This window comes from Brevibacterium daeguense (assembly GCF_021729135.1).
GTDB lineage: Bacteria > Actinomycetota > Actinomycetes > Actinomycetales > Brevibacteriaceae > Brevibacterium > Brevibacterium daeguense.
In genome coordinates, this window is sequence record NZ_JAJTWW010000004.1 from 1 (window position 1) to 57,671 (window position 57,671).

44 protein-coding genes and 2 pseudogenes (1 of these 46 running past the window's edge) are annotated in these 57,671 nt (G+C 68.5%); 16 read left to right on the top strand and 30 right to left on the bottom strand.

Annotated features, from left to right (window positions below; genetic code table 11):
* The 4 genes from LXN01_RS04860 to LXN01_RS04875 form a co-directional block, all read right to left on the bottom strand.
* Positions 1-1,737, bottom strand: a 1,737-nt coding sequence (locus LXN01_RS04860) for a dipeptide ABC transporter ATP-binding protein (RefSeq protein WP_236863453.1), incomplete at its 3' end; no start/stop codon positions are given.
* The gene (locus LXN01_RS04865) at positions 1,734-2,867 is read right to left on the bottom strand and encodes an ABC transporter permease (protein WP_236863454.1); all 1,134 of its coding nucleotides are present in this window, start codon (positions 2,865-2,867) and stop codon (positions 1,734-1,736) included. The genes LXN01_RS04860 and LXN01_RS04865, both read right to left, overlap by 4 nt.
* Positions 2,867-3,970 carry an ABC transporter permease gene (locus LXN01_RS04870; protein WP_236863455.1) on the bottom strand — a complete coding sequence of 368 codons (1,104 nt, stop codon included), beginning with the start codon at positions 3,968-3,970 and terminating at the stop codon, positions 2,867-2,869. The genes LXN01_RS04865 and LXN01_RS04870 overlap by 1 nt, the downstream gene beginning before the upstream one ends.
* Positions 3,971-4,203: 233 nt before the next feature.
* On the bottom strand, positions 4,204-5,847 hold the full coding sequence (locus LXN01_RS04875) for an ABC transporter substrate-binding protein (RefSeq protein ID WP_236863456.1): 1,644 nt from the start codon (positions 5,845-5,847) through the stop codon (positions 4,204-4,206).
* Between the two features lie 254 nt (positions 5,848-6,101).
* Here LXN01_RS04875 and LXN01_RS04880 point away from each other — a divergent pair, with 254 nt between their 5' ends.
* A complete protein-coding gene (locus LXN01_RS04880) occupies positions 6,102-6,977 on the top strand; it encodes a hypothetical protein (RefSeq protein ID WP_236863457.1) in 876 nt (291 codons plus the stop codon).
* A gap of 172 nt (positions 6,978-7,149) precedes the next feature.
* Here LXN01_RS04880 and fbaA read toward each other — a convergent pair whose 3' ends face one another.
* The 8 genes from fbaA to LXN01_RS04920 form a co-directional block, all read right to left on the bottom strand.
* On the bottom strand, positions 7,150-8,172 hold the full coding sequence (gene fbaA, locus LXN01_RS04885; RefSeq protein WP_236863458.1) for a class II fructose-bisphosphate aldolase: 1,023 nt from the start codon (positions 8,170-8,172) through the stop codon (positions 7,150-7,152).
* Between the two features lie 299 nt (positions 8,173-8,471).
* Positions 8,472-8,885 (bottom strand): YrhK family protein, encoded by a 414-nt coding sequence (locus tag LXN01_RS04890; RefSeq protein WP_236863459.1) that lies wholly within the window; start codon positions 8,883-8,885, stop codon positions 8,472-8,474.
* A 389-nt stretch (positions 8,886-9,274) separates the two neighbouring features.
* A complete protein-coding gene (locus LXN01_RS04895; protein ID WP_236863460.1) occupies positions 9,275-10,258 on the bottom strand; it encodes a cation diffusion facilitator family transporter in 984 nt (327 codons plus the stop codon).
* Positions 10,255-10,728: a transporter substrate-binding domain-containing protein gene (locus tag LXN01_RS04900; RefSeq protein ID WP_236863461.1), complete on the bottom strand. Its 474-nt coding sequence runs from the start codon at positions 10,726-10,728 to the stop codon at positions 10,255-10,257. Before LXN01_RS04900 ends, LXN01_RS04895 begins: the two co-directional genes overlap by 4 nt.
* Positions 10,729-11,157: 429 nt before the next feature.
* Positions 11,158-11,661 carry an endonuclease domain-containing protein gene (locus tag LXN01_RS04905; RefSeq protein WP_236863462.1) on the bottom strand — a complete coding sequence of 168 codons (504 nt, stop codon included), beginning with the start codon at positions 11,659-11,661 and terminating at the stop codon, positions 11,158-11,160.
* An 868-nt stretch (positions 11,662-12,529) separates the two neighbouring features.
* The gene (locus LXN01_RS04910) at positions 12,530-14,188 is read right to left on the bottom strand and encodes an ABC transporter permease (protein ID WP_236863463.1); all 1,659 of its coding nucleotides are present in this window, start codon (positions 14,186-14,188) and stop codon (positions 12,530-12,532) included.
* Complete coding sequence (locus LXN01_RS04915) at positions 14,185-15,372, bottom strand: ABC transporter ATP-binding protein (protein ID WP_236863464.1); 1,188 nt, start codon at positions 15,370-15,372, stop codon at positions 14,185-14,187. The genes LXN01_RS04910 and LXN01_RS04915 overlap by 4 nt, the downstream gene beginning before the upstream one ends.
* A complete protein-coding gene (locus LXN01_RS04920; protein ID WP_236863465.1) occupies positions 15,365-16,186 on the bottom strand; it encodes a TetR/AcrR family transcriptional regulator in 822 nt (273 codons plus the stop codon). The genes LXN01_RS04915 and LXN01_RS04920 overlap by 8 nt, the downstream gene beginning before the upstream one ends.
* 240 nt (positions 16,187-16,426) lie before the next feature.
* Between LXN01_RS04920 and LXN01_RS04925 the strand changes: the two genes are divergently transcribed.
* The 3 genes from LXN01_RS04925 to LXN01_RS04935 are packed head-to-tail and all read left to right on the top strand — an operon-like array spanning position 16,427 to position 19,717.
* On the top strand, positions 16,427-17,518 hold the full coding sequence (locus tag LXN01_RS04925; protein ID WP_236863466.1) for a metal ABC transporter substrate-binding protein: 1,092 nt from the start codon (positions 16,427-16,429) through the stop codon (positions 17,516-17,518).
* Between the two features lie 39 nt (positions 17,519-17,557).
* Positions 17,558-18,895: a YibE/F family protein gene (locus tag LXN01_RS04930; protein WP_236863467.1), complete on the top strand. Its 1,338-nt coding sequence runs from the start codon at positions 17,558-17,560 to the stop codon at positions 18,893-18,895.
* A gap of 18 nt (positions 18,896-18,913) precedes the next feature.
* A complete protein-coding gene (locus tag LXN01_RS04935; RefSeq protein WP_236863468.1) occupies positions 18,914-19,717 on the top strand; it encodes an alpha/beta fold hydrolase in 804 nt (267 codons plus the stop codon).
* Positions 19,718-19,809: 92 nt separating this feature from the next.
* On the opposite strand, the gene LXN01_RS04940 is transcribed toward LXN01_RS04935, so the two are convergent.
* A complete protein-coding gene (locus LXN01_RS04940; RefSeq protein WP_236863469.1) occupies positions 19,810-21,786 on the bottom strand; it encodes a BCCT family transporter in 1,977 nt (658 codons plus the stop codon).
* A gap of 310 nt (positions 21,787-22,096) precedes the next feature.
* On the opposite strand from LXN01_RS04940, the gene LXN01_RS04945 reads away from it, so the two are divergent.
* A complete protein-coding gene (locus LXN01_RS04945; protein WP_236863470.1) occupies positions 22,097-23,551 on the top strand; it encodes an MFS transporter in 1,455 nt (484 codons plus the stop codon).
* A gap of 345 nt (positions 23,552-23,896) precedes the next feature.
* Here the strand turns inward: LXN01_RS04945 and LXN01_RS16305 are convergent, their stop codons facing one another.
* The 3 genes from LXN01_RS16305 to LXN01_RS04960 form a co-directional block, all read right to left on the bottom strand.
* On the bottom strand, positions 23,897-24,811 hold the full coding sequence (locus tag LXN01_RS16305) for an endonuclease domain-containing protein (protein WP_236863471.1): 915 nt from the start codon (positions 24,809-24,811) through the stop codon (positions 23,897-23,899).
* Between the two features lie 175 nt (positions 24,812-24,986).
* Complete coding sequence (locus LXN01_RS04955) at positions 24,987-25,808, bottom strand: class I SAM-dependent methyltransferase (RefSeq protein ID WP_236863472.1); 822 nt, start codon at positions 25,806-25,808, stop codon at positions 24,987-24,989.
* 103 nt (positions 25,809-25,911) lie between these two features.
* Positions 25,912-26,526, bottom strand: a complete 615-nt coding sequence (locus LXN01_RS04960) for a VOC family protein (RefSeq protein WP_236863473.1) — start codon at positions 26,524-26,526, stop codon at positions 25,912-25,914.
* Positions 26,527-26,682: 156 nt separating this feature from the next.
* Here LXN01_RS04960 and LXN01_RS04965 point away from each other — a divergent pair, with 156 nt between their 5' ends.
* Complete coding sequence (locus LXN01_RS04965) at positions 26,683-27,789, top strand: serine hydrolase domain-containing protein (RefSeq protein WP_236863474.1); 1,107 nt, start codon at positions 26,683-26,685, stop codon at positions 27,787-27,789.
* A gap of 81 nt (positions 27,790-27,870) precedes the next feature.
* Here LXN01_RS04965 and LXN01_RS04970 read toward each other — a convergent pair whose 3' ends face one another.
* On the bottom strand, positions 27,871-28,863 hold the full coding sequence (locus LXN01_RS04970) for a DNA topoisomerase IB (protein WP_236863475.1): 993 nt from the start codon (positions 28,861-28,863) through the stop codon (positions 27,871-27,873).
* Between the two features lie 320 nt (positions 28,864-29,183).
* Between LXN01_RS04970 and LXN01_RS04975 the strand changes: the two are divergent.
* Both LXN01_RS04975 and LXN01_RS04980 read left to right on the top strand, forming a co-directional pair.
* Positions 29,184-30,377: pseudogene (locus tag LXN01_RS04975) on the top strand (acyl-CoA dehydrogenase family protein).
* Between the two features lie 30 nt (positions 30,378-30,407).
* Positions 30,408-31,574 carry an acyl-CoA dehydrogenase family protein gene (locus LXN01_RS04980; protein WP_236863476.1) on the top strand — a complete coding sequence of 389 codons (1,167 nt, stop codon included), beginning with the start codon at positions 30,408-30,410 and terminating at the stop codon, positions 31,572-31,574.
* A 103-nt stretch (positions 31,575-31,677) separates the two neighbouring features.
* On the opposite strand, the gene LXN01_RS04985 is transcribed toward LXN01_RS04980, so the two are convergent.
* The 7 genes from LXN01_RS04985 to LXN01_RS05015 all read right to left on the bottom strand — a co-directional run bounded on the left by LXN01_RS04985 (position 31,678) and on the right by LXN01_RS05015 (position 39,541).
* Positions 31,678-32,322 carry a TrmH family RNA methyltransferase gene (locus LXN01_RS04985; protein ID WP_236863477.1) on the bottom strand — a complete coding sequence of 215 codons (645 nt, stop codon included), beginning with the start codon at positions 32,320-32,322 and terminating at the stop codon, positions 31,678-31,680.
* A complete protein-coding gene (locus tag LXN01_RS04990) occupies positions 32,319-34,160 on the bottom strand; it encodes an ABC transporter permease (RefSeq protein WP_236863478.1) in 1,842 nt (613 codons plus the stop codon). Before LXN01_RS04990 ends, LXN01_RS04985 begins: the two co-directional genes overlap by 4 nt.
* Positions 34,161-35,045 carry an ABC transporter ATP-binding protein gene (locus tag LXN01_RS04995; RefSeq protein ID WP_236863479.1) on the bottom strand — a complete coding sequence of 295 codons (885 nt, stop codon included), beginning with the start codon at positions 35,043-35,045 and terminating at the stop codon, positions 34,161-34,163. It lies immediately after the preceding gene.
* A 267-nt stretch (positions 35,046-35,312) separates the two neighbouring features.
* Complete coding sequence (gene pyrE / locus LXN01_RS05000) at positions 35,313-35,885, bottom strand: orotate phosphoribosyltransferase (RefSeq protein WP_236863480.1); 573 nt, start codon at positions 35,883-35,885, stop codon at positions 35,313-35,315.
* A gap of 58 nt (positions 35,886-35,943) precedes the next feature.
* The gene (locus tag LXN01_RS05005) at positions 35,944-36,900 is read right to left on the bottom strand and encodes a tripartite tricarboxylate transporter substrate binding protein (protein WP_236863481.1); all 957 of its coding nucleotides are present in this window, start codon (positions 36,898-36,900) and stop codon (positions 35,944-35,946) included.
* A 416-nt stretch (positions 36,901-37,316) separates the two neighbouring features.
* On the bottom strand, positions 37,317-38,204 hold the full coding sequence (locus tag LXN01_RS05010; RefSeq protein WP_236863482.1) for an SDR family NAD(P)-dependent oxidoreductase: 888 nt from the start codon (positions 38,202-38,204) through the stop codon (positions 37,317-37,319).
* 56 nt (positions 38,205-38,260) lie between these two features.
* Complete coding sequence (locus tag LXN01_RS05015) at positions 38,261-39,541, bottom strand: flavin monoamine oxidase family protein (RefSeq protein ID WP_236863483.1); 1,281 nt, start codon at positions 39,539-39,541, stop codon at positions 38,261-38,263.
* A 141-nt stretch (positions 39,542-39,682) separates the two neighbouring features.
* Between LXN01_RS05015 and LXN01_RS05020 the strand changes: the two genes are divergently transcribed.
* On the top strand, positions 39,683-40,474 hold the full coding sequence (locus LXN01_RS05020) for an exodeoxyribonuclease III (protein ID WP_236863484.1): 792 nt from the start codon (positions 39,683-39,685) through the stop codon (positions 40,472-40,474).
* Positions 40,475-40,632: 158 nt separating this feature from the next.
* Positions 40,633-41,862 (top strand): hypothetical protein, encoded by a 1,230-nt coding sequence (locus LXN01_RS05025; protein WP_236863485.1) that lies wholly within the window; start codon positions 40,633-40,635, stop codon positions 41,860-41,862.
* A gap of 144 nt (positions 41,863-42,006) precedes the next feature.
* On the opposite strand, the gene clpB is transcribed toward LXN01_RS05025, so the two are convergent.
* The 3 genes from clpB to LXN01_RS05040 all read right to left on the bottom strand — a co-directional run bounded on the left by clpB (position 42,007) and on the right by LXN01_RS05040 (position 47,530).
* The gene (gene clpB, locus LXN01_RS05030; protein WP_236863486.1) at positions 42,007-44,622 is read right to left on the bottom strand and encodes an ATP-dependent chaperone ClpB; all 2,616 of its coding nucleotides are present in this window, start codon (positions 44,620-44,622) and stop codon (positions 42,007-42,009) included.
* A gap of 147 nt (positions 44,623-44,769) precedes the next feature.
* The gene (locus LXN01_RS05035; RefSeq protein ID WP_236863487.1) at positions 44,770-45,792 is read right to left on the bottom strand and encodes a hypothetical protein; all 1,023 of its coding nucleotides are present in this window, start codon (positions 45,790-45,792) and stop codon (positions 44,770-44,772) included.
* A 190-nt stretch (positions 45,793-45,982) separates the two neighbouring features.
* The gene (locus LXN01_RS05040) at positions 45,983-47,530 is read right to left on the bottom strand and encodes an AMP-binding protein (RefSeq protein WP_236863488.1); all 1,548 of its coding nucleotides are present in this window, start codon (positions 47,528-47,530) and stop codon (positions 45,983-45,985) included.
* Positions 47,531-47,805: 275 nt separating this feature from the next.
* On the opposite strand from LXN01_RS05040, the gene LXN01_RS05045 reads away from it, so the two are divergent.
* Positions 47,806-48,249: a DUF4383 domain-containing protein gene (locus LXN01_RS05045; RefSeq protein ID WP_236863489.1), complete on the top strand. Its 444-nt coding sequence runs from the start codon at positions 47,806-47,808 to the stop codon at positions 48,247-48,249.
* A gap of 78 nt (positions 48,250-48,327) precedes the next feature.
* Positions 48,328-49,119, top strand: a complete 792-nt coding sequence (locus LXN01_RS05050) for an enoyl-CoA hydratase (protein ID WP_236863490.1) — start codon at positions 48,328-48,330, stop codon at positions 49,117-49,119.
* Between the two features lie 280 nt (positions 49,120-49,399).
* On the opposite strand, the gene LXN01_RS05055 is transcribed toward LXN01_RS05050, so the two are convergent.
* On the bottom strand, positions 49,400-51,283 hold the full coding sequence (locus tag LXN01_RS05055; protein ID WP_236863491.1) for a glycoside hydrolase family 15 protein: 1,884 nt from the start codon (positions 51,281-51,283) through the stop codon (positions 49,400-49,402).
* Between the two features lie 243 nt (positions 51,284-51,526).
* Between LXN01_RS05055 and LXN01_RS16310 the strand changes: the two are divergent.
* From LXN01_RS16310 to LXN01_RS05075, 4 genes and pseudogenes are all read left to right on the top strand, one after another.
* Positions 51,527-52,481, top strand: a pseudogene (locus LXN01_RS16310) (pyridoxal-phosphate dependent enzyme); the annotation flags it as partial.
* A gap of 676 nt (positions 52,482-53,157) precedes the next feature.
* Positions 53,158-54,330 (top strand): cystathionine gamma-synthase, encoded by a 1,173-nt coding sequence (locus LXN01_RS05065; RefSeq protein WP_236863493.1) that lies wholly within the window; start codon positions 53,158-53,160, stop codon positions 54,328-54,330.
* A 73-nt stretch (positions 54,331-54,403) separates the two neighbouring features.
* Positions 54,404-54,865: a DUF6841 family protein gene (locus LXN01_RS05070; protein ID WP_236863494.1), complete on the top strand. Its 462-nt coding sequence runs from the start codon at positions 54,404-54,406 to the stop codon at positions 54,863-54,865.
* A 66-nt stretch (positions 54,866-54,931) separates the two neighbouring features.
* Positions 54,932-56,002 carry a hypothetical protein gene (locus LXN01_RS05075; protein WP_236863495.1) on the top strand — a complete coding sequence of 357 codons (1,071 nt, stop codon included), beginning with the start codon at positions 54,932-54,934 and terminating at the stop codon, positions 56,000-56,002.
* On the opposite strand, the gene LXN01_RS05080 is transcribed toward LXN01_RS05075, so the two are convergent.
* Both LXN01_RS05080 and LXN01_RS05085 read right to left on the bottom strand, forming a co-directional pair.
* Positions 55,988-56,515 (bottom strand): GNAT family N-acetyltransferase, encoded by a 528-nt coding sequence (locus tag LXN01_RS05080; RefSeq protein WP_236863496.1) that lies wholly within the window; start codon positions 56,513-56,515, stop codon positions 55,988-55,990. The genes LXN01_RS05075 and LXN01_RS05080 overlap by 15 nt on opposite strands.
* Before the next feature lie 83 nt (positions 56,516-56,598).
* Positions 56,599-57,671: the 3' portion of a cytochrome P450 gene (locus LXN01_RS05085; protein WP_236863497.1), read on the bottom strand. 166 nt of this gene lie beyond the right edge of the window; 1,073 of the gene's 1,239 nt are visible here — the last part of the coding sequence; its start codon lies beyond the right edge, outside the window — the gene reads right to left on this strand; it ends in the stop codon at positions 56,599-56,601.

Below are 57,671 nucleotides of genomic sequence, written 5' to 3' on the forward strand. Positions count from 1 at the left end.
CCGGGGATTGCGCAGCACCTGCTCGCCGGTGCCCTCCTCCAGCAGCTGCCCCTTGTACAGCACGCCGATCCGGTCCGAGAGCATGTCGACGACGGCCAGGTCGTGGCTGATGAACAGCGCGGCGAAGTGGAACCGCTCCTGCAGCTCCTTGAACAATTCGAGCACCCGCGCCTGCACCGACACGTCCAGCGCCGAGGTCGGCTCGTCGGCGATCAGCAGCTCCGGGTCGAGCGCGATCCCGCGCGCCAGCGAGGCGCGCTGCCGCTGGCCACCGGACAGCTCGTGCGGGAAGCGGGCGGCGTAGTCGCGCGGCAGCTGGACGGCCTCGAGCAGCTCGTAGGTCGCCTGCTTCCGGTCCGCGTCCGACAGCTCCGGCCGGTGGACGTGCAGCGGCTCGGCCACGCACTCCCCGATCGACAGATGCGGATTGAACGACGCCGCCGGGTCCTGGAACACGAAGCCGATCCGCTTGCGCACCGGCTTGAACTTCTTCTCCTTGAACCCGACCATCTCGTGGCCGAACACCGACAGCGAACCGCCGGTCGCCCGGGTCAGCCCGGCGATCGCCCGGCCGATCGTGGTCTTGCCGGAGCCGGACTCCCCCACCAGGCCGAACACCTCGCCCGGCCGGATCTCGAAGCTCACCCGGTCCACGGCCCGGAAGTCGTCCTTGCCGAACCCTCCCGGGTACACGATCTCCAGCGCGTTGACGACGACGATCGGCTCCCCGGCCGGACGCTCCGCCGAGGCGGCAGCCGGCCGTGCGGCGACGGGCGCCTCGGGAGCGGGCGACTCTGACACGGCCACGGCGACCCCGGAACCGGCGGACGCCTCGGAAGCAGCGGGCGCCTCGGGAGCAGCATCCGCCTCGGCGACGATCTCCGTCGTCGACAGGCGCGGGACCGCGGCGAGCAGCGAGCGCGTGTACTCGTGGGACGGATTGGCGAACAGGGTGCGGACGGCGGCGGTCTCGACGAGGTCGCCCCGGTACATCACGGCCACGCGGTCGGCGAGGTCGGCGACGACGCCCATGTTGTGGGTGATGAGCACGATCGCGGTGTCCATCCGGTCCCGGAGGTCGCGCAGCAGGTCGAGGATCTCCGCCTGCACGGTGACGTCGAGGGCGGTGGTGGGCTCGTCGGCGACGATGAGCCTGGCCCCGAGCGCGAGCGCCATCGCGATGACGATCCGCTGCTTCTGCCCGCCGGAGAACTGGTGCGGGTAGTAGTCGTGGCGCTCGGCGGCGTTCGGGATGCCGACGTTCTCCATCGCCTCGACGACGCGTGCGCGCAGCTCCTTCTTGCCCAGCCTGGGGTTGTGGGCGCGCAGGCCCTCGGCGATCTGCCAGCCGACGGTGTACACCGGGTTGAGCGCGGTCGAGGGCTCCTGGAACACCATCGACACGTCCGAGCCGCGCATCTGCTGCAGCTGCTGATCCGAGGCGGTGAGCACGTCCCGGCCCGACAGCAGGATCGCGCCGTCGGTGGTGGCGGTCTCCGGGAGCAGGCCGAGGATCGACTTGGCGGTGACGGTCTTGCCGGAGCCGGATTCGCCGACGATCGCGAGCACCTCGCCGGGCGCGACCTCCAGGCTGAGGTCGTTGACGGCGTGGACGTCGCCGGCGTCGGTGGCGAAGGTGACGTCGAGATCGCGGATGGACAGCAGCGGAGCCGAGGCGCGGGCCGCCGGTGTCGAATCGCGGACCGCCCCCGAGGCGGTCGTCGGGTCGGAGCTCATCGGGTCTCTCCCTTCCGGGATGTGGAGGACGGGGCGTCGGCGGCGCCTGCTGTGCCCTCGGCCGAGGAATCGGCGAAGGAATCGGCCGAGCGGGCGGGGGCGTCGGCGGCGGCGACCTCCGAGGCGACCGCGGCCGCGGCGGCCTTGCGGCCACGGGCGCGCTTGCGCACGCGCAGGCGCGGGTCGTTGAGGTCGTTCATCGACTCACCGACGAGGGTGATGCCGAGGACGGTCAGCACGATCGCCAGGCCGGGGAAGATCGCGGTCCACCAGATGCCGGAGGTGACGTCGGACAGCGCCTTGTTGAGGTCGTAGCCCCACTCCGCGGCCGAGGTCGGCTCGATGCCGAAGCCCAGGAAGCCCAGGGCGGCCAGGGTGAGGATCGCCTCGGAGGAGTTCAGCGTGAAGATCAGCGGGATGTTGCGGGTGGCATTCTTGTAGATGTGGCGGGTGATGATCCGGAAGTCGGACTCACCGATCACCTGGGCCGACTCCACGAACGGCTCCGCCTTGAGCCGGACGGTCTCCGCACGCACGACGCGGAAGTACTGCGGGATGAACACCACGGTGATCGAGATCGCCGCGGCCATCACGCCGCCGAACACGTTCGACTGCCCGCCGGAGATCACGATCGTCATGACGATGGCCAGCAGCAGAGACGGGAAGGCGTAGATCGCATCCGCGATGACGACGAGGATCCGGTCGAACCAGCCGCCGATGTAGCCCGACACCAGGCCGAGCGCCACACCCAGGAACAGGGACAGGACGACGGCGACGATGATGACGAACACCGCCGTGCGGGCACCCCACACGACGCGGGAGAACACGTCGAAGCCGCCCACGGTGGTGCCCCAGATGTGGGCGGCGCTCGGGGGCTGCTGGGCGCCGAAGGAGCCGGACTCGTCCGACAGCTGCGCGGAGCCGTAGGGGGCGATGAGCGGGGCGAAGATCGCCGTCAGCAGCAGCACGGCGCAGATCACCAGGCCGCTGACGAGCATCCCGCGCTGCAGTCCGACGGACTGGCGCAGGTGACTGATCACCGGCAGGGACTGCCAGCGCGGCCGGCTGCTGGCCGGGATGGAGGTGGTGGTGGCGACGGCGGGGGCGTCGGTCGTGGGGTCGTTGCGCATCAGTACCTCACACGCGGGTCGATGAGAGCGGCGATGATGTCGACCACGAAGTTGGTCAGCGCGACGATCACGGCCAGCAGGATGACGATGCCCTGGACGGCGACGAAGTCACGCGCGCCCAGGTACTCGGCGAGCTGGAAGCCCAGCCCCTTCCATTCGAAGGTGGTCTCCGTCAGCACGGCACCGGCGAGCATCAGGGCGATCTGCATGCCCATCACGGTGATGATCGGGATGAGAGCCGGCCGGTAGGCGTGCTTGGTGACGAGCCGGAACTCGCTGACGCCTCGGGAGCGGCCGGATTCGATGTACTGGTTGCCGAGCGTGCCGATGAGGTTGGTGCGGACCAGGCGGAGGAAGGTGCCGCCGGTGAGCAGGCCGAGGGCGACCGCGGGCAGCACCGCGTGCTGGAGGACGTCGCCGGCGGCGTCGAGGTTGCCGATGCGCAGGGCGTCGATGAAGTAGATGCGGGTGGGGTTGACCACGCCGGACAGCAGCAGCTCGGTCTGGGCGCTGGCGCGGCCGGCGACCGGGAGGATCGGCCACAGGACGCCGAAGATCAGCTTGAGGATCAGCCCGGCGAAGAACACCGGGGTGGCGTAGCCGAGGATCGCCAGGATGCGCAGGACGGCGTCCGGCCAGCGGTCGCGGAACTTGGCGGCGACCATGCCCAGCGGGATGCCGACGACGAACGCCACGATGAGGGAGAAGAAGACGAGTTCGAGGGTGGCGGCGCCGTAGGTGAAGAGGATCTCCGTGACGGGGCGGTTGTCCGACAGCGTGGTGCCGAAGTCGCCGCGCAGCAGGTTGCCCATGTACTCGAAGTACTGGACGAGGATGGGCCGGTCGTAGCCGGCGGCGGAGACGCGCTCGGCGAGCTGCTCCTTGGTGAGGCGGCCGCCCAGGGCTGCGGTGATCGGGTCACCGGTGATGCGCATGAGGAAGAACACCAGCGTGGTGAGGATCCACACCGTCGGGATGATCAGGAGGAACCGGACCAGGATGTACCGGCCCAGACCCGAGCCCTGGCTCTGCTTGGACGAGGTGGCAGGAGCGTCCGGGACGGGGCCGTCGGCGATTTCCGGGACTTGCACGCTGGCTGTCATGAGTTCACATTCGCATTGGAGGTTGGGGTGGCGGGCGCCTGGTGCCGGGGGCGGGGCGCCTCGGCGGGTTCTGGTGCCGGGTGGCGGGGCGCCTCGGCGGCTGCCGCACTGCGGGGCGGGTAGGTGTCCCTACCCGCCCCGAGCGGAGGTCACGCTGTCAGCTGGGGGCGCGAGGTGCGGCCCGCGGCTGCGGCGCGAGGTGCGGCCCGCGGCTGCGGCGCGACCGGGTTCGGTCACTTGCCGACGAGCGCCAGCCGGAACTGGAAGGACGGGTCGAGGGTGTCCTCGATCCCGGTCACGTCCGAACCGGCGACGGCGATCTGGTTGCCCTGCAGCAGCGGCAGGGTGGGCAGATCCTCGGCCAGGGTCGTCTGGATCTCCTCGAGGGCCGAGGCGCGCTCGGCCTCATCAGCGATCGAGGCCTGGGCATTGAGCTGCTCGTTGAGCTCCTCGTTCGTGTAGTGGTTGGCCAGGAAGCTCGGCGACTCCTCGGTGTTGTAGAAGAACGGCACCAGGTAGTTGTCGGCATCCGAGTAGTCCGGGAACCAGCCCAGCTGGTACAGCGGGTACACGTCCTTGGTGCGGTCCTCGGCGTACTGGACCCACTCGGTCGACTGCAGGTCGACGGTGAACAGGCCGCTGGACTCCAGCTGCTCCTTGACCATCGCGTACTCGTCACCCGAGGACGGGCCGTAGTGGTCCGGGCTGTACTGGAGCTTGAGCTCGACGGGGGTCTCCACGCCGGCGTCCTCGAGGCGCTGCTTGGCCTTGTCGGTGTCCGCACCGCCGTTGCCGTCGCCGTACTCGGGCTTGAGCGGCTCGGCTGCGCCGGGCAGACCCTCCGGGACGTGGGAGTACAGGGGGCTGTAGGTGCCCTTGTAGACCTGCTCGGCGATCGCCTCGCGGTCGACGGAGTCGGCCATCGCCTGGCGGACGGCCTTGGCCTTCTCCTCGTCCGGGTTCTCCGACTCGGCGCCGTGCGGCATGGTGTTGAAATTGAACACGACGTAGCGGATCTCGCCGCCGGGGCCCTCGTGGACGGTCAGGTCGTCCGTGCCCTCCAGGTCCTCGATGTCGGTGGCCGACAGCGAGCGCCAGGCGACGTCGATGGTGCCGGACTGCACGTCGAGCTTCATGTTGTTGGCGTCGGTGTAGTACCGCATCTGGACCTGGTCGGACTGCGGGGCGCCGAGCGCGCCCTGGTACGCGTCGTTGGCCGCGTAGGAGACCAGCTCGTTGAACTGGTAGCTGTCGATCTTGTACGGGCCGCCGAACGCGTCGCCGTCGACGATGTCGGTGTCGGCGGTGATCTCCTCAGCGGAGAACACGTCCTCGTCGACGATCGGACCGGCCGGGCCGGCGAGCACCAGCGGGAAGGTCTGGTCGTTCTCACGGGTCAGGTTGAAGACCACGGTGGTGTCGTCCGGGGTCTCCACGGACTCGAGGCCGCCGAGCAGCGAGGAGGGACCGTTCGGGTCCTGGATCGCCTTCTGGCGGTCGAAGCTGAACTTGACGTCCGAGGAGGTCAGCTCGTTGCCGTTGGAGAAGGTCAGGCCGTCCTTGAGCTTGACCTCGTACTTGTTCGGCTCGGTGAAGTCGGCGGACTCGGCGATCTCCGGCTGGGTCTCCGCGGTGCCCGGCTTGTAGCTCAGCAGGAACGGGAACACCTGCGTCATGACGAAGAAGGAGCCGTTGTCGTAGGAGCCGGCCGGGTCGAGCACGGTGACCTTGTCGGTGGTGCCGACGGTAAGGGCTCCGCTGCCGTCTCCGGTCTCCCCGCCGCCACCGCCGGTGTCCGAGGTGGTGCATGCAGTGAGCGTCAGAGCCGCGGCGCCCAGGGCACCGACGGCTTTGAGAAGCGCACGTGAACGAATCATGAATAGTCCTTTACTTGGAGGAACTCAGCTGTGAGTCACCGACACCCTAGACCTACCCACAGGTAACACTGGCCGGATATTGAGATTATTCTGATTTTCGATACCGAATCGTTGCATAACTGGGTTGCGTGGGGGTGGTGTTGTGGCGGGGAGTCTGCAGTTCGATCCCGAGTTGGCGCGAGCATGGCGCGGGTCTTTTACCGGGGGCGTGGGGCTGTTAGGATCACGGCCCACCAAGCTCGAGCAGGAGGCCGATGATGCTACGAGAACTCGTCTCCTCGATATGTCTGCTCGGTCTGCTCGGCAGCGCCAGCGCCTGCTCCATCGTTGCAGCCCCCGACCAACAGAACGCGGACCAGCAAAGCTCGAATTCGGACGAGTCCGGACCGGCGGAGTCGGGGCCGGAGTCAGGTTCGGGGTCGGAGTCAGGGTCGGAGCCGGCGAACGATGACGATGCCGGAAACCCGCAGAGCCCCGTTGAGAACGCTCCCCCAGAGAATCCGGTCGACAGCGCCGAATCCGCAGAGGAGAACGCGGCGAATCCGGAGCTCCCCGAAGAACCGCCGGAGGACGCGTTCGACTCCTATGACGGAGAGATTGCCGCGCCTCAGAACGAGCAGCTGGAGTACACGTCGACCGCCGAGGATTGGTGGGCGGACGACTACTGCCATTACTTCATCGAGGATGGGATCACGTACGGCGACCTCTGCATCAGCCAATGGGCTCCTGACTACTACCTCGTTCACGAGTACGACCCCGGCCAGCCGAGCAACCATGGGACCGTGCTCATGCAGTACTACACCAACGTTCCGGCGGGGTTCGTGATGTACCGAGATTGGACGGATCCGGCCCTGGCTGGCTTCCCGGAGGTCATGTGGCTCTATCATCCGGCAGATCCGGCATCGGCCAATCCGGAGAACTTCTGGGTCGTGATGAACGACGGCAGCAGTTACACCCTCGCCTATATCCAGGCGCTGGTCGCCAGCGCGGCGGAGAGCGGAGGCGGAGCCGGCCCTGGCCAACAGCAGTCCGGGCTTCCGGCCTGGGATCCGGCATTCATGCCGATCAATCAGCTGGCACTTGATCTGATCAGCAAGAACATCCAGAACACCAACCCTGGCATCTACTGATCAGACCTCAGAGAGGGTCCTCCCCCGTGGGATTTCTCGGGCCTGGGTGCATCTCAATACAACGCGCGGTCACTTTTCGTCGACATCTGTTCGATCCTCGACGAAAAGCAACCGCGCGATGGAGCCTGCAGATGCAGTTGCAGACTCTGGATCCGCTGCTTCAGCGCGTGCCTTACTTCAGGCGGTTCCCTGCCGAGCCGAGGTGCTGGCAGGCGGAGACGATGCGCTCGGCCATGGCCGCCTCGGCGGCCTTGCCCCAGGTGCGGGGGTCGTACATCTTCTTGTTGCCGACCTCGCCGTCGATCTTGAGCACGCCGTCGTAGTTGCGCAGCATGTGGTCGACGACCGGGCGGGTGAAGGCGTACTGGGTGTCGGTGTCGATGTTCATCTTGACGACGCCGTTGCGGACGGCCTCGGCGATCTCCTCCTCGGAGGAGCCGGAGCCCCCGTGGAAGACGAGGTTGAACGGCTTCTCCTGGCCCACCTCGGCGCCGACGGCGTCCTGGATCTCCTTGAGCAGCTCGGGGCGGAGCCTGACGTTGCCCGGCTTGTACACGCCGTGCACGTTGCCGAAGGTCAGCGCGGTGAGGTACTTGCCCTTCTCGCCGGTGCCGAGGGCCTTGGCCGTGGCCAGGCCGTCCTCGGCGGTGGTGTAGAGCTTGTCGTTGATCTCGTGGGCGACGCCGTCCTCTTCGCCGCCGACCACGCCGATCTCGACCTCGAGGACGATCTTGGCGGCAGAGGTGAGGTCGAGCAGCTCCTCGGCGATCCGGAGGTTCTCGTCCAGCGGCACGGCCGAACCGTCCCACATGTGCGAGCCGAACAGCGGGTCCTCGCCCTTGTCCACCCGCTCCTGCGACAGCGCGATGAGCGGTTTGACCCACTCCTCGACGGCATCCTTGGGCGCGTGGTCGGTGTGGAGGGCGATGTTGACGTCGTAGCTCTTGGCGACCTCCTTGGCGAAGGCGGCGAAGGCGACGGCGCCTCGGACGCGGTCCTTCACGGTCGGGCCGGAGATGTACTCGGCGCCGCCGGTCGAGATCTGGATGATGCCGTCGGACTCGGCCTCCGCGAATCCGCGGATGGCGGCGTTGATGGTCTGCGAGGATGTGCAGTTGACAGCCGGGTAGGCGAAGCCCCCGGACTTGGCGCGCTCGAGAAGTTCGGCATAGACCTCAGGGGATGCAATCGGCATTTCGTCTCCTCATTCAACCGGTGCCGCTCTCTGTCGTGGCAGCACACTCGAGTTCCGCTTCGATATTTTCATGTCCGCACCGGGTGTGCCAGTTATCGCCGTGGGCGCGGCTTGGGTGTGGGAGGGGCGGCTCCTGGGCGGTGGGGGGGCCGGCAGGAGGGCCGCCTTGTGGCGCGGCAGGAGGGCCGCCTTGTGTCGCGGCAGGAGGGCTTGCCGGAGACGGTCATCGGGTTGCGCGGCAGGAGGGCTTGCCGGAGACGGTCATCGGGTCGCGCGGCTGGAGTGCTCGGCGGGCACAGTCATCGGGTCGCGCGACTGGAGTGCTCGGCAGGCACGTCGTCAGCGAGGGCGTCTTCGTCGTCGATGGGCGCGTGTTCGCCGTGTGCGGGGCCGTGTTCGTCGTCATCTGTCAGTTCCTCGAAGTCGCCCGGTCCCTCCGGGGCTTCTGCGGCCAGGTGATCGATCCGGTTCAACCGGGCCAGCCAGATCTCGCGGACTATGCGAATGCTGGGTTTGGTCGCGAAGAAGATCGACCCGACCAGGAAGCAGACGGTTCCGGCCATCTTCGTCTGCTCGGAGAAGAACAGGATGCTTCCGATGACGAACAGGAACGCAGCGAGGAAGTCCACGGCGGTGTGCAGGATCTCGAACTTCGCGTAGCGCTGAGCCTGCTGTGGTGTGATCTGGCGGTCACGGGGATCGAAGAATCTCAAGGTGCATCCTCTCTCGTCGGGCAGGGGTGGAGCACTCGACCGCCCGGCTCGCTCGGTGACGTCCACGGCGGCCAACCGGTCAACTGGCCGAGGCGCGTCGGCGAACATCCGGCCAACTGGGCAACCGCCTCGGTAGGGCAACGGGCCAACCGCCTCGGCGGGGAACTGACTAACCGCCTCGGCGAACATCCGGCCAGGTGGCCGACCACCTCGGCGACTATCCGGTCAGCTCGCCGGGTCGCCCTGACCGAACGCGTCCTTGGCCTTCTCCGCGATCTGGCCCATCTCCAGCCGGCCCATGAGTGGACCAGCGCAAGTCGTTGCGATGTGATTGCGGTGATTCCACCGTAGGTCGAGATGCCGTGAAATGACAAGTCGTCTTGTCGGGTTCATGCTTCCGGCTGGGTCTCGAGCACGTTGGGAAGCTCGGTGACGGGGCTGAGTGTCACGTCACGGATCTTCCAGTCCAGGTCGAACAGTTGGCGCCGCACTGCCTCCAGGTTCTCGGGCGTCGCAGCACCGGGAGTTTCCGGCACCAGGAACCCTTCGACGTGGAAAACCTGTCCTTCGTCGCGGATCCGTGCCGCAGCGGAGCGAACCCAGTCCACCTGCTGCAAGTGTGCATCGACCTCGTCCACGAGAGGGTGAGTGTGCTTGCTGTCGAAGGTGGTGGGACGAGCGTCGATGAGCCCGGCCACCGCCGCCCGCAGGTTCCCGATCCCGTCCTTGAGGATCGATGTGGCGATGATGATCGCGGCGGCCGCGTCCGCCCACCACCAGCCCAGGCCGATCCCGGCGACGCCGACCAACGCGGACAGGGAGGTCATCCAGTCCGCCTTGTTCATGTCGGCGTCGGCGTAGAGCACCTTGTTGTGCAGTTGAGGGGCGAGTTTGAGCTTCATCCGGCCCAGGATGATCGGCGGGATGGCAGTGACGACCATCGCGGCCATCATCAACCACCCCATCCAGATCGTGGTGCCGAGCACCTGGATGCCGCCGATCGTGGGGTGTTCGATTCGAATGAGCTTGAGCGCAGAGTCCCCGATGAGGATCGCTCCCATCACCACCAAGGCGGTAGCCGCGACGACGTGGGAGATCCCGATGGCCCGGTGGTAGCCGAACGGATGCTTGGCGTCGGCCGGACGGCGGGTGACCCGAACCCCGATGAGGAAGGCGATCGGCGGAATGAAGGAGAGCATGTCCTCGATCCAGGCGGTCTTCATCGCCTGGGAATTGCCCATCGCCAGATAGACGATGATCACGATCCCCACGAGCACCGCGATGGTGATCCACTCCAGCCGCACGGCCTTGCGCATCACCTCGGCGACGTCCGCGGGCATGTGCTCGGTGTCGCGGCTGCGCTCGGCGCTCATCGGCTCTGCCCTCCGCGGCTCTGCTGGGCCTGGCTTTGCAGGAACGTGTCGAGCTCGAGCAGGAAGGCGTTCTCACCCATGCGCACGGCCATCACATGCTTGTCCGTCTGGCCGAACTCGTCGGTGGTCTCCGCGTACGGAAGCGTCAGGCCCACCTTCGACTGCCAGGGAGTCTGGTCGGTCAGCCCGCCGATGATCATGTCGAGACGGCCGTGCTCCAGCTGATCCACGAGCTCCTCGACGCTGCCATCCATCCACTCGATCTCCGCATCGAGAGTGGACGCGAACTCCTCGATCAGTGCGACTTCTTCCCCTGCAGGAGTCTCTCCCTCGAGCGAGGTGAATGGCTTGTTGTGGGAGACGCCGACGCGCAGAATCGATCCAGTGACCCGGTTGAGGGTCCCGTGCGGGTCCGCAGGATAGTGTCCACTGCAGCCTGCTAGGACTGCCACCAGCAATGACAGCAACACGATTGCAAGCGTCCTTGTCATAAGCAGACATTAGGCAGTCGGGGCCGCAGTAGCAACACTGCGGTCCAGCCTCTGCTCTATCAGGCGGCCCGGCCGGGTGCAGCCGGCGAGACCGGGTGCAGGCGATGCGGAGCGGTCTGGGCCAAGACGGCACGACGGTTCGGTCGAGACTGAGGCCTCAGGAAGCGGCTTGTTCTGAGACCTCGGTCTCGACCGAATGTGCAGGAGTCTCGACCGAGTGCGCCGGGTTTCCAACGCAAGAAGTGCGCGAGGCTCCCAGCTCGACGAGCCCCGGGCTTCCCGTTTCAAAGAATGCACGGACTCGCATGGAAGAAGAGAGCCCCTGCCGCCTTCCTCCTCGAGAACCCTTGTCACCGTTGCCCGTCAGATGTGCGCCCCTATCAGCAGTGCGCAATCAGCAGTGCCCAATCAACCAACCGACGGCGATCCGGACAGGAGCATGCGCAGCCGCTCGATGAACTTCGGTATCGAGCTCCTGCGCGTCACGCGAATCACGGTCCATCCGAGTTCTGTGAGGGCGTCATATCGCTCGATGTCTCGAGCCCACCGCTCCGGATCACTTCGATGCTCGTCGCCTTCGTATTCGATTGCAATCATCTCGTCCAGATAGGCGAGGTCCGGGTGCAGCACCACTCCGTCAGCCGAAATCGGAGGATGCACGACAGGCTCGGGCAACCCCGCATCCACAATCGTCAGCCGCAGACGAGTTTCCTGCGGCGAATCGACATCGGGGCGCGCTGATCTCAGTGCTTGTTGAAGTCTGGCCGAGCCGACGAATCGGCCGGCAGCGTCGATGGCCCTGGTCAGGGTCGTGAGATCGGTTTCGGGTGGACCGTTCCAGTGGCCGATGATCGCGTCGATCACAGCGGTCAGGTCGGGGACCGCGATCTGGCCCGCGAGCTCGAGCAGCACGAATCGCTTGTCGTTGAGCCTGATTCCGTAGAAGGGCATTGGGCAGTAGCGATCCGATTGACGTGAATTCACTCCCGGCCGGATGACGCGCGAGCCCTTCCGCCGAGTGGTCACCGTCAGCGGAGCATGCCGAGCGGCAGGTGGAGTCGGCCAGCCCATGAGGCGTGCAGCACTCAACCCGGAGATCAGCGCGTCAGGCCGCACGAGCTGCAGTGCAGCCGCAGATTTGTGAAGCGCGAACCAATCATCGTCTGCCCACCGCGGAACTTCGATCTCCTGCTGGGCCGCGGTGTCAGCGTGGACACCGCGGTGGATTCGCGCGAAACGCGTCTGTGCAGTCAACGCTCGTCGACTCACCTTGGAGTCCCGATGTTCCTGAGTTGTCCGCACTACTGGAACACGTGCGCTCTGGTCGAGCGGTCTCTTCCTCGGACTGTTGGATCGCTGCATGTGAATCAGCCAATGCCGCCACCGAAGCGGTGCTCAAGAGCACATCGCAGCCTGTGGAAACCAGACCAACTTCCCCCAACCACACAGCGCGAAGAACTTCGCACCTCTGGTGCTGCCCCGCTCGGTCGAAACTCGGGACCCCTTGCCCCTCGGTCGAGACTCAGGGCGCAAAAAACCCACTGATCTGAAGCGGAAGTCTCGACCCAACGTGCGGGAGTCTCGACCGACAGCAGGAGCAGCGTCGAGCCGAGGAGGAACCTGAAACTGCAGCCGCTCATCGGAAGTTGTTGCCGCGCCTGAACCACCCGGTCAGTGCATCACCCCATGAACCACTCGGTCAGTGAATCACCCCACGAACCACCCGGCCAGAGAATCACCCCATGAACCAATCCGGCCAGCGAATCACCCGACCAGCCGCTCATCGGTTCCCGATGTCCCTCCGCCGCAGGCCCAGGAATCCCACGACCACCACGACGACAGCCAGGCCGGACATGATCAGCAGAGGTGGCGCCTCGGGGTCGGCATCCGGTACGAGCGGGGTGTGGGTCAACGGCGAGGTGTTCATCGCCCACTCGGGCAGGTCGAGCAGTCCGCCCAGGTAGACCGCGATCGACACCCAGATCACCAGCAGCCATGCCAGCCCGGCAACCCGCGGCGCCAGACCGTACAGTCCGACGGCGAGCGCTCCGATCAGATACACCGCCGGCAGGTAGACCAGCGCGGCCAGGGTCAGCTCGCCGATCCACCCGGCGTCCTCGGTCGCAACGGCCAGGCCGAGCCCCACACCCAGGCCCAGCAGCACGAGCACGAGCGCCGTCTCGATGACGACCACGGCCAGCCAGCCGGCGAGGACGCCCGTACGCGAGCTGCCGCTGACGAGCACCCCGTCCAGCCGTCCGGCCTGCTCCTCCCCGCGCAGGCGCAGCACTCCGGCCACCATCAGCGCCGCCGGGCCGATCGCGAACAGCGAGAGGATGACCGCGGCGAAGGAGCGCGTCACGTTGTCCAGGTCGATCGGGATCCACTCCCCCACCTCGGGCGTGGCGACGAGCATGTCCTCCAGCTCGCTGGCGAGCGTGCCGAACGCGACCGCGAACAGGAACAGGCCGATCGCCCAGCCCAGGAACATGCCGCTCACCAGGCGGTGCGCCAGGCCGGCCGGTGACAGCAGCCGCGCCGAGGCGGAGGCAGGCCCCGGCCGAGGCGCCCGCAGGCCCGCGCCGAGGTCGCGCCGGTGAGCGAGCAGCATGGCGATCACGAGCAGCACCAGCGCCGCGCCGGCCGAGACAGCCAGCGGCCACCAGCGCAGGTCGACGAACAGGCGCGTCTGCTGGCCCCAGGCGAACGGCGAGAGCCAGGACAGCCAGGAGCCCTGATTGTCGATGACGTCGCCGAACCCGCGGACGATGAACGCGACAGCCAGCACGCCCAGCGACATCCCGGTCACGGTGCTGGAATGCTCGGAGATCTGGGCGGCGACGGCGGCGACCGCGCCGAACACGAGCCCGGTCAGCGCTGTCGCCGCGCCCATCGCCAGCGAGCTGTCGGCCTCCATCCCGCCTACCAGCAGCCCGGCGCTGACCGCCAGGCCGACGGCGAGGTTGGCGAGCGCCACGGTGATGACCGCCGCGGTGGGCGGGGCGAACCGGCCGATGGGCAGGGTGCGCAGCAGCTCGAGCCGGCCCTCCTCCTCGTCCTTGCGGGTGTGGCGGACCACGAGCAGCACGCTCATGATCGCCGCCGGCAGGAACACCCAGAGGGCGAGCTCGTTGGCGATCATCGCGCCGAAGGTGTAGTTGTCCAGCGCGAAGGCGGGGCCGGTCATCATGATCGCGGCCGGATTGTTGAGCAGCGCGGCTCGGGCCTGGAGCGACTCCGGGCTGCTGTAGGTCGCGTCGAGCGACAGGACGGAGGCCCAGACGAGCAGGAAGAACGCAGCCGCCCAGATCGCGATCCGCAGCCGGTCCAGCCGGAGGAATAGCCGCAGCAGCATGCCGGTGCCGGCGAAGCGCTCGGGGCGGGGCGCCTCGTGCGCGGGAGCGATGCGTGAGGTGGCGGGGCGGGTCAGGGTGGTCATCGGGATCGGTCCCGTGCTCCGGGGCGGTCCGCGGCGTGGTGCGAAGACTGGTCGGCGGCGTGCTCCCCGGTGCGCGAAGCACGGCCACCGGCGCCGTCGACGGTGTGCGGAGCACGGCCACCGGCGCTGGCTGAGGTGATGTCGTCACCGTAGTGCCGCATGAACAGCTCCTCCAGGGACGGCGGGGTGATGGTGAGGTTCTGAACGCCGGCCGCCGCCAGCACGCCGAGGATGTCGGTGATCTGGGCGTCGTCGACGTCGAACCGGAGGCGGCCGTCGTCGGCGACGAGGTCGTGGACACCGGGGTGAGCGGCCAGGGCTTTGGGATCCGCCGAGGTGGTCGCTCTGACCTCCGACCGGGTCAGGTGGCGCAGCTGGGCCAGCGTCCCGGATTCGACGTCTTTGCCCGCGCGGATGATCGTGACGGTGTCGCAGAGCTTCTCCACCTCGGACAGGATGTGGCTCGACAGCAGCACGGTGCGGCCGGCGTCGCGGAGCTTGCGGATCTCGTCGGTGAAGATCGCCTCCATCAGCGGGTCCAGGCCCGCTGTCGGCTCGTCGAGGAAGTAGAGCTCGGCGTCGGTGGCGAGCGCGGCGACGAGGGCGACCTTCTGCCGATTGCCCTTCGAGTACGTGCGCGCCTTCTTCGTGGGGTCGAGCTCGAAGCGCTCGAGCAGTTCGGCTCGGCGCCGACAGTGCTGGCTGCCGTTCTCGAGGCGGGTGAGGACGTCGATCGCCTCGCCGCCGGTGAGGTTGGGCCACAGGCTCGTCTCGCCGGGGACGTATGCGATCCGCCGGTGGATGGCGACGGCGTCGTGCCACGGGTCCATCCCCAGGACGCGAGCACTGCCGGAGTCGGCGCGCAACAGACCCAGCAGGACCCGGATCGCCGTCGACTTCCCGGAGCCGTTGGGGCCGAGGAACCCCGCCACCTCACCGGCGCGGACCGTCATGGAGAAGCCGTCGAGCGCGCGCGTGGCGCCGAAGGTCTTGACGAGGTCGCGGATCACGATGGCACCGTCGGTGGTGCCGGTTCCGGCGCCGGTACCGGTTCCGGTGCCGGTGCCGGCATCGGCGCGGGTTGCGATGCTGGCGTCGGCGCGGGTTGCGATGTCGGCGCGGCCGGTGGCTCCTGTCCGGCCTGCGGCGCCGGGGGCACGCGCTCCGCCATTGGTCTCAGTCATGGTGTGCTCCTTCGCGGGTCTGCAGGAAGCTGTCGAGGAGGGTCGAGTCGGTGAGCAGCGGTTCGGTGTAGAGCTCGAGGATCGGCAGCAGGATGCGCTCGGAGTAGGAGCGCAGCCATCGGGGCAGCTCGTCCAGGTCGAGCGTGTCCTGCTGGGCGGGCAGCTGCAGCAGCAGTGCGCCGAGGCTCATCTCCACGAGCACCCGAGCACGCGCCTCCGGGTCCCTGCTGGGACGGACGTTGCCGGCTTCCTCCGCCTGATGGAGGTACTCGACCGCGTCCGAAGCAAGCTGATCGACGAACCGCTCCAGCAGCGGACCGCCGGCCTGCAACAGCCGCAGGACGTATCCGATCAGCGGAGCATAACCTTCGATCTGAGCCAGCTGCGCGAGCATCGCTCCCCCGGCTCCGGGGCCTCCGAGCGTGCCGGCCTTGTTCTCCCGGACCTGCTCGAGCACGTACCCGTCGCACGATTCGCGCAGCCCGGCGCGGGAGCCGAAGTGATGGACGATGAGCCCCGGGCTGACTCCCGCATCCTCGGCCACCGCCCGCAGCGGTGCCGACAGCCCATCCTGGGCGAACCGGCGGATCGCGGCATTGCGAATCCTGGCGCGGGTGGTCAAGTCCTCGTCGGCCCCTGTTGCGGCACCGGCTGCTGCGGCACCGGTCGCACCAGCGGATCCGGCACCGGCCGCACCACCGGCACCAGCACCGGCCGCACCGGCACCGGTTGCACCAGCAGGACCGGCTGCAGCCTCACGCGTTCCGTCTGAGGAAGTAGGGGAAGCCCCATCGGAGTCCTTGGTTGAACCCATGATCAGCATTTTAAACGCATGTTCAATCGAAGTCGATAGCGCAAATGCCTCAGTCCGGTGCACACTCATCGAAAGATGCATCTATGACAATGCATACTCGGACGTGCGAATCTCAGAACCATGACTATGAGATTCACGACTCACACGGAAGGTCTGCCCATGCACGCCTCACAATCCGCCCGCGCTGTTGGCGCCTCCCAGCGCACATCGGCATCGCCCCCCTCACCGCCCTCGCCGCCCATGCCGCCCTCGCCTCCCAAGCGCCGGCTGGGGCTTGCCCTCCTCGCCGTCCCCCTGCTTGCAGTCGCCGGCTGCGGCGCTGCGGATGACGCGAACAGTGCCGGCGGGGACGGTGAACCCGTAGCGGTAGCAACAACGCAGGTACTGGGAAACGTGCTCGGGCAGATCACCGAATGCGCCGGCACCTCCTCGGCGACGCTCATGGGTCCCGGCGACGACCCTCACATGTTCCAGCCGTCCTCCGCGCAGATGGCCGAGCTCGCCGGCGCGGGGCTGGTCGTCGCCAACGGGCTAGGCCTCGAGAGTGAGCTCGAAGGTGCTCTGGAGAATGCGCGCCAGGATGGCGTCGAGGTGCTGGAGGTCGGACCGGAAGTGGACCCCCTCCCCTGGACCGGGCTCGGCAGCACCGACTCAGCGTCGGAAGAGGCTGAGTCGGACCCTTCACACGAAGACCATGGTCACGACGACGAGGCGCAGGCCGTAGCCGAGGCGGAGGCTGCCGACAACCAGGCACCTGCCGACCAGGCGCAGGCGGCCGACGACCACTCCGGTCACGCCCACGGCACCTACGACCCCCACTTCTGGATGGACACCAGCCGGATGGCACAGGCAGCCACGGTGATCGGCACCGCCCTGGCAGACCACACCGGCGACACCGCATACGCCGAATGCGGAAAGGAACTCGAGCAGGAGATCGACGGCGTCGACTCCGAGGTCCGAGACCTGCTGGCGGCGATCCCGGAGGAGAACCGGGTGCTCATCACCGAGCACGAGGCGCTCGGCTACTTCGCCGAAGCCTACGACTTCGACATCGCCGGCGTCGTCGTCCCCGGCGGCTCAACGGACGCCGAGCCTTCCTCCGATCAGGTGGCACAGCTGGTCGCGACCATCGAGGAGACCGGGGTGCCGGTGATCTTCTCCGATTCCGCAGCCCCGTCCGCCCTGCTGGATACACTGTCTAAGGAGGCCGGGACAGAAGTCGAAATCGTCCAGCTGTTCGTCGAGAATCTGGGACCCGAGGGCTCCGAACCGCGCACCTACCAGGGGATGATGGTCGAGAACGCCACTCGGATCGCCGAGGCGCTCGCCTGAGTCCCACCCCGCACCACGCCCCGGAGGACTCACGAGATCGTGCACCTGCATCCTGCCGCTCCGCGTGCCTCGCGACGGGCGTGGACCGTCATGCTCGGGCTGTTGGTCCCCTTGGCCGTCCTCACCGCTGTGGGCCTGCTCGCGCTGTGGCCGGCAGGCGCGTCCGAGGCTGACGCCGGCGGCTGGGATCCGGCGGCGGCGATCGACGGCTCCAGCCGAGCCGTCGGCACCGTCACCATGGTCGACCTGCGCCAGTGCCCGGAGGCGGAGACGTACGGCTGCTCCGCCGTCACGGTGGAGGTCGACGGCACCGAGGGCAGCCTCTTCGTCCCGCCGGAGGCCTTCGCCGCGAAGCTGGCTCCCGGCGACTCGGTGAAAGTCATGTCGATGCCGGATGACGCCTCGGCAGATCCCGTCGCCGAGGCGCTTACCGGCGATTCCGGCAGCGAAGGCTCGGGTGCCGAGGTGTCCGACGGCTTGCGCACCTCGGCGCCGGGCGACCCGGCCTCCGGAAACGCCACCGGCGCACCGGCCGCCGCCGACTACGTCTTCCTCGACTTCGACCGCACGGTGTCCCTGTCCGTCCTCGCCACCGTCTACGCGGCGCTGGTCGTGCTCGTCGCCGGGCTCAAGGGACTACGCGCCCTGATCGGCCTGGTCTTCGCATTCGCGGTGATGGTGGTCTTCATGCTGCCGGCGCTCCTGGACGGCAGCTCCGCAGTCCTCGTCGGAACGACCGCCGCCTCGGTCATCATGTTCGCGGTCCTCTATCTGGCCCACGGGTTCTCCGCGCGAACCACCTCGGCGCTGCTGGGCACACTGCTGGGGATCGCGCTCACCGGAATCCTGGCAGCGGTGTGGACCGACTGGGCCAAGCTCGGCGGCATCTACAGCGAGGAGGCGTACATCCTCAGCTGGACGGACGGGCTGTCCACCGCAGATCTTGTGATCTGCGGCATCCTCATCGCCGGCCTGGGCGTGCTCAACGACGTCACGATCACCCAGGCCGCGGCGGTCTGGGAGCTCGCGGTCGCACGCCCCGGAATGCGGGCCGCCGAACTGTTCGCCTCGGCAATGCGGATCGGGCGCGACCACATCGCCTCGACGGTGTACACCATCGCCTTCGCGTTCGCCGGCGGAGCTCTCACGGTGCTGCTGCTGGTGTCGTCGTCCTCGCGTCCGTTCATCGAGTCGCTGACTCTCGGGGAGCTCGCCATCGAGGTGGTGAGCATCCTCGTGTGCTCGATCGGCCTGGTGCTGGCGATCCCGCTGACCACGCTGATCTCGGTGATCGTCGTCCGCTCCGGGCAGGCGGTCTCGTTGACGGCCGATGGGGGCCGTGCTCCACTGGGCGGAAGGACCGTCGGGCGGCACTGACCCAGGAGGGTGATCGTCGTGGAGCGTCGCGCAGTCACGACTGGCAAGGTCGACCTGGATGCCTCCCGCAGAGGAGCCGGTGATCCCCTGCTGCTGATCCGAACCGCGCTGGCGGTCGACGAGCTCGAACCGCTCGCGGCCCAGCCTCCGCTCGCCGACCGCTTCCGCATCATCACCTACGACCGCCGCGGCTACGGCGCCAGCACCTCGATCGCGGGTCCCGGCTCGATCGCCCGCGATGCCGCCGACGCCCTCGCCGTCCTCGACGCCTTCGACACAGCCTCCGCGCATGTCCTCGGGGTCAGCTTCTCCGCCGCGATCGCCCTCGAACTCGCAATCCTCGCCCCGGACCGGGTGCGGTCGCTGATCCTCATCGAACCTCCGCCATCGATCGAGCCCGGGGCCGCAGAGTTCCGCGGAACTTCGCGTCGCCTCATGGAACTGCACGAGCGGGAGGGCACCTCGGCCGCATTGGGGGCGTTCATGCCGCTGATCGCCGGGCCGAACTGGCGCGCGGAGTACGATCGCGTGGTGCCGGGGATGAGCGAGCGCATCGAGCGCGACGCCGAGGCATTCTTCGGCACCGACATGCCCGCCCTGATCGAGTGGCGGGTGGAGCCGGACCGCACCAGTGCGGTCACCTGCCCGGTGCTCCACATCAGCGGGGGCGACAGTGGGCCGCGGTTCGCGAATGTTCCAGGCCGGGTGCGAACGCTGCTGCCGCAGGCGGAGTCGGTCCCCGTCGAGGGTGCGGGTCACGACGTCGCCTTCACCCACCCCGAGGCGGTCGCCGCCGAGGTGGCCAGGTTCCTGTCCCGCTGAGCGGCAGGGCTGCCGTGGAGCACCGAGGCGGCGGGCACCGCTCGAGAGGGTGGCGCCTCGCTCCCGGCGACTGCGCTGGTGCCGGCCCGGCCTCACTCGCGGCGACTGCGCTGGAACCAGCGCCGAGCCTCACCGGGCTGGGGACGGTCGAAGATCCCGCGCGTCCGATCGATCCGGTAGTCGATGCGCGAGTCGACCTGACGGCCGAGCGCCTCATCGAAGTCCTCGGTCAGCAGGCCGCGGAACAGCTTGTAGCGTTCGCGCAGCGCCTTCCGATCCCGCTTCGCCTGGTCGTAGCTGAGGCTGCGCAGGGTTGCCACGCACATCGCCAGCAGCACCAGGCTGAAGGGCAGCGCAGTCGCGATCGCAGCCGCCTGCAGCGCACCCAGTCCGCCGGCCAGCAGCAGGCCGATGGCGAGGGCGCCTTCGAGCAGGGCGAACAGCACCCGCGACCAGATCGGCGGGTTCGGGTGTCCGCCCGAGGCGAGCATGTCGACGACCAGCGAACCGGAGTCCGACGACGTGATGAAGAAGATCGCAATGACGACGATGGCAAGGACCGACAGGATCGCACCGAGCGGCAGCCCGTTCAGCACATCGAAGAGTGCCTCCTCCGCGACGACGCCGACTTCCGGATCGACGAGATCGCCGGCGCCGAACAGTTGGCGGTACAGCCCGGCACCGCCCATCACGGAGAACCAGAAGAACCCCAGGAGAGTCGGGACCAGCAGCACTCCGCCGATGAACTCGCGCACTGTGCGCCCGCGCGAGATCCGGGCGATGAACACTCCCACGAACGGCGCCCACGAGATCCACCAGCCCCAGTAAAAGATCGTCCAGGTCGCACCCCATGCGGCGCCTTCCTCACCGGTGTACGCGCCGACGTCGAAGGTCAGATTGAGCACGTTGTCCAGGTAAGAGCCGAGCGATTCGACGAAGTTCTGGAGCAGGAACAGGGTCGGGCCCAGCAGCAGCACCGAAATAAGCAGCAGCGCCGCCAGCGACAGGTTGATGTTGGACAGCCACTTGATGCCCTTCCCCAGTCCGGAGACCACCGACATGGTCGCCAGCAGGGTGATGACCACGATGAGGACGATCAGCAGGGTGCTGCTGACAGCGTCGACGACTCCCATTGCGACCAGGCCGGCGCTGATCTGCTGCACACCCAGACCCAGCGAGGTCGCGATTCCGAAAATGGTGCCGAACACGGCGAGGATGTCGATGAGATCACCGAGCCGACCTTTGACCCGTTCGCCGAAGAGAGGTTCGAGCGCCCAGCGGATGGACACCGGGCGGCCGCGGCGGTGGATGGCGTATGCCACCGACAGCCCGATCACGGCGTACACGGCCCAGGGGTGCAGGCCCCAGTGGATGAACGTCTGGGCCATGCTCAGCTTGGCGATCTCGGCCTGGTTGCCGGTCCATCCGGGCTTCGGGTCGCTGGTCGCGTAGGTCAACGGCTCACCCACGCCGTAGAACACCAGCCCGATGCCCATACCGGCGGCGAATAGCATCGAGAACCAGGACAAGGTGCTGAACTCGGGCTCATCGTCGTCATTGCCGAGCTTGATCTTCCCGAAGCGGGAGAAGCAGACGATCAACGTGAAGACGATGAACCCCGCGATGATGAGCATGTAGTACCAGCCCAGATTCACGGTGATCCAGGTCTGGATGGACGTGAGGACTGCTCCCGACGTGTCGGGAAAGACCATCGTGAGGACCGTGATGGCAACGACCACGATGATCGATGGCCAGAACACGTTCGGGAAGACCATCCCGCGGCCCAGGTGCACGCCCTGTCTTCGAAGCTTCGCGACGATCTCCTCGTCAGTGTCGTTCTCGGCGATCTGAGCGTGCTCAGGAACGCGTTCCTCCGCCGGCTTCTCCGGAGGATCCCCCAGCGCATCCTGCGCCAGCGATTCCTGCCGGTCTCCGGGCGAGGGAGCCGGGGCCTGCTGTTCTCCCGGCGAATGCTCTCCCGGCGAAGGAGCGGCGACCTGCTGTCCCACGACCGCCTGGTCGTGGTTGGCCGCGGATCCCTGCGTCGTCTCGTCCTCAGGACTGGACATGGCGAACCTTTCCTCGGCGGTGGCAACTTTCCTTCAAGCAGCGGTCCTTCAAATGGCGGCCCTCCAAACGGCAGCCCTTCAAGCGGCGGCCCTTCAAGTAGCAACGTTCCTTGAACTGTGTACCGGCCTGGCGTGCCTGCGCACGGGACCCCTCCGAGGCCCGGACCAGCACAAACGCTACGTCGATTCAACCAGTATTCGTCGGCCTTGTCAGGTGTTCTGTCGATATCGCGCGGAGGTTCCGTCGCCCGTGGGCGGGTGTTCCGGCGCCCCCGGGGAGGCCGATACCGCGTGCGGATAGGGTGCAAGCATGAGCGCGACTCCCCGCCCCTCCCCCGCCTCCGGCGAATCCCGCGAAGCTCGCGAATCCGACTCCACGACTGCTCCCGGATCCGACCCCGCGACTGCCTCGGCACCGGCTGCAGCGGCACACGAGTCGGCCGGCGCCTCGGGCGCACCCAAGCGAACCATCGTCTCCTGGGCCCTCTGGGACTGGGGATCGGCAGCCTTCAACGCCGTCATCGTGACCTTCGTCTTCGCCCCCTACCTGACCTCCGGGGTGGCGGCCGACAGCGCCGGCGGCAGCTCGGCGCTGGGCCTGGTGACCGGAATCGCGGGCCTCATCATCGCCATTCTCGCCCCGGCCACCGGGATCCGCGCCGACCGCGGCGGACGGCACCGGCTGTGGCTCGGCGTCAACTCCGGGCTCGTGGTCGCGTGCATGCTAGGCATGTTCTTCATCAAGGACTCCCCCGAATTCCTGTGGCCCGGCCTGCTGCTCCTGGGCCTGGCGAACGTCTTCTTCGAACTCGCCGAGGTCTTCTACAACGGGATGCTCACCCGGATCTCGACCCCCACGACCGCGGGTCGCATCTCCGGGCTCGGCTGGGGGTTGGGCTACTTCGGCGGCCTGGTGCTGCTGATGCTCCTCCTAGTCACCGTGATCCAGCCCGAGGTGGGGCTGTTCGGCGCGACCGACGAGGACGGCCTGCGGTACCGAGTGGTGGCGGTCGCGGCTGCCGTGTGGTTCGGCGTCTTCGCCATTCCGATCCTGATCTTCGCCCCGCGGGAGGCCGTCTCCCCCGCCGAGGCGCGGGAGCGGGAGTCGATGTTCTCGTTCGTCACGCGCTGGGCCGCGGACTTCCGCCATCTGATCCGCCGCATCGTCGCCCTGTTCAAGACCGACCGCGAGACTCTCAAGTTCCTGGCCGCCTCGGCCGTGTTCCGCGACGGGCTGGCCACGATCTTCGCCTTCGCCGGGGTGATCGCCGCGGGCTCCTACGGCTTCGACGGCTCCGAGATCATCCTGCTGGGAGTCGCGGCCAACCTGGTGGCAGGCGTGGGAGCGCTGTCCGCCGGGTGGTTCGACGACCGGTTCGGGGCCAAGACCGTGATCGTCGTCGGGCTGGTGTGCCTGATCGCGGGTGCAGTGCCGATCATCGTCAGCGGCGACAAGACCGTCTTCTGGATCGCCGCGATGTGGCTGTGCCTGTTTGTGGGCCCGGTGCAGTCGGCTTCGCGGCCCTTCCTCACCCGCATCACCCCGCCGGAGCGCGCTGGCGAGAACTTCGGGCTGTACGCGACGACCGGGCGGGCGGTGAGCTTCCTGGGTCCGCTGCTGTTCGCGGCGTTCATCGCGCTGTTCGGGTTCCAGCGGGCCGGTGCTATCGGCATCATGCTGGTGCTCGCGGCCGGGCTGGTGCTCATGCTGTTCGTGCGAGGCGGTGCGGCGCTGCGGGAGAATGTTGAACACGTGCGAGGGTGAGGAGCGTTGATCCGCCCGCAGAGGCACGGAACTCAGGACCTTCTGGTCAGAAATATTGTCCGGCCTCATCTAGAGGTCAGAAACGCTCGTTCGGCCGAATCCGAAGGTCAGAAACGTCTGCCGAATCCGGCTTTCCGCGACCTTTTGTGACCGGAAGATTCGCGCTTTCGAACGTTTCTGACCAGCAGATTCAGTCTCACCAGGCTGGGCAGCTTCACCGCGAGCTCGAACCCCAGGCTCCGCGGCCGCAGCTTCGCGCTGAGGTTACCGCGGGCTCGGACCTCAGGAACCGCAGCTCCGTGTGATCACCGCTAGGAGAACCCCGGAGCCCGTGCTCGCTGGACCTCAGGGCGACCTCTCGGCCAGGGCAGCACGAATCTGCGCCAGGTACTTCCGGCGAGGAGTCCGCTTCGTCACCCTGATGACCTCCCATCCGGCCCTGCGCATTGCGTCATACCGGCGGATGTCGTATTCGTGCTGGTCCGGGTCCAGCCGATGCTGATCCCCGTCGTACTCGATCGCGATCTTCGCCTCGATGTACGCCAGGTCGGGGCTGACCCTGCCTGCTCCCGGAACGGAAAACGCGTGGTGGATGACCGGTTCGGGGAGACCTGCATCGACAATAGTCAGACGCAGCTCGGTCTCCTGCGGCGAATCCACGTCCTCCCGAGCTCGAGCGACCGCTGCGATGAGGCGCGACCGCCCGCTGTATCCGCGGACTTCAGCCACGAACGTCGACAGCTGCGTCCGGTTCACCAGTGGCGGTCCGTGCCACTTTCCCATCAGCGCGTCCGCCACCAGGACAAGCTGCCACTCGCTCAGCACCGCAGCCAGCTCGAGCAGGACGAACCTCACCGCGTTGATCCGGATCCCATAGATCTCGATCGGCGCGATGTGCTTGGATCGATGGCCGATCACCCCCGGGCGTCGGACACGTCCATCCCCGCCACTCGCCACGACGTGCAGTGGACCGCCGAGCAGGTTGTCGTCCAGCGGCCAGCCCAAGAGCTCCGCTGCGCTGACGCCGCAGACGAGCGCATCGGGCCGAGCAGTCTGGAGTTCGCGTGCCCGGTCGTGCACCGCGAGCCACGACTCATCAGCCCATTCGGGTTTCCGGACGGTCACGAAGCTGTCGGCTTGGGCGTGCACGCCGTGGGTGTTTCGGCTATTCAGAGGTTTGCCGTCAAGCGCGTACTTGCTGATGGAGTGAGCCCTGCGGTCACGGGTGCGGAAGAACTGCGGACGTTCGATGCTGGTCACGGTCCCAGTACAGGCCGCGCGGACTCCTCAGCGGTACCAGGCTTCCGCACCTGTGCACACAGAGCATCCTCGGAGGCACGCTGTGACCTCCGGCGCTCTCGCCTTCACCAGCCATCGCCCCGCAGCTGAGCCATCGCCCCGCAGCGCGATCCAGCACCCCATCCAGCGCCCCGCCTCAGCCCCTGCGGCCGGCGTCGATGAAGACGTCGAGGTGATCGACGACCACCGACAGGTCGACCTTCGCCTGCTCCAGGCGAACCGACAGCCATTCGTCGGCAGCGTCGCGCAGCCCGGGAGCCTCCTCCACCGCCGCTTCGACGCGCTCCATGAGGAATCGGGAGATGAATTCGCTGTCATCGGGCGCGTCCAGCTGCCACGGGCTCGCGCTGCTGGTGACCTCCGCGCCGATGCGCCGGCCGGCGGCGGCCATCGCCGCACCGCCCTCGGCACCGAGCCTCCCTTCGCGCTGCTGATGCGCGGCGAAGGCACTGCCGATCGCCTCGTCCCGGGGATCTACCGGGCTGAGACTCCACTCATCGGTGATGCTGAGCAGGAACAGCCCCATGCCGCCGAACCGGTGCAGCGTCTGCGCCACCACGTCGACGTCGGCGGGAGTGAGCACATCGCAGACGGCGCTGCAGGTGACGAGCAGGTGCCCGGAAGCGGACTCGCCGCGCAGGTGCTCGGCGGCAACGTCAGGAAGGCTGGTGATCGGCGCGGTCACCGTGGTCGCCTCGGGCAGTGCGCGGGAAGCGACTCCGAGGGAGTCGGCGTCGGCGTCGAGCAGGACCCAGTTGATCTCGCGCCCGTCGAGCCGCGGGCGAAGATGCCGGTCGAACCACAGCGCCGAGTTGCCGGTACCGGCGCCGATGTCGATGACGGTCACCGGTCCGATCAGGCGGGCGGCCGCCTTGTCGAGGAGGGGAAGCGCGTGCCGGCGCGCCTCGTCGTCGACGGGCAAGCGCATGTCGAGCCAGTCGTGGGCGGCCGCCGTCATCGGACGCCTGCGTGCATCCGGGGCAAGGACGCGTCGTGCGACGTTCTCCGGCGCGCTTCCGCCTCGGATGACCTCGCCGAGCGCGCTGTCGTCAGGTGTGGGGTCACGATGCGGCCTCCTGTGCTGCTTCCCATTCGAATCCATCCGGATCGGTGAACGAACCGGCGTCACCACCGATCACGATACGGGGTGAACCGCTGCCGTCGGGGGAAGCATCGACGGTCTTGGCCAGTGCGGCGCGCTTGAGGAGCGTGAGAGTGATCGGCCCGGTGCCGAATTCGACGTAACGGCGACCGAAGCTCTTGGCGACTTTGAGACCGCGCTCTGCGTAGAACCGCTTGCTCTCACCGACGTCGGCGACGCCCAGCTGCAGGACGATGTTCTCGATCCGATGCTCGGGGTCGCCGGTGTTCTTCTTGCCCGCCGAGGCGACCGTGACGATCATGCCATCCGGCGAGCTGACGGCCCCGCCGTAACCCCAGAGCGACTTGGAGGCGGACTTCATCAAGGTTCCGCCGGCCTCGACCGCGGCTTCGATGATGCCGTCGGCGACGGCCGGCTGCGGCACCACCAGCGAGAGAGTGAACCCGCGGAACCCCGCTGTCGGCGCGTCCGAAGCCCGCACCCGCACCAGGTCTCCGAGTCCGAGCGCCTGATAGAAGCGCTCCTCCGCACCGGGGTCATCGGCCTCTGCAGTGATGTACTCGATCTTCGTCATATCGGCCACGTTATTGCCCCTCGCAAGGTCACGCTTCTCGAATCCTGATCGATGACGGCCAGCAATGGACGGCCAGCAACATCTGCCCGGGCCTCCCAGTGATTTTCGTCAGGGCCACCCGCTGATTCTTCGCCGGCGACCACGTTCAATGACTGAATGGCCACAGCCGACACGCTCAGGGAGTTCCTCGACCGCCACGTCCAGACCGGGATGATGCCCGGAGCAGCGGCGAGCCTCGGCACAGACTTCGAACCCGTTGCAGTCGGGAGCATGGCGCTCGATGGCCCGCCGATGAGGACGGACGCAATCTTCCGCATCGAGTCGATGACCAAGATCATCACCAGCGTGGCGGCTCTGCGACTCGTCGAAGACGGGCAGCTCGGACTCGATGACCCGGTCGACCGGTGGATGCCGGAGCTCGCGGGCAGACGCGTGCTCACCCACCCGGATGCCGAACTCGACGACACCGTGGCCACGCAGCGGCCGATCACCCTGCGGCACCTGATGACCAATCAGTCCGGCTACGGATCCATGACCAGCGACAGCCCTCTGGCGCGTGCGATGCAGGCCAACGGCACCGCCTCGGGCTTCGGGCCCAGCGAGCTGGCTGCCCAGGATTGGCTGGACGCTCTCTCCGACCTCCCGCTGGCCTTCCAGCCCGGAGACGGCTGGCGCTACCACCACTCCTTCGGGATCCTGGGAATCCTCCTGGGCCGCGTCACCGGCGGCACCACGAGTGACTGCTTGGCTCAGACGCTCTTCGAGCCGCTCGAAATAGCGGACACTGGCTTCTTCATTCCGAGCGAGCAGGCGGACCGACTACCGGCGGCGTATCGCCACGAGGGCCGCGATTACGCAGAGGTCCAACCGGCGGCCGGCGGCTTCTACACCGGCCCGCCACCTTTCGACCTGAGCCACGGAGAACTGGTGTCGACGGCCGCTGACTTCTACACGTTCCTCCGCGCGCTGCTGGACGGCGAGCTCATCGGCACCGAGCATCTGGAGCTGCTGCGCACTGATCAGGTCCCCTCCTCCGCCAAGCAGCGCGACAGCTTCTTCTACCCCGGCTTCTGGGATTCCAACGGCTGGGGTTTCGGCGTCAGCGTCGTGGCTGCCGGCCCCTACACAGGCCGGTTCGGCTGGTCCGGCGGTCTGAGCACCGACTTCTTCGTCGACCCGGATGGCACGATCGGCATCCTGATGACGCAGGTGGAGCTCGACGAGCTGATGATGTCGGTGTCCGCGGGGTTCCAGCAGCTCTGAGCGCTGCCGTCAGCTCTGACCCCCCACCGCCCCAGCCACAGCGCCCAGCCCCCGCGGCCACCGCCACGGCCCCCAGCGCCCCTACGTCAGGAAATCCCGCATCCCCCGCTCGGCCTGCCGATAGGTGCTGGCCTCGATGACCTCGCCCTTGTTGAACCGATCGATCACCCGCGGGTCGACGTAGGAGTTGCGCGCGATCGTCGGCGTGTTCTGCAGGTGATCCGCGACCTCCTGCATCGCCGCCTTGATCGCCCGCTTCCGCGACTTCCCGGAAGCGCCGGGCTCGTGACGCTGCGCCAGCGCGATCGCGGCCATCACGGTGGCGTGCCAGGTGCGGAAGTCCTTGGCGGTCATGTCGATGCCGGAGACGTCCTTGAGGAACTCGTTGACCTGCGCCGAGGTCAGCGCGCACCATCCGCCGCCCTCCCGGTACGCGATCGCGTTATCCTTCCGGCGCCTGTCCAGCATCGGTGCGATCGCCTCGGCGAGGTCCTTGTCCCGTGCCTCGATGCTCGCGTGCTGGCCCGACTTGGCCGGGAACTCCAGGTGGATCAGCGGGCCATCGACGGAGACGTGCTTGACGAGCATCGTCGTCAGCCCGTACGAGCCGTTCGCCTCCGCATACTCCTCGTTGCCCACGCGGATGCCGGTGATGTCCAGGAGCCGGAACGCCACCGCGCACGCCTTCTCCACCCCTATGCCCTCGCTGTGCAGCAGCCGAGTCGCCTTGGGCCGAGCCGCCGGCAGCGCGTCGCCGACGTCGAGGATGTGGTCGAACTTCTTCTCGGCCTGCCTCTCCTTCCAGCGCTCGTGGTAGATGTACTGCTTGCGCCCCGCGTCATCGATCCCGGTCGCCTGGATGTGGCCATTGGGGTACGGGCAGATCCACACGTCCTCCCACGCCGGCGGAATGGCCAGCTTCTTGCACCTGTCGATCTCCTCCGGGTCGGTGACCTTCGTGCCGTCCGGCCGCCGGAAGGCATAGCCCTTGCCGTGCTTGCGCCGGGAATACCCGGGCTTGGCGGGGTCACTGCGCCGGAGACGCACCCGACGAGGACCACTGCTCTTCGGCATACCGGGAGTGTATGCACCCCGCACCCGCTATAACAAGGTGCCCTGTCATAACCAAGAGTCGCCGCCGAGGCGGTCGGCGACTCGGCCTCTTCCGTCCCGTGGTCGTCGTCCGGCAGGCGGCCCGGCCCCCTGCCGAGGCGGTCCTCGCCTCGGCAGGTTCCGCCCCTTTGGAGGCGGGCGCCCTGGCCCCCGACCACTCATCCGAAAGTTGCTTCGCCGACTTCCCTACTCACAAGTAACCGTCAGTTGTGACGGGTTACCGTCAGGTCTTACACTGATTGCAGTGAGACCACTGAACGATCGATCAAGGAAGATCCCGCATGGATAATCTGCTCAGCCCCGAAGAGCGTGAGTTCGCGCAGCACATGCGCGAGTTCTACCGCACCGAAATCCCGGAGGACATCCGCCGCCGCAACGCGATCGGCGAGGAACTGACCAAGGACGACATCGTCACCACGATGCGAATCCTCAACAAGCACGGCTACGCGGTCCCCAACTGGCCCGTCGAATGAGGCGGCCAGGACTGGACCCCCGTTCAGCGCCACATCTGGCTCGAGGAGATGCAGCTCGCCTCCGTCCCGACCCCGCTGGCGTTCAACGCCTCGATGGTCGGCCCCGTCATCGCCACCTTCGGCAGCCAGGAGATCAAGGAACGGTTCCTCCCGGCCACGGCGAACTGCGACATCTTCTGGAGCCAGGGCTTCTCGGAGCCCAACGCCGGCTCCGACCTCGCCTCGCTGAAGACCTCGGCGGTGAAGCAGGGCGACAAGTACATCGTCAACGGCCAGAAGACCTGGACCACGCTCGGTCAGTACGGCGACTGGATCTTCATGCTCGTGCGCACCGATCCGAACGTGAAGAAGCAGGCCGGCATCTCCTTCCTGCTCATCGACATGAAGAGCCCCGGTGTGACAGTCCGCCCGATCCAGCTCATCGACGGCGGCCACGAGGTCAACGAGGTCTTCTTCGACAACGTCGAGGTGCCGGTCGAGAACCTCGTCGGCGAGGAGAACAAGGGCTGGACCTACGCCAAGTTCCTGCTCGGCAACGAGCGCACCGGCATCGCCCGGATCGGCGGCTCGAAGGTGGCACTGGCCCGGGTCAAGGCCTACGCCGCGAACACCCGGACCGCACGCGGCACCCTCCTGGACGAGCCGGCATTCGCCGCGAAGCTCACCCGGGTCGAGGCGCAGCTGACCGCCCTGGAGTTCACGCAGCTGCGCATCCTGTCGACGCAGGCCGCCGGTTCGGACAAGCCGGATCCGCGCTCGTCGGTGCTGAAGCTGCGCGGTTCGCAGCTGCAGCAGGACATCACCGAGCTGATGGTCGACGTGCTCGGACCCGAGGGTCTGGACTTCGTGGACTCCCGCGAAACCCCCGACGGGTTCTCCACGCTGCCCAACGGCGCCGTCGACGCGCTGCCGGCGTACTTCAACTACCGCAAGGTCACGATCTACGGCGGTTCCTCCGAAGTGCAGCGGTCCATCATCTCCAAGGCCCTGCTCGGCCTCTGAGCATCCCACGATTTCAAAGGAGAATCTCTCATGGATCTCGAACTCAATGACGTCCAGCAGGAGCTCGGAGCGACCCTGGCCCGCCTGCTCAAGACCAAGTACGACGCCGGCACCCGCGAGGAGATCCTCGCCTCGGAGCAGGGCTACAGCCAGGACATGTGGAACCAGTACGCCGAACTCGGCCTGCTCGGCCTGCCGTTCGCCGAGGACCACGGCGGCGCCGGCATGGGCTTCGCCGAGGTCGCCGTGGTGATGGAGGAATTCGGCAAGGCGCTCATCCTCGAGCCCTACCTGGCCACGGTCGTCCTCGGCGGCGGACTGGTCAACGCCGTCGGCACCGACGAGCAGAAGGCCCAGATCCTGCCCGGCGTCGCCGACGGCACCACCAAGCTGGCCTTCGCCGGCTACGAGCCGACCGGCCGCTACGACCTCACCCGCCCGGCGACCACCGCGACCGTCTCCGGTGACAGCGTCACGCTCACCGGCGAGAAGTCCCGCGTGCTCGGCGGCGACGCCGCCGACCAGCTCGTCGTCTCCGCCGCCATCGACGGCGGGGTCGGCCTGTTCCTCGTCGACGCCACCGCAGGCGGCGTGAACGTCGACGTGCGCACCCAGGCCGACGGGCTGAAGTCCGCCTCCGTGCTGCTCGACGGAGCAACGGCCACCAGGCTGGGCACCGGCGACGCCACCGAGGCGATCGCCCGCGTCATCGACACCGCCAACGCCGCGCTGATGGCCGAGGCCGTCGGCGCGATGGAGGTCTCCCTGCAGATGACCTCGGAGTACCTCCACACCCGCGAGCAGTTCGGCGCCCCGATCGGCCGCAACCAGGTCCTCCAGCACCGCGCCGCCGACATGTACGCCACCCTGCAGGACGCCAAGAGCATGGCCCTCTACGCCAAGCTCGCCATCGTCCAGGACGCCGCAGGCACCAGCACCACCCGCCACCGCGACGTCATCGCCGCCAAGATCATCATCGATCAGGCCGCCCGCCACATCATGCAGGAATCCATCCAGATGCACGGCGGCATCGGCATGACCATGGAATACCCCATCGGCCACTACGCCAAGCGGCTTACCGTCATCACCAAGACCTTCGACGAGGCCGACGCCCTCACCGCCGAACTCGCCGAAGCCGGCGGACTCATCGCCCCCGAGGCCGCAGACCTGCCCACGCAGGAAGGCGCAATGGTCTGACGGCCGGTCGCCACGCTGCGCAAGCCGTGACCAACGGCTGAAGCCGGCTCTCCCTCACGTGAGGGAGAGCCGGCTTCTTCTGTCGAGTCGCGGCAGCGTGCGCTCAGTCCACCCGCTGACCGAACACGTGCCGGCGGATCCAGGCGTGCATCGCGATCGCAGCCGCGGCAGCGGCATTCATCGACCGCGTCGAGCCGAACTGCTCGATCGACAGCACTGCATCGCACGCCGCGTGCGCCTGCTCGGTGAGGCCGGGGCCCTCCTGGCCGAACAGGAGCACGCAGTCGCGCGGCAGGTCGAAGGTCTCCAACGGCACCGAGTCCGGGAAGTTGTCGATCCCGATCAATGCCAGGCCCTGGTCCGAGCACCAGGCGGCGAGCGCCTCGGCGTCGGGGTGGTGGTGGATGTGCTGGTACTTGTCGGTGACCATGGCGCCGCGCCGATTCCACCGGCGGCGGCCGACGATGTGGACGGCCTGGGCGTTGAAGGCGTTGGCGGTGCGCACGACGGACCCGATGTTGAGGTCGTGCTGCCAGTTCTCGACCGCGACGTGGAAGGCGTGGCGAGTGCGGTCGAGGTCGGCGACGATCGCGTCGAGGTGCCAGTACCGGTACCTGTCGACCACGTTGCGGCGGTCGCCCTCGCGCAGGAGCTCGGGGTCCCAGTGCTCACCATCCGGCCACGGCCCGTCCCACGGACCGACACCCACCTCCGGGCGTTCGCCCGGGGCGGGTCCCTGCTCGGTCACTGGGAGTCCGACTTCTTCCCACGGACGGTGGAGCCGGACTTCTTCCCGGTGCTCTTCGCCGAGGCGTCGGCCGTCTTCGAGGCTGCGCCCGGCTTGGCCGCGGTGCCCGCCTTGGCCGCGGTGCCCGGTTTGGCGGCCGTGCCCGGCTTGGCCGATGCTCCGGCCTTGACGTCCTCGTCAGCGTCCACCGAGTCGTCAGCGTCAGCGTCGACATCATCTGCGTCGACGCTCTTCGAGGACCCGCCGGCGGCCTTGCCCGACGTCGAGGCCGTGGTCGACTTCTCACCCTTGCCGGAACCGCCAGAGGCCGACGTGGACTTCTTCGAGGAGTCCGCGTCCTCGCCCTTGAGCGTGGCCTTCTTGCCGCCGCGGCCGGAGCCGCGCAGCAGGTTGCTGCGGTAGGCGTTCGAGGCCAGCGCGAAGAAGATCAGACCGAGGACCAGCACGATGGCCAGGGAGATCAGACCCTCCCACCATTCGGCCTGAGCAGCGAAGAAGCGCAGGGGCGTCGCCACCGGCGCGGTGAACGGGATCCACGACAGCCACTTGAGCACCTCGAACCTGCCCAGGTACAGCAGCGGGGCGATCGCGCCCGCGATCAGGAGCACGACGGTGAGGCCGTACCCGATCTGGCGAGTGCGGCGGTTGGCCGCGGTGGCGGCCCACAGGTACATCGACAGGTACATGAGGTGGGCGGCCAGGTAGAGGCCGGCGAACCAGGCAAGTCCCGGGAGCATCCCCGTTGCCAGCGAGGTGCGCGAGCCGATGGACAGGCCCAGCAGCAGCACGCCCACGGCGATCACCAGGTAGCCCAGCGACAGCAGCGTCAGGCCGTACACCCGGCCCCAGGCAGAGGCCTTCGGCGGGATCGTGGCGGCGATGATCTCCGCGATCCGGTTGCGCTTCTCGACCCGCATATTGGAGTACAGCGCAGCACCCAGGGTCATCACCGAGGCGATGAGCAGGAACGCCATCCCCCAGCCGAGTGCCTGCGAGACGTCCGCGTTGACCGCGGGCGGCTCGAGGTAGGACACCTGCATCTGCGGGGAGAACTTGTCGAGGACTTCGGTCGGCTCGCTGTTGAGCGTGAGGATCGAGTCGTTGCCCTGACCGGTGACGTCCGGGATGAGCGCGGCATCGGCGCTGCCGTCGCGGACCATCTGCTCGGCCTGCTCGGCGGACTCGGCCGCCACGACTCCCAGGCCGAGCTGCTGCTCGAACATCGGAGCCTGTTCGGCGCTGACGCCGACGACAGCGACCGTGGTGTCCGTGCCACCGGTCGTCGGAGCGGCGTTGCGCAGCCCGATGACGACGGCAGCGATCACGCCGAGGCCGATGATCAGGGCCGTGACGTAGAACAGCGGGCTGCGGGAGACTGCGGAGGTCTCCCGGTTGGAGACCAGCCAGGCGGCCTGCTGGTTGGTCAGGTCGCGGAACTCGGACACGAGCCCGGTCTTGGGCTCCGACCCGGGCGGCCGGTCCTCGCGCAGCTCGTAGGGCACGTCATCGTCTTCCTCGATCGTGACGACCGCGATGTCATTGTCCGCGTCGTCGCTGCCACCGGCGCCATTCGAGGCGTCATCCGAGGTGTCGTAGTCGGCCTCGGTGTCGTCGTCGGGGTCGACATCGTCATCGCCGGCGTCGGTCACGGTCGTCATCGCGTCGTCGTCGATCTCGAGGTCGTCACCGGCTCCGGAGCTGCCGGGATCGCTGTCGGCGGTGCCTTCCGTGACCAGGAACTCGTCGTCCTCGAGGTTGCCCAGGCCCGCGGAGAGGTCCTTGTCCTGCCCGGGGCCCTGCTTGGAGTTGCTCACGCTCTTGTCCTTGCGATCGGTCACTTACACCTTCTCCTTGAACAGCTCGGCGAGACTCGGCTCGACCGCGGTGAATCCGCGCAGTCCGGCCAGGTCCCTCACGGCTTCCCCTGCGGCGTTGGCATGAACGGCGGCGAACCTCAGCGTCGACCCCTCGCGGGTCACCTCGGTGACGCCGACCGCCGAGGCGAGCTGCGCCTCGGCGAGGTCCGCGTCCGGGCCCGCGGCCAGCTCGACCTGGTAGGTGATGTGGTCGGCACGCAGCTCGCTCAGCGTGCCCTGCTCCAGGATGGTGCCGTGGGACAGGACGACGATGTCGTCGGCGGCCGCCTGGGTGAGGTTCCAGTTGTCGGAGGTGAAGATCACCGGCACTCCGGAGTCCGCGTGGTCGCGCAGCAGCTCGAAGACCTTCTCCGCGCTGGTCGCATCCAGACCCTCGAAGGGCTCGTCGAGGACGACGACGTCCGGGTCGGCGGCGAGCACGGAGGCAATGTCGACGCGGGCGACCTCGGTGCCGGAAAGGTTCGACAGCGGCGCGTAGGCGCGGTCGGACAGGTCGAGGCGGGCCAGCAGCGTGACGGCGTTCCGTTCGGCCGCGCCCAGTGTCATCCCGTGGAGGCGGGAGAAGTAAACGATCTGCTCCAGCACCTTCATGTTCGGGTAGCCGCCGCGCTCAGCGGGCAGGTAGCCGAAGTTCTGCCGGTCGCCGAAGCCGAGCTTGTGGCCTTCGAGGCTGACCGAACCGCTGTCGGCCTCGATGAGACCCATGATCACGCGGATGAGTTCAGTCTTGCCCGATCCGCGCGGGCCGACGACCCCGGTGATCCGGCGCGCTTCGGCGGTCAACGACACGTCCTTGAGCCAGGTCTTGCGACCTGACTTGACCGTGATGCCTTTGAGTGTGAGCACTGATCGTCCTTCTTGTTGCGGAATGTTGCGCAGAGTCAGTTTCCCCCGCCAGTCATGGATGTCACAAACCGAGGCGCGCTCGCGCTTCCGACATTCGGCCACTTCTCAGCCGGCGGCGATGCCGTGCGAAGGCTGGCGAATGCAGTCTACTGCCGATGGTTCGAGCTTTCGTTGGCGGTGCGGGAGCGCGGCGGTGGTTCGGGACTTCGCCGACGGTTCCGGACATCGGCGATGGCTGGAGGTGCACCGGCGGTTCGGGCCGTCGGGTCAGTCCAGGCCGAGGTCGGCGGTGGTGAGCGCGGCGAGATACGGCAGCCCTTCGGCTTCGACTCGCTCACGGGCCCCGGTGTTGCGGTCCATCACGACGGCAACGGCCACGACATCCGCTCCAGCCGCCCGGAGCGCCTCGACTGCGGTGAGCACGGAGCCGCCGGTGGTCGAGGTGTCCTCGACGGCGACGACCCGGCGGCCGGCGACGTCCGGCCCCTCGACCTGCCGGCCCATGCCGTGCTGCTTGGCCTCCTTGCGCACGACGAAGGTGTCCAGGGGAGTCCCGCGCACCACGGACCGGTGCATGATCGCGGTGCCGACGGGATCAGCGCCCATAGTGAGGCCGCCGATCGCATCGACCCGAGAGAGGTAGCCCTCGGTCTCCAGAAGGTCGAGCATGACGTCGCCGATCAGCGGGGCGCTGCGGTGGTGGAGGGTGACGCGGCGCAGATCGAGGTAGTAGTCCGCTTCCTTGCCGGAGGACAGGGTGACTCGACCGCGGACCACGGCAAGGTGGTCGATGAGGGAGAGAAGCTGGGCACGGCTGCTTGCGGGAGACATTGGGGGCATGGGGACATTCTATGCGGGGTCTCGCAGCGCCCCGGACGTGCAGGCCAACGCGTCGGTGTCATTCGACCGTTGAGACCACCGTGTCGTTGTACTCGTCGAGATACGAGGTGAAGTCATCGCCGAACGCCGTCAGCGGCTGCAGCATCGCCGACTCCACGTACTCGTCATACGCATCCGATTCGACGTACTGCTTCGCCGCGTCGATCCAGAACTGACGCGCTTCATCGCTGATCCCGCCCGGCGCGAGGATCCCGCGATACTGGGCGAAAGCCACATCGATCCCCTGCTCCTTGGCCGTGGGCACGTCCGAGATCTGATCGTAGGTGTAGCGCTCCTCGGCCGCGGCGCACAGGGGACGAACATCTCCGGACTCGATCTGACCCATCGCTTCGCTCGGGTTCGCGGAGACAACCTCGACATGACCACCCATGAGAGCAGTGGTGCTCTCGCTGCCGGCCCCGAACGGCACGTAGTCGAATTCGGCGCCCGAAGCCTCCTCGAAGAGGTTGAAGGTGATCTCATCGAGGCCACCCGCGAACCCGACGACGACGCGGCCATCTTCAGCCTTCTCGACGAAGTCCGAGCACGTCTGCAGCTCGGAGTCGCTGCGGACGAGGATCAGCGTGCTGTCCTCGCCGATCTTGAAGATCGGCGTGAATTCCTGGTAGGAAAACTCGACCTCTTGCGTCGCCGGGATATGGATCAGAGCCGTCTCGGCGGAGATCAGATAGTTGGGGTCACCCTCGTACTGCAAGAAGTTCGAGAAACCCAGCGCGCCGCCGCTCCCCTCCTGGTTCTCGACCGAGATCGTCACGTCCGCGGCCTCCTCCAGTCCGGCCGCAACCGCCCGCCCTGCGACATCACTGCCACCACCGGGTCCGGCCGGGACGATCATCGAGACGTTTCCCGAGGGGAGATCCGAAGACTGCGCGGGTCCGTCCTGGCAACCGGAAAGCACCAATCCTGCTGCAGCCACGAGGGCCGCCGTGCCAACAGCCGACTTTGCAGATCTCATGAGAGCATTCCTTCGCTTGCATGCGGGCTCACCCGCCACGGTCCGGCCAGGCCGGAGTGGTCGTCGATGACCACATCGTCAAAGTTAGGGCTGGCTGGAGGCCTGTTGGGGCCTCGGGCTTCTCATTTCGTCACGACAGATCAGCAGGGTCTGCGCAGTTGCGCAGGCCAGCGTGAATAAGCAAGAGCCCCGGGGCGCGAATCGCGTCTTCCCGGGGCTCCTGCGGCACTCCCCTCGAGTACCCGGACGCATCCCCATACGTCCGTTCATTCGCCCGATCCCCACCGGACGAATGCCTCTATTTGACCATAGTTCGCGCGGATTCGTAAACCGGGAGTTCACTTTGCTCCACATCTCACAGAGATCTCTCAACGTCCACTGATTTCGACCTCCCCGGAGCACCTCCGGGGCCACCGTCAGGCCCGGGATCTCCGCGCCTTCCGGGTCCTCCGGAACCCGTTGCTCAGCACCCGGATCACCGGCCGAGGCGTCAGCTGGGCGACCACGTACGCGAGCTTGTACTGGGCCCCGGCCACCGACACGATCCTGCCGGCGCGACCGTCCCGGATGCCCTCCCGCGCGACCGCCTCGGCGCTCACCCAGGCGATGCGGGGCCACCGCGACATGTCCACGCTCATCCGATCGTGGAACTCGGTCCGGGCGAACCCGGGCAGGACCGCGGTGGCGGTGACCCCCGTGCCGGCCAGTTCGCTCGCGAGGCTCTCCGTGAACACCATCGCTGCCGACTTCGCCGCTGCGTAGGCGCCCATCGTCGTCAGCCCGGCCATCGAGGCGACGTTGAGGATCCCTCCTCGGCCCCGCTCGATCATCCGGTGCGCGGCATGCCACGAGATCACCTGCACGGCGGAGTTGAGGATCCGGTCCAGCGCCACCAGCTCGTCCGGCTGCGTGCGCAGCGCCGAGGTGCGCAGTCCGTAGCCGGCATTGTTCACCACCACGTCGACCCGCTCGTTGTCGATGAGATCGGTGACAGCGGCGATCCCGGACTCTGTCGCGAGGTCGGCGGGCAGCACGCGGGCGGTGATGTCGAACTCCTCGACGAGCGCCTCGGCGGTCTCCAGCAGGCGCTGCTCGGTGCGGGCGACGAGCACGAGCTCGTAGCCGTCGCCGGCGAGCTCCCGGGCGAACGCCAGGCCGATTCCGCTCGTCGCCCCGGTGATCAGGGCGACGGGCGGATCCCCCGCCGAGGCGCCCGCCACCGTGGCAGCGTCAGGTGCGGTGCGGCCGGGGCCGGTTCCGGGGCTGGTTGCGGCGGCGTGGGCGATCGGCGCTTCGGACGTCATTGCACCAGGGTAGGACAGGCCAGGGCGGGGTCAGGGTAGGACAGGGCGCGGCGAGGTCAGCGCAGGACCCGAGGCTGAGGGCTCGCACCGAGCACTCCGGCGATGCCCCGAGCTGCCCGGTCGCCGGAGACGAGTGCTCCCTGGATCGACCCGGTGTCGCGGTGGTCCCCGCACACGAATACTCGGTCGGACAGTCGCTGCGGAGACCGGTCGACCAGGGGCGGCGGAGTCACGGGCAGGGCGTGCGGGAGGACATGGTGCGCGACCACCTCCCACCCGCTCGTCGAGGTCCCGTAGATGCGTGCGAGGTCGCTGCGCACCGCGGCCTCGTCCGCCATGCCGTCGGGCCGGTCCAGCAGAGTGGTCGCCTCGATCAGGTGCCTGCCGGGCGGGGCGTAGGACGGGGCGGCGTTCGACACGACCGCCGTGTTCCACACGGGTCCCGCCGGCCCGCCGCCGGGCCGCGAGGCGTCCAGCACCAGGAACGGTTCGGCCACCGGTGGCTCCGGGGCTGTGAACCACCACGTCGTCAGCCCATGAGTTGCCCGGTCGTGCTGGCCGGTGAGCGTTCCGATCGCTTCCGGGCCGACGGCGACGACAGCGGCACGGGCACGAACAGTCCCGCTGTCGGTTCCGACCTCGACTCCGGCAGTGGTCTCTCGGAGGTTCTGCGCCGCAGTCCGCAGGCGCGGTGGATCGATCAGGCTTGCCGCCATCTGTTCGGGAAGGGCGCCCATCCCGTCCCGGGGCAGCCCGGGAATCGCCAGGGCGAACGACCGCACCAGCAGACGCACATAGTTCGCAGAGCTCTGCCCGGAGCTGTCGGCGAGCACCCCCGCAAGGAACGTGTCGAGCACCTCGCGGCGCAGTCTCCCGGTGGCGCCGACGCTGTCGAGGGACGCGGCGAGCGTCGTGTCATCGGTCGCCCGCGAAGCCGCGGTGTCGCGCAGCAGCGTCGGACCCAGCCAGCGCACCAGACCGCGGAGGTCGCGCAGATCCAGCAGGCCGCCGCGAAGTGCGCCCAGGTCCCGGCCGGAGCGATTCAGGGGATGGGTCAGCACCTGGAGCGCTTCCGGCGTCCGAACCAGCACTCCGGCACCGAACCGCTGCAGGCCCAGGGCTTTGACATCGATCCACGCCCGCACCGCAGGATACGAGGAATTCAGCACCTGGAAGCCACGGTCGCACTGGAACCCGTCGATCCGCTCCGTGCGCACTCGGCCGCCGACGCCATCGTTCTTCTCGAGCACGTGGACAGCGAGTCCGCTGCGCTGGAGCCGGCGGGCGCTCTGCAGACCGGCGAGCCCGGCGCCGATCACCACGACATCGGTGTCCATGGTCCTCCGTCCGTGTCCACGGTCCTCCGTTCGTCGACGCGATCAGGCGTCGTGGCGATCAGACTATGCGGGTCCTGGAATCAGACTAGGCGGTCGGCACGCGCCCGGACAGGTGTCCGGACGGTGGAATAGAGTGGCCGCATGCGAATCGCGACGTGGAATGTGAACTCGATCCGGGCCCGCGCCGACCGAATCGGGGCCTGGCTGGACCGGTCGGATGCAGACGTGCTCGCCATCCAGGAGCTCAAGTGCAAGGACTCCCAGTTCCCGCAGGACCTCTTCACCGACCGCGGCTACGAAGTCGCCTTCCACGGACTCAACCAGTGGAACGGCGTGGCTATTGCCAGCCGGATCGGGCTCGAGGATGTCGAAATCGGCTTCCCAGAGGTCCCCGGCTTCGGCGATGACGACGAGGTCGAGGCGCGGGCCATCAGCGCCGAGTGCGACGGGGTGCGCGTCTACTCGCTCTACGTGCCCAACGGCCGCGAGGTCGACCACCCGCACTACCACTACAAGCTCCTGTGGCTGGCCGCCCTCCGCGCCGAGATCGTGCGGAAGCTCGAGTCCGGGGAGAATCCGGAGCTGGTGCTGTGCGGCGACTTCAATGTCGCGCCCCAGGATGAGGACGTGTGGGATATGGCGGCGTTCGAGGGCGCCACGCATGTGTCGGAGCCGGAGCGCGCGGCGTTCAGCGCACTCCTCGACGCAGGCCTCACCGATGTCGCCCGCCCGTTCACTCCAGGACCCGGCGTCTACACCTACTGGGACTATCAGCAGCTGCGGTTCCCCAAGAAGCAGGGCATGCGAATCGACTTCCAGCTCGCCTCGGCGCCGCTGGCCGACCGCGCGGTCGACGCCTTCATCGATCGTGAGGAGCGCAAGGGCAAGGGAGCGTCGGACCACGCCCCCGTCGTCGTCGACTACCGCAGCTGACGCGGGCGCCCGGCGGTCTCCACGAGGACGCTCGAGCCGCAGCAGGCGGTCTTCCACGAGGACCGCAGTCGGCGGGAACCCGTAGGGATGTTCCAGATCGGCCACACAGTCTCCCCCGATCTGGTTGCTGGAGCGAGCACTGCCCTAGGCTGGTCGCTATGAGCAATCCCAACGATCCTTACCGGCGGCCGAACCCCCCGCAGGTCAACCCTCCCACGCAGCCGGGCGAGGGTCCTGGGTCGAGCCAGACGCCGGGAGCGTCCCAATCCACTTCCCCGTGGAGCGGGCAGTCAGCGGGAACCACTCAGCCCGGAGCCTTCGGCAGCCCGGGAGGCGCGGGCCAGTTCCCCGGCCAGGCCGGCGGGCCCGCGCAGGCTTCTTATGGATCAGGCCGGCCCCCGTTCCAGCCGGGCGGCCAGGGTCAGCAATCCGGCGGACCGGGCCAGCAACCGCAGGCACCCGGACAGCAGTTCCAGCAACCACAGCCGCCCTATGGCGGACAGGGCGGGCCTGGCGGCCCGACAGGACCCGGCGGCCCAGCAGGACCCGCGGGACCGGGCGGCAGCCCCGCCGGTCCGGGTGGTCCCGGCTATCCGGGGGCCGGCAGTTCCGGCTTCCCCGGCGGCCCCAGCTATCCGGGTGGGCCGAGCAACCCGAGCGGCCCCAGCTATCCGGGCGGCGCCTTGGGCTACTCGGGAGCTGCTGGTCCCGGCTATCCCGGATCCGGCGGAGGTCAGGGCTATCCCGGAGCCGGCTCGGGCTACCCGGGTGCCGGCGGTGGTCCGGGCTATCCCGGCGGACCGACCGGACCGGGGTACGGCGGACCGGCAGGGCCCGGTGGGCCGCAGCCGCCCAAGAAAGGCAAAGGCGGACTCATCGCCGGACTGGTGATCGGCGGGTTCCTCATCCTCGCGCTCATCGTGGGCGGTGGCATCTGGGGCGTGTCACAGCTCACCGCCGAACCCGAACCGACCGAGTCGGCGACGACTCAGCCGCCCACGCCGGACCCGCAGTCCAGTCCGGACACGACGCAGGCCGCCGAGGTCGATCCCGACATCGGCATCGGCGACTGCATCCGCCAGCCCAGCGGCCCCCGACTGGACCCGATCGACTGCGACGAGCCGCATTACGGCCAGGTCTACGCGCAGAAGAAGATCGATGGCGACGCCTACCCCGGCGACTCACAGCTGGACGCAGACGCTCGCACCTTCTGCCAGTCGGGCGCCTCGGGAGCGCTCGATCCGGCCAAGCTCAGCGAGGACTACGTCGCCAGCTTCGCCTACCCCACCCCGGAGACCTGGGCCAACGCCGAGCAGCGCTACATCCACTGCGTGGTGCTGCGCGCAGACGGCAGCGACTTCACCGAGAACCTGCTCCCGAGCTCCTGAGACACCACCAGGCGGTGGTGGGAACGAGTCTCCTCGTGCCCGCCACCGCCTCGGCGTCTGCTCACCGCACCGGAGCGCACCCCAAGCGCCGCGGCTCCGCGTACCGGAGCACATCACCGCACCCCAAGCGCTGCCCGCCGCGCATCACCGCACCGCGGCGGCTCCGTGCACCGGCGTGAGGACCAAGCCGCCCTCGCTGACATCGTCGCTGGTGTCGACCTGGACGGTGTCGCCGTCGTGGATGTTGCCCGCCAGGATCTCCCTGGCCAGCCGGTCACCGATCTCACGCTGCACCAGCCGGCGCAGCGGCCGGGCACCGAAGGCCGGGTCGTAGCCCTCGAGGGCCAGCCAGTCCTTGGCCGCGGGCGTGACCTCCAGGACGAGCCGGCGCTCGGCCAGCCGATCCTGCATGGCCGCGACCTGCAGATCCACGATCCGGCTGAGCTGCGTCATGTCGAGCGCATCGAAGACCACGATGTCGTCGAGCCGGTTGAGGAACTCCGGCTTGAACGCCTTGTGCACCACGTCCATCACCGCGGTGGTCTTCTGCTCACCGCTCAGCGTCTGGTCGACGAGGAACTGCGAGCCCAGGTTCGAGGTCAGGATGAGGATGGTGTTGCGGAAGTCCACGGTGCGGCCCTGACCGTCGGTCAGCCGTCCGTCGTCGAGCACCTGCAGCAGGATGTCGAAGACGTCCGGGTGGGCCTTCTCCACCTCGTCGAGCAGCACCACCGAGTAGGGCCGGCGCCGGATCGCCTCCGTCAGCTGACCGCCGCTCTCGTAGCCGACGTAGCCCGGAGGGGCACCGACCAGGCGCGACACGGAGTGCTTCTCCCCGTACTCGCTCATGTCGATGCGCACCATCGCGCGCTCGTCGTCGAACAGGAAGTCCGCCAGCGACTTCGCCAGCTCGGTCTTGCCCACCCCGGTGGGGCCGAGGAACAGGAAGCTGCCGGTCGGCCGGTCCGGATCGGACACGCCCGCCCGTGAGCGCCGGATCGCGTCCGACACCGAGGCGACGGCCCGCTCCTGGCCGATCAGACGCCTGCCGATGACCTCCTCGGCATGGAGCAGCTTCTCCCGCTCCCCCTGGAGGAGGCGGCCGGCGGGGATGCCGGTCCAGGCGGCGACCACCTCGGCGATGTCGTCGGCGGTCACCTGGTCACCGACCATGGTGCGCTCGGTCTCCGCAGCCTTCTCCGCGGCCTCCGCCTCGGCGATCTCCTTCTCCACTGCGGGGATCTCGCCGTAGAGCAGGCGCGAGGCGGTCTCCAGGTCGGTTTCGCGGCGGGCGATCTCCGCCTGGCTGCGCAGGTCGTCGAGCTTCTGCTTGAGCTCGCCGACCCGGTTGAGCCCGGCGCGCTGCCGCTCCCACGTCGCCGTGAGCCCCGACAGCTCCTCCTGCTTGTTGGCGAGCTCCTCGCGGAGCGCGGCCAGTCGCTGGAGGGAGGCCTCGTCGGATTCGCGCGACAGCGCCATCTCCTCCATCTTGAGCCGGTCGACGGCGCGGCGGAGCTCGTCGATCTCGATCGGCGCGGAGTCGATCTCCATGCGCAGCCGGGAGGCGGCCTCGTCGACGAGGTCGATGGCCTTGTCCGGCAGCTGGCGCCCGGAGATGTAGCGGTTCGACAGGGTCGCGGCGGCGACGAGCGCGGAGTCCGAGATCGTCACCTTGTGGTGGGCCTCGTAGCGCTCCTTGAGCCCGCGCAGGATGGCGATCGAGTCCTCGACGCTGGGCTCGCCGACGAACACCTGCTGGAAGCGGCGCTCCAGAGCGGGGTCCTTCTCGATGTTCTCGCGGTACTCGTCCAGAGTGGTCGCACCGACGAGGCGCAGCTCGCCGCGGGCGAGCATGGGCTTGAGCATGTTGCCGGCGTCCATCGAGGAGTCGCCGGTGGCGCCGCCGCCGACCACGGTGTGGATCTCGTCGATGAAGGTCACGATCTGGCCGTCGGAGTTCTTGATCTCCTCGAGCACGGCCTTGAGCCGCTCCTCGAACTCGCCGCGGTACTTGGCGCCGGCGACCATCGCCGACATGTCCAGGCTGACGAGCGTCTTGTTGCGCAGCGACTCCGGCACGTCCCCGGCGACGATCCGCTGGGCCAGGCCCTCGACGACGGCGGTCTTGCCGACGCCGGGCTCGCCGATGAGGACCGGGTTGTTCTTGGTCCTGCGGGACAGCACCTGCACGACGCGGCGGATCTCCGAGTCGCGGCCGATCACCGGGTCGAGCTTGCCCTCGCGGGCGGCGGCGGTGAGGTCGACGCCGTACTTCTCCAGCGCCTGGAAGGTGTCCTCCGGGTTCTCGCTGGTGACCTTCTTGCCCCCGCGGACCTCAGGCAGCGCCTCCAGCAGGCCCTTGCGGGTGGCGCCGTGGCGGGCCAGCAGCCTGCCGACATCACCGGTGTCCGCCGCGGCGGCGATGAGCAGGTGCTCGGTGGAGAGGAACTGATCGCCGAGCCCATTCATCTCCTTCTCCGCGTTGTTGACCATCTGCAGGCCCGCCCGCGAGAGGTTGGGCTGGGTGACGCTGGATCCGGACACGCTCGGCAGGCCGGCGACGATGCGCTCGGCCTCCCGGACCACGGTCTGGGTGTCCGCGCCGAGGTGTTCGAGCAAGGCGCGCGCGATGCTGTCCGGCTGGGCCAGCAGCGACGAGAGCAGGTGGGCGGGTTCGACTTGGGCGTTGCCCCGGTTGACCGCGTCCTTGACGGCCGAGGAGAACGCCTCTTGGGATTTGGCGGTGAACTTTGCGTCCATGCGAGGGAGTCCTTTCACGTTTCTGACTTCTGATCAGCTCAACGCTTCCGAAGTTGAGTCTATTCCACTCAACCTTGGGATCTGCCTTCGTGCCGCTTCAGATTCACGCTGGTGCCGCTTCACCCTCGTGCCGCTTGAGATTCGCCCTCACACGGCGACGAATTCCCAGTCCCACTGGCAGCTGACCTCGATCACGCTGGGTCCGCTCAGCATGTTCTCCAGCGGGGTCGGCGTGCCTTCGCTGATGATCTCGCCGAGCTTGATCGGCTCGCCGAAGTCGTCGATCACCTGGGCGACGGAGCAGGTGTCGATGTAGCCGTCCTCGGATGTCACCCGGAAGTCGTACAGCTCGGTGGGGCCCGCCTGCAGGAAGTATCCGGGCCCACTGCCCTGTTCGGGGACCATCGGCAGGGAGCCGACGGGTTGGATCCACACCTGCCAGTCCCCCTCGGTCTCCACCTGCAGGGTGCCCCAGGAGACGCTGCGATTGCCGACGAATGCGTCGCGGGCGCCCGTCCCGTCGTCGGTCCCGAGCACCCAGCCCGGCGTGCCCGCGTCGTTGAACTCGATGAGCTTGAACACGTCATCGCTGCCGACCTCGTAGGTCACGACCGCAGGACCGGTGACGTCTTCAGGCATCTCCACGACGGTGCTGCCGGAGCCCTTGAGGTGCAGCGGCTCGAAGCTGCCGTAGTTCGCGTTCGCCCAGTCGCGCGCGTCCTGCTCGTCCTGGGCGCGGACGTCGATGAGGGGGTCGGCAGAATCGTCGGCCTCCGGGACCGCACCGGGGGTCGGCACAGCCTGGTCGAACGGCTCCTCGGGCTCGGTCGGGGTCTGCGACGCCTCCGGTGCGGCCGACTCGGTCGGGCCCTCGGGCTGCGCCTCGGTGGGGTCGGTCGTGGCGCTTCCCGAGGCGACCACCTGGGGTTCCCCTCCCGAGGCGGAAGTGAGCAGCCAGACCCCGCCAGCTGCCAGCACCAGGACGAGCACCGAGGCGACGACGATGATCGTGCGCAGCGCCCCGCCTCGGCCTCGGTTCGGACCGAGATCCCGGCGGCCGGGATTCGGATGGTCGGGCGGGAACGCGAGCGAACCGGACTGCACCGGCGCCTGGGGATACGGCGTCGACCCTCGGTGGGGCTGGTGCGGCGGGTAGGGCGGATGGGTCACGGGGTCTCCGAGGGGCGTGGGGATGAATCGGCTTCATGCTATCGACCGCACGGCGGGACCCGGCTCGGACGCTGGTGCAGCGCCGCGACATCCTGGTGCAGAACGGTCACATGAGTGCGGCCCGCCCTGCTGAGCGGGTGGCCTGGCCGAGGTCACCGGTCTCCCCCCGCCGCCCTGTACCGCGTCCGGGTCAGCCTTCCGTCTCGCGCAGCAGGTAGCGCTGGATCTTGCCGCTGGGAGTCTTGGGCAGCTCGTCGACGAGGTGCACCCGGCGCGGGTAGGCGTGCTTGGAGTACTCGTTGCGGACCTTCGCCTGCAGCTCCTTCTCGAACGCCGCGTGGTCGATGGACTTGTCGGCGACGACCACGAAGGCCTCGACGACCTCGCCGCGGATGCCCTCCGGGTCGGGCCGGCCGACGACTGCGACCTCGACGACCTGCGAGTGGGTGATGAGAACGCTCTCGACGTCGAACGGACCGATCCGGTAGCCGGCGGCGAGGATGACATCGTCGTCGCGGGCGGTGAAGAAGAAGTAGCCGTCCTCATCGATTCGGCCGGTGTCCGCGGTCAGGTACCAGCGGTGGTCCTCGGTGAAGCGCTCTGCCGTCTTCTCGGGCGCCTCGAAGTAGCCGGGGAACCAGAACAGCGGGCTGTTCTCGACATCGATGGCGATCTGCCCATCGACCTCGGCGGCGGTGATGCCCGGCGACGGCTGACCCATCGATCCGGGCTTGAGCGGCCGCGCCAGGTCCGGGTGCGCGTGGTTGCAGATGACCATGCCGAGCTCGGTCTGGCCGTAGGTGTCGCGCACCTCGGTGCCGAGCGCCTCGCGCGCCCACTCGACGACATCGGGGGTCAGCGGCTCACCCGCCGAGCCGGCCCGGCGCAGGCGCACTCCCTCGACCAGGCCGCTGTTGCTCAGGACCCGGTACATGGTGGGGGCGCCGGCGAAGTTCGTGACGCCGAGCTCCTTGATCACTTTGACGGTCGACTCCGCAGTGAAGCCGCCGCGGTAGAAGATGCTGGTGCGTCCGGCCGCCAGCGGCGCGACGACTGCGTAGTAGAGGCCGTACGCCCAACCGGGGTCTGCGGCGTTCCAGAACACGTCGTCCGCGGTGACGTCGAGCCCGTAGTGCAGATAGCAGTGGAAGCCCGCCAGAGCGCGCAACGGCACCGGCACGCCCTTGGGGCTGCCGGTCGTGCCGCTCGTGAAGAGCTGCAGGAAGATGCCGTGACGGCCGACGGTGACGGATTCGGCGATCGGCTCTGCCGCATCGACCCGGCGGTCGAGCTCGTCGCCGACCTGCAGGATCTCGATGCCGTCGATCGGCTCGACCTTGGCCCGCTGCCCCTCTTCGGTGATCACGAGCTTCGCGTGGGAACCCGTGACTCGCAGCTCGATCGCGCCGGTGGCGAACGCGGTGAACAGCGGCACGTGCACCGCGCCCAGCCGCCAGATCGCCATCAGGGTGAAGGCGAGCTCAGCGCCCTTGTTGAGCAGCACCGGCACCCGGTCGCCCTGCTGGACCCCGTGCTCGGCGAGCACGGTGGCCAGCCGACGGGAGGTGTCGGCGAGCTCGCCGTAGGTGATGTCGCGAGTGCTGAGATCTTCCTCGACCACGCGGAAGGCAACGGCGTCCCGGTCGTGCCGGTCGCACATCAGCCACGCGGCGTTCGCGCTGTCGACGTCGTACTGCGCTCGCCATTCCTCCACTGTCGCCTCGATGCTGCCGGTCATGGTGCCCCCCTGTCTGCTCTGCGCGTCCGCAAGCCCGCACGGGCCGGCCGCGACTCTGGTGTCTTCACGCTATCAGCGGGAACTGCGGACTGCCGTCGGAATCGGCTTCAAGGAAGACGCCGAGAGCGGTAGAATTGAGGCCCGCAAGCGGCGATGCACAGGACCTGGCACACAGGTCCCACACGCAAGAATTCACTTCCAGAATTTCACATCTGTGAGGGGACGGCATCATGTCGGCTCAGACGAAACCGCGAATCAGGAAGTCACGCGACAGGATGGCCGTCCAATGGGCTGCCCTCGCTGTCGGACTGCTCTTCTTCCTCGCTGGGGTGCTCGGCTTCATTCCCGGGTTCACCATGAACTATCAGCAGATGGCTCCCACCGGTCTTGATTCCCGCGCTCTCCTGCTCGGAAGCTTCCCGGTCTCCATCGCCCAGAACATCATCCATCTGGTGTTCGGCGTCGCCGGACTGGTCTGCTGGATGAATTTGGGTGCGGCGCGGAGTTACCTGCGCTGGGGAGCCGTGGTGTACCTGCTGCTCTGGGTCCTGGAGACCACACTCACGAGACCGATTCCAAGCTACTACCCGCCGCATCTGCACGTCGCGGGCCACTGGGTGTGGCCGGCGATCGCGGTCGGGATGTTCGCCCTGTCCTTCCTGCACCTCTATCCCCGGGCAGTGAGCAGCAGCCGCACAGGGGCCGGCGTGGCGCACTGACCCGGCTGGTCTGCTTGTGGACCAGACTGATCCGGCTCACTCGTCAAGTGGTCGTGGCTGGTCTGGCACACTGGCCTCATGACTCTCGATCCCATGAGCAACGACGCCGTCGAGGTCACCGTCGACGGCGCGATCGCCCACGTCACCATGAACCATCCGCAGACCCGCAACGCGCTGTCGCTGGTGATGATGCGCTCCCTCATCGACGTCTTCACCCGGCTCGGCGAGCGCAGTGACGTCCACGCGATCATCCTGTCCACGGCCGGCCACGTGTTCTCGTCGGGCCACGACCTCAAGGAGGTCCGCGGCGCCGACCACCCCGCGCAGCAGGAGATCTTCACCACCTGCTCCGATCTCATGCTGCTCATTCAGCGCATTCCACAGCCCGTGATCGCCCAGGTGCAGGGCGTGGCGACGGCCGCCGGCTGCCAGCTCGTCGCCACCTGCGACCTGGCCGTGGCCGCCGAGTCCGCCCGCTTCGGCACCCCGGGGGTGCGCATCGGCCTGTTCTGCTCGACCCCGATGGTCGCCCTGTCCCGGGCGGTGCCGCGCAAGACCGCCATGCGCATGCTGCTCACCGGCGACCTGCTCGGCGCGCAGGATGCGCTGACTCACGGTCTGGTCTCCGACGTGGTCCCGGACGAGGAGCTTGCCGAGGCGACAGCCGCCCTGGCGTCCAAGGTCGCCGAGGCGTCCGCGGCCACCGTCGCGATCGGCAAGCGCGCCTTCTACGAGCAGGTCGAGCTGCCCACCGCAGACGCCTATGCCCGCATGGCCGAGGTGATGGCCGACAACGCCGTCATGCACGACGCGCAGGAGGGCATCGACGCGTTCCTGACCAAGCGCGAACCGGAGTGGCAGCACCGCTGAGGTCAGGCGCCAAGCCGGTGACGTGAGCCGCCGGGTCGGCTCAGCCGGTGACGTGAGCCGCCAATCTGCGGTTACTTCTTGTTGAAGTTCGTCGTTATCTCAGCGAAGAGTAACCGCAGATCGTCGCCGGACGCGGGTATCCGGCGCGCCCTCAGCAGAGACAAACCCAACAGGCGCCTCGGCCCCGGGCTGGGTCGACTCAGCCCATCCGCCCGGGCTGGGTCGACTCAGCCCCTCGGTCCCGGGCTGGGTCGACTCAGCCCCTCCGGCCCGGGTCGGCTCAGCCGGGGGTGGGCCCGGCGGCGGTGTCGGTACCGGGATGGGCGCCGGACAGGCGCAGAGCCGTGTTGACCAGGCCGACGTGGCTGAATGCCTGCGGGGTGTTCCCCAGTTGGCGGCCGGCAGCGGGATCGTACTCCTCGGACAGGATGCCCAGGTCGTTGCGCAGACTCAGCAGATGCTCGTAGACCTCCCGGGCACGGCGGCGGCGGCCGATCCCACAGAGGGCGTCGGCCAGCCAGAAGCTGCAGGCCAGGAAGGCGCCCTCCTGGCCGGGCAGACCGTCCACGCCGTGCTCCCCCTGGGATGCAGCACGGACGCTGTGCGCTCCGTCGGCGCCCGATTCGGTGTGGACGAGCGGCACGGGGTCGGGGTCGGCGCCGGGCAGGTAGCGCAGGACGAACCCGTCCCGCATAAGTTCGCGCTCGATCGCCGCCACCGTCCCGACGACCCGCGAGTCCGTCCACGGCAGGAACCCGACCCGCGGGATGAGCAGCAGAGCCGCGTCCAACCCCCGCGAGCCGTAGAACTGGGTGAAGGTGCCTCTGTCCGCGTCGTATCCGCGGTCGCAGACGTCGGCGTGGATCTCCTGGCGCAGCGCGCGCCACCGGTGGACCGGGCCGTCCAGGCCGAACCTCTCGACCGCCTGCACGGCCCTGTCGATCCCGGCCCAGGCCATGACCTTGGAGTGCACGAAGTCCCGGCGGGCCCCGCGCACCTCCCACAACGAGTTGTCGGGGTCCCGCCAATGCCCTTCGAGATAGTCCAGCAGGACCCGCTGGAGATCCCACGCGTCGTCGACGGGCAGGACCCCCGCCGTACGCGCCACGTGCAGCCCGTCGAGGACCTCACCCCAGACGTCGAGCTGCAGCTGCCCGACCGCCGCGTTGCCGATCCGCACCGGGCGGGATCCCTCGTAGCCGCTCAGCCAGTCCAGCTCGAGCTCGGTGAGCCGTCGCGTCCCGTCCACCGCGTACATCGCCTGCAGGTCGGCGGGGTCGCCGGCGATGGTGCGCAGCAGCCAGCTGCGCCACGCCTCGGCCTCCTTGACGTAGCCCGTGCCGAGCAGCGCCTGCAGCGTGAAGGTCGCATCGCGCAGCCAGCAGAATCGGTAGTCCCAGTTCCGCACCCCGCCGATCTGCTCGGGCAGGGAAGTGGTCGCGGCGGCCACGATGCCGCCGGTCGGTGCATAGGTCAGGGCTTTGAGGATGATCAGGGATCGGATCACCGCATCCGACCACGGCCCCTCGTACCGCGCCTGGGACGCCCAGTCCGTCCAGAACTGCTCCGTGCGCTCGATCCCGCGGAAGGCGTCCCGCCGGCCGGGCGGGGGCAGGTGCGACAGGTGGTGGGTGAGGACGAACGGGACCCGGTCCCCCGCCTCGACCACGAACTCCCCGACGGTGGAGAAGCCCTCGCCGCGCAGGGCGACGGGAGTGTCGAGCCAGACCGCGTCTGGACCGGCGATCGCGGACAGCAGCTCCCCGCCGCGCCTGACCCACGGGATGATGTGGCCGTAGTCGAAGCGCCATTGCAGCTCCACCCGCATCGGAACGCGTCCGCGGACCCCTTCCACGACTCGGACGACGTCTCCCGCCTGATCGCGCAGCGGCATCAGGTCCACCACGCGCACGGTGCCCTCGGGGGTGTCCCACTCGCTCTCCAGGATCAGGGTCTGCCCGCGGTAGCGCCGCCGGGTGCACGGTCCCCCGCTCGCCGGCGCGATCCGCCAGAACCCTGCGTCCTCGTCGCCCAGGAGCCGCGCGAAGCACGCCCCGGAGTCGAACCGCGGCAGGCACAGCCAGTCGATCGCCCCGTCGCGGCCCACCAGCGCCATCGTGTGCAGGTCGCCGATGACCCCGTAGTCCTCGATGCGCTGCGCCATCATCCGCTCCAGCCTGCCGTCGCCCCAGCATCGTGTCGCGGCGACGCCACCTGATCCTGGGTCCGGCCCGCGTGACTTTGCTCTTCGCCCTAGCATAGGATCGAACCGCTCATGATCGCGATCGTCAGATAAGGAAACGGTTTCTCCCCGTGTTCCACCCGTGGTGTTGTTGCTGAATAGCCGGCTGTTCGCCGTCAGCCGCCGTTTCCGGTGTCCGAAGCCCTCAACAACGTCAGGAACTCAGTGAAGTACGCAGAATCCGTTCTCGATCTCATCGGCAACACCCCTCTGGTCAAGCTCAACTCCGTCACCGCAGGCATCAGGGCCACAGTGCTGGCCAAGATCGAGTTCACCAATCCCGGCGGATCGATCAAGGACCGGATCGCTGCCAGCCTCGTCGCCGAAGCCGAGCGCTCCGGCAAGCTGCAGCCGGGCGGCACGATCGTCGAGCCCACCTCCGGCAACACCGGCGTCGGCCTGGCCATGGTCGCAGCCATCCGTGGCTACAGCTCCGTGTTCGTCGCCCCCGACAAGGTCGGGCAGTCCAAGCGCGACGTCCTCAAGGCCTACGGCGCCGAGGTCGTCGTCACCGCCACCAACGTCGCCCCCGACTCCCCCGAGTCCTACTACGGCGTGTCCGACCGGATCACCTCGGAGACCCCCGGCGCGTACAAGCCCAACCAGTTCGCCAACCAGGCCGGACCGGCCGCGCACTACGACTCCACCGGCCCCGAGATCTGGCACGACACCGACGGCAAGGTCACCCACGTCGTGATCGGCGCGGGCACCGGCGGCACCATCACCGGCACCGGCCGCTACCTCCACGACGTGTCCGAGGGGCGCGTCAAGGTCATCGCCGCCGACCCCGCCGGCTCGATCTACGCGGACCACTCCGCGAAGCTGCACGGCTACTACGTCGAGGGCGTGGGCGAGGACATGATCCCCGACACCTACGACCCGTCCGTCCCCGACGGCTTCGTCACCGTCGACGACGCCGCCTCCTTCGAGATGACTCGGCGGCTGGCCGTCGAGGAGGGCCTGCTGGTGGGCGGCTCCTCGGGCATGGCGGTCGTCGCCGCCCTGGAGACGGCGAAGGACCTCGACGAGGACGGCGTCGTGGTGGTCGTGCTGCCGGATTCCGGCCGCGGCTACATCGACAAGATCTTCAACGACCAGTGGATGGCCGAGCACGGCTTCACCACCTCCACCACCGGGGACGAGGACGCCACCGCCGAGGCGAGTGCCGGATCTGCAGGCGCTGCCGCCGGAGGTGCCGCCTCGGGCGCGACCGGCACCGTGGCCGGACTGGCTGCGGAGGGCCCGGCGGCCTCCGCTGCCGAGGCGCCCGCCGCCTCGGCGACGGCCGGGACCACAGTCGCCCAGGTGCTCTCCGACCTGGGACTCACCCCCGGCGAGTACGCCCACGCCACCCCGGACACCCCGGTCCGGGATGTGCTGGCCGCGCTCGGCGGTGACGTCGTGCTCGTCGCCGACACCGGTGCCGCCACCGAGTTCAACCTCTACGGCATCATCGACCGCGAGGTGCTCACCGGCCTGGCGCTCGGCGAACTCGCGAGCGCCTCGGCAGGGGACGGCGCCTCGGCAGCCGGCACTTCGGCAGCCGGCAATTCGGCAGGGGGCAGCGCCTCGGCGGCCGGTGGAGCCGGTGGTGACGTCACCGGCGACACCGCGATCGGCTCCCTGACCGCACACCTGGTCAAGCCGCAGCTGATCGGCGCCTGCCAGACTGCCGAGGACCTGCGCGAGAAGCTCAGGTCGGAGCGGGGCGTCGTCGTGCTGGACGCCGGCCGGCCCATCGCCCTGCTCGACCGCACCGCCCTGGCCCGCTGGGCCACCGTTCGAAAGGACCTTCCGTGACCGACAGCTCCGAGACCGACCACGCCTTCGCCACCCGGGCCATCCATGCGGGCAGCGAGCCGGACCCGCGCACCGGAGCGGTGATCCCGCCGATCCACCTGAGCTCGACCTACAAGCAGGACGGCGTGGGCGGGTTCCGCAACGGCTACGAGTACTCCCGCAGCGCCAACCCCACCCGCGACGCGCTGCAGGAGCAGCTGGCCGCGATCGAGGGCGGCGCGCGCGCCCTGTCCTTCGCCAGCGGACTGGCCGCCGAGGATGCGCTGCTGCGCGCCCTATGCCAGCCGGGCGACACGATCCTGCTGGGCAATGACGCGTACGGCGGAACGTACCGCCTGATCAACGCGGTGTTCGGCAACTGGGGTGTCAAGCACTTCGCCGTCGACCTCACGGATTCGAGCGCCGCCTCGGACGCGATCGCCGCCTACCGGCCGAAGATCGTGTGGGTCGAGACCCCCACCAATCCACTGATGAACATCGTCGACATCCGCAAGACGGCGGAGCTGGCCCACCAGGTTGGTGCACTTCTGGTCGTCGACAACACCTTCGCGACCCCGTACCTGCAGCAGCCGCTGGCGCTGGGCGCGGACGTCGTCGTCCACTCGGTGACGAAGTACCTGGGCGGACACTCGGACGTGGTGGGCGGTGCGCTGATCTTCGCGGATCCGGGGCACGCCGACGCGGTGGCCTACAACCAGAACGCCGCCGGTGCGGTGTCCGGCCCGTTCGACGCGTGGCTGACGATGCGCGGCATCAAGACCCTGGCGGTGCGGGTCAAGCAGCACTCCGAGAACGCCGCGGCCATCGTGGCCGGGCTGGTCGGACACCCGAAGATCGAGAAGATCAACTACCCGGGGCTCGAATCGCACCCGGGGCACGAGATCGCTGCCGCGCAGATGCGGGAGGGGATGTTCGGCGGCATGCTGTCGATCCAGGTCACCGGTGGTCGGGATGCCGCACGGAAGCTGGTCGACAGCACCGACATCTTCATCCTCGCGGAATCGCTCGGCGGTGTGGAGTCGCTCATCGAGTACCCGTACGACATGACCCATGCCTCGGTGCAGGGCACCGACCTCGCAGTGCCGGAGAACCTGGTGCGCCTGTCGGTGGGCATCGAGGACGCCGAGGATCTGCTGGCGGATCTCCAGCAGGCGCTCGACAAGATCTGACGCCGCTGCACTCCGCTGGACTCCTCCGCGCTGAAGGGTTCCCACGCAGTGCCGACCTTCGTACGCTTGATGCATGAGCGAGGCGATCGACCCCGCGGTCGAACAGTTCCTTGTGCAGTACGAGTCGGCTCTGAGCACCTTCGATGCGGAGGGGTCGGCGGCCCTGTGGGGCGTGCCGGGCACGATGGTCACCGACGACTTCGTGGGCACGCTGCACTCGCGTGAGCAGCTGGCGCAGGCGCTGGAGCAGTCGTACCCGCTGTACAGGGCGCTGGGCCTGAGCCGGGTCACGCACACCCTGCTCGAACGCGTCGACGTCACGCCGCGCATCATCCGTCTGCGCGTGCGCTGGCACTTCTTCGGAGAGCCGGACGAGCACCTGGCCGACAGCGACTACGAGTACCTGCTGCGCCGCGACGAGGACGGGCTCCACGCCTACGTCGCTGTCGGGATCGATGAGACGGAGCAGCTGCTCGACCTCGCTGCGCGCAAGGGCGTCGACGTCACCCAGTTCGGCTGGGACCCCCCGGGCTAGCAGGCCGGCCCTCCGGCGACCGCCGGAGGTGCCGCCTGAAGTCGCACGAGCGAATGGAGCGTGGTCATGGTTCTTCCACCACCGAATCCGGGGAACAGAGGGGCGGCGGACAGCCCGCTGTCGCGCTTGCGTCCGCCGCGGACCGGCGCCTCGATCGCCGCGGAGGCCGAGATCTGGGTCATGCTCATCGACTACCGCGAGCGCGCGTGGGGGCTCGTCACCGAGGAGCAGATCGCCGCGGGGCGTGAGGCGATCCGGCAGGCCCGGGCGGAGTGGGCCGCTGTCAGCCCGCGGCTGGCCGGCGACGCCGAGCGCTGGGACGCGGAGCGCACCCGCCGGCGCGAATCGCTGCAGACACGTCTGCGGGAGATCGTGCCCGAATACGGGAAGCTCCGGGAGCTGCAGACCGAGGGGAGCCGAGCGGTGGCCGATCGCGCGTTCCTCCGGCCCCCGGCGTTCGAACCGGTCATCGCTCCCGCCGATCCGACACCCATCCTGCATCACCCGCCGTTCGCACAGGACCGGCTCGGTCCGATCGACAGCGAGCAGGCCGCGCACACCATGGATGTCGTGGATCGCTCGTTCGCGAACAGGGAGATCGGTCACCTCGTGATCGATGTCGACCTCGCGGTCGATCCGGGAGGGACCTGGGGCTTCAACGAGTGGTTCGGCCTCCTGCCGATCGATCACGGCTGTGCCTCGGCGGCCTGCGGCACCACGTTCACCCTGCCGGAGGAGGGACGACTGTCGGTGTCGGCGGTGCTGGACAACATCTACAGTCGGACAAGCCTCTCGCTCAGCGACAAGTGGGGCTCGTCGTCGGGCATTCTCTCGGCGGCATCCACTGTCTTCGTCGCGGTGCTGCAGCCGGACGGCGGTGAGGTGCTGCACAGCACGCTGGCTGCGCGGAAGCTGGAGTCCGACGGGGACGACTCGAGCGCGATGCTGCCCGAGATCGAACAGCAGGAGTTCAGGCTCCTGGCGAACACCGAAGGCCGATTCGGTGCGGGAGAGACGGTCTTCGTCCTGGCCGGCATCTCGGTGGTCGCCGGCAGCCTGCTCAACGACATGAAGGCGCATGTGCGCTCGCTCATGTGGTGGGAGCTCGATGAGCTCGGCATCTCAGTCGTGCAGTGAGACCCGTGCCCTGTTGCCAAGCTTCTGCAACGCGTCCCCGGTGAGGCGGAAGGTGTCCCATTCCTCCATCGGCCCGGCCCCGAGGCTGCGGTAGAAGGCGATCGACGGCGCGTTCCACTTGAGCACCGCCCATTCGAGGCGCTTGAACCCGTTCTCGACGGCCGTTTCCGCCAGCGTCGTCAGCAGCGCCTTGCCCAATCCCCCGCCGCGCACCTCGGGCCGCACGAACAGGTCCTCGAGGTAGATCCCGTGCTCGCCCTCCCACGTGGAGTAGTTGAGGAACCACAGGGCGAAGCCGTCGATGCGGCGGTCGGAGCCGGCGGGCGCCTCGGCGACGTGGGCGAAGATCGCGGGATGGTCGCCGAACAGCTGGCCGTGCAGCTTCTCCGGGGTCAGGCGGACGATCTCGGCCGGCTCCTTCTCGTATACCGCGAGCGCGACGACGAGCTCGACGATCTCCTCGACGTCCTCGGGGACGACTCGACGAATGCGGGCTGCTGAGCTGCTTTCCATATGCGAAGTGTACGAGAGCCCGACCCGCCGAGGCGCCGCCGGCTCACGCCAACTGTTCCTGGCTCACGCCAACTGTTCCTGGCTCACGCCAGCGCCACGACGAGGCGCTGGTAGCCGGGAATCATGACCCTCCGCTGCGGAGTCCGCTCGACGATCTGCCACCCCGGTGCGCCCGCCTCGGCTGCGGCGTCGAGCAGCATGGTGAGCAGCCCGGCGATCTCGGCCCGGGCCAGCGGCGCGCCCAGGCACAGGTGACGCCCGGCGCCGAACCACAGCTGCCGCACCTCCGGGACGTAGCCGCGGCGCAGGTCGAAGCCGCCGTACCGCGTGTTGGCCGTCCAGGTCAGCATCATCACCCGCTCCCCCGCCTGCATCCGCGCGCCGGCGATCTCGACGTCGGCGCTGACGCCGCGGCCGATCACCGCGGCCGGTGTGGTGACGCGCAGACCCTCGCGCACCGCCTCGGGAAGCAGCGAGCGGTCGCGGCGCAGCAGGTGCTGATCGCCGGTGTCGGCGAGCAGCGCCACCGTGCGGGCCATCGCCGAGGCGGAGGTCTCCGTCCCGGCCACCATCAGCAGGGCACACAGCCCGGTCGTCTCCCGAAGTCCCAGCCCGAGCCGCGCGCACCGCTCGAGGATGGTGCCCGGCTGCGGGTCGGCGAAGGCGGCCGGGACGTTCGCCGTGAGCTGCCGGACGATCTCCTGCGCCTGCGCGACCCGGTCCTCGGGCAGCGTGGTGTCGGCGCCGGTGTCGAGCGCCAGCCCGGCCAGCCGCTCCCCCGTGGCGAACAGCTCGTCGGCGGCGGCGGAGTCGTGGCGCACCTCGTCGATGCCGAGCAGCGCGCCCATCATCCGTCCCACCAGCATCCGCGAGAGCGCGGCGATGTCGACCGTGCCCCCGGTGACCAGCTCCCGACGGGCGGCATCGAAGGAGTCCTGCCACGCCTCGGCGACGAGCGCGGCCGCCGAATCCTCGGTGAACAGCTCGCGGGTGCGGGTGCGCAGGTCGTGGTGGCCGGGTCCGTCGAACATGTCGAGCACCCACGGGCCGAGCACCTGCGCCCACAGGTCGCCGACGCCGCCCTCGGTGAGGTTGGTGAAGTGGCGGTAGTCCTTGAGGATCTCGCGGGCGGTCGGCGCGTGCGCGGTCACCCAGC

Excerpts from the sequence above, each read along its gene's own strand:
- LXN01_RS04910 (WP_236863463.1), bottom strand. The coding sequence starts at position 14,188 with ATGACCACCCTGACCCGCCCCGCCACCTCACGCATCGCTCCCGCGCAC.
- LXN01_RS05015 (WP_236863483.1), bottom strand. The coding sequence starts at position 39,541 with ATGGACACCGATGTCGTGGTGATCGGCGCCGGGCTCGCCGGTCTGCAG.
- LXN01_RS04925 (WP_236863466.1), top strand. The coding sequence starts at position 16,427 with ATGCCGCCCTCGCCTCCCAAGCGCCGGCTGGGGCTTGCCCTCCTCGCC.
- LXN01_RS05010 (WP_236863482.1), bottom strand. The coding sequence starts at position 38,204 with ATGACGTCCGAAGCGCCGATCGCCCACGCCGCCGCAACCAGCCCCGGA.
- LXN01_RS04880 (WP_236863457.1), top strand. The coding sequence starts at position 6,102 with ATGATGCTACGAGAACTCGTCTCCTCGATATGTCTGCTCGGTCTGCTC.
- LXN01_RS05080 (WP_236863496.1), bottom strand. The coding sequence starts at position 56,515 with ATGGAAAGCAGCTCAGCAGCCCGCATTCGTCGAGTCGTCCCCGAGGAC.
- LXN01_RS04970 (WP_236863475.1), bottom strand. The coding sequence starts at position 28,863 with ATGCCGAAGAGCAGTGGTCCTCGTCGGGTGCGTCTCCGGCGCAGTGAC.
- LXN01_RS04875 (WP_236863456.1), bottom strand. The coding sequence starts at position 5,847 with ATGATTCGTTCACGTGCGCTTCTCAAAGCCGTCGGTGCCCTGGGCGCC.
- LXN01_RS05075 (WP_236863495.1), top strand. The coding sequence starts at position 54,932 with ATGGTTCTTCCACCACCGAATCCGGGGAACAGAGGGGCGGCGGACAGC.
- LXN01_RS05020 (WP_236863484.1), top strand. The coding sequence starts at position 39,683 with ATGCGAATCGCGACGTGGAATGTGAACTCGATCCGGGCCCGCGCCGAC.
- LXN01_RS04865 (WP_236863454.1), bottom strand. The coding sequence starts at position 2,867 with ATGCGCAACGACCCCACGACCGACGCCCCCGCCGTCGCCACCACCACC.
- LXN01_RS04940 (WP_236863469.1), bottom strand. The coding sequence starts at position 21,786 with ATGTCCAGTCCTGAGGACGAGACGACGCAGGGATCCGCGGCCAACCAC.
- LXN01_RS04980 (WP_236863476.1), top strand. The coding sequence starts at position 30,408 with ATGGATCTCGAACTCAATGACGTCCAGCAGGAGCTCGGAGCGACCCTG.
- LXN01_RS04920 (WP_236863465.1), bottom strand. The coding sequence starts at position 16,186 with ATGGGTTCAACCAAGGACTCCGATGGGGCTTCCCCTACTTCCTCAGAC.
- LXN01_RS04870 (WP_236863455.1), bottom strand. The coding sequence starts at position 3,970 with ATGACAGCCAGCGTGCAAGTCCCGGAAATCGCCGACGGCCCCGTCCCG.
- LXN01_RS04955 (WP_236863472.1), bottom strand. The coding sequence starts at position 25,808 with ATGACGGCGGCCGCCCACGACTGGCTCGACATGCGCTTGCCCGTCGAC.
- pyrE (WP_236863480.1), bottom strand. The coding sequence starts at position 35,885 with ATGCCCCCAATGTCTCCCGCAAGCAGCCGTGCCCAGCTTCTCTCCCTC.
- LXN01_RS05055 (WP_236863491.1), bottom strand. The coding sequence starts at position 51,283 with ATGGCGCAGCGCATCGAGGACTACGGGGTCATCGGCGACCTGCACACG.
- LXN01_RS05050 (WP_236863490.1), top strand. The coding sequence starts at position 48,328 with ATGACTCTCGATCCCATGAGCAACGACGCCGTCGAGGTCACCGTCGAC.
- LXN01_RS05025 (WP_236863485.1), top strand. The coding sequence starts at position 40,633 with ATGAGCAATCCCAACGATCCTTACCGGCGGCCGAACCCCCCGCAGGTC.
- LXN01_RS04960 (WP_236863473.1), bottom strand. The coding sequence starts at position 26,526 with ATGACGAAGATCGAGTACATCACTGCAGAGGCCGATGACCCCGGTGCG.
- LXN01_RS04895 (WP_236863460.1), bottom strand. The coding sequence starts at position 10,258 with ATGAGCGCCGAGCGCAGCCGCGACACCGAGCACATGCCCGCGGACGTC.
- LXN01_RS05045 (WP_236863489.1), top strand. The coding sequence starts at position 47,806 with ATGGCCGTCCAATGGGCTGCCCTCGCTGTCGGACTGCTCTTCTTCCTC.
- LXN01_RS05040 (WP_236863488.1), bottom strand. The coding sequence starts at position 47,530 with ATGACCGGCAGCATCGAGGCGACAGTGGAGGAATGGCGAGCGCAGTAC.
- LXN01_RS04965 (WP_236863474.1), top strand. The coding sequence starts at position 26,683 with ATGGCCACAGCCGACACGCTCAGGGAGTTCCTCGACCGCCACGTCCAG.
- LXN01_RS05005 (WP_236863481.1), bottom strand. The coding sequence starts at position 36,900 with ATGAGATCTGCAAAGTCGGCTGTTGGCACGGCGGCCCTCGTGGCTGCA.
- fbaA (WP_236863458.1), bottom strand. The coding sequence starts at position 8,172 with ATGCCGATTGCATCCCCTGAGGTCTATGCCGAACTTCTCGAGCGCGCC.
- LXN01_RS05070 (WP_236863494.1), top strand. The coding sequence starts at position 54,404 with ATGAGCGAGGCGATCGACCCCGCGGTCGAACAGTTCCTTGTGCAGTAC.
- LXN01_RS04915 (WP_236863464.1), bottom strand. The coding sequence starts at position 15,372 with ATGACTGAGACCAATGGCGGAGCGCGTGCCCCCGGCGCCGCAGGCCGG.
- LXN01_RS04945 (WP_236863470.1), top strand. The coding sequence starts at position 22,097 with ATGAGCGCGACTCCCCGCCCCTCCCCCGCCTCCGGCGAATCCCGCGAA.
- clpB (WP_236863486.1), bottom strand. The coding sequence starts at position 44,622 with ATGGACGCAAAGTTCACCGCCAAATCCCAAGAGGCGTTCTCCTCGGCC.